51 protein-coding genes are annotated in these 52590 nt (G+C 38.4%); 20 read left to right on the forward strand and 31 right to left on the reverse strand.

The window, feature by feature from the left end; translation table 11 throughout:
• Positions 1 to 214: 214 nt before the first annotated feature.
• The 17 genes from ACTH6U_RS17925 to fliF all read right to left on the reverse strand — a co-directional run bounded on the left by ACTH6U_RS17925 (position 215) and on the right by fliF (position 17097).
• The gene (locus ACTH6U_RS17925) at positions 215 to 1207 is read right to left on the reverse strand and encodes a T6SS immunity protein Tli4 family protein (protein WP_441832821.1); all 993 of its coding nucleotides are present in this window, start codon (positions 1205 to 1207) and stop codon (positions 215 to 217) included.
• Between the two features lie 394 nt (positions 1208 to 1601).
• Entirely contained in the window at positions 1602 to 2606 is a 1005-nt protein-coding gene (locus ACTH6U_RS17930; RefSeq protein WP_441832822.1) for a T6SS immunity protein Tli4 family protein, read from the reverse strand.
• Positions 2607 to 3000: 394 nt separating this feature from the next.
• Positions 3001 to 4104: a T6SS immunity protein Tli4 family protein gene (locus tag ACTH6U_RS17935; RefSeq protein WP_441832823.1), complete on the reverse strand. Its 1104-nt coding sequence runs from the start codon at positions 4102 to 4104 to the stop codon at positions 3001 to 3003.
• Positions 4091 to 5851, reverse strand: coding sequence for a lipase family alpha/beta hydrolase (locus ACTH6U_RS17940; protein ID WP_441832824.1), 1761 nt, complete (start codon positions 5849 to 5851; stop codon positions 4091 to 4093). The genes ACTH6U_RS17935 and ACTH6U_RS17940 overlap by 14 nt, the downstream gene beginning before the upstream one ends.
• Before the next feature lie 258 nt (positions 5852 to 6109).
• Positions 6110 to 6889 carry a flagellar biosynthetic protein FliR gene (gene fliR / locus ACTH6U_RS17945; protein ID WP_336430851.1) on the reverse strand — a complete coding sequence of 260 codons (780 nt, stop codon included), beginning with the start codon at positions 6887 to 6889 and terminating at the stop codon, positions 6110 to 6112.
• A 2-nt stretch (positions 6890 to 6891) separates the two neighbouring features.
• Positions 6892 to 7161, reverse strand: coding sequence for a flagellar biosynthesis protein FliQ (fliQ, locus tag ACTH6U_RS17950; RefSeq protein ID WP_294107765.1), 270 nt, complete (start codon positions 7159 to 7161; stop codon positions 6892 to 6894).
• Positions 7162 to 7169: 8 nt separating this feature from the next.
• Complete coding sequence (gene fliP, locus ACTH6U_RS17955) at positions 7170 to 7913, reverse strand: flagellar type III secretion system pore protein FliP (protein WP_294107763.1); 744 nt, start codon at positions 7911 to 7913, stop codon at positions 7170 to 7172.
• A 12-nt stretch (positions 7914 to 7925) separates the two neighbouring features.
• Positions 7926 to 8384, reverse strand: coding sequence for a flagellar biosynthetic protein FliO (gene fliO / locus ACTH6U_RS17960; RefSeq protein WP_441832825.1), 459 nt, complete (start codon positions 8382 to 8384; stop codon positions 7926 to 7928).
• Positions 8385 to 8410: 26 nt separating this feature from the next.
• On the reverse strand, positions 8411 to 8827 hold the full coding sequence (gene fliN / locus ACTH6U_RS17965) for a flagellar motor switch protein FliN (protein WP_294107759.1): 417 nt from the start codon (positions 8825 to 8827) through the stop codon (positions 8411 to 8413).
• A complete protein-coding gene (gene fliM, locus ACTH6U_RS17970; RefSeq protein ID WP_336430850.1) occupies positions 8820 to 9827 on the reverse strand; it encodes a flagellar motor switch protein FliM in 1008 nt (335 codons plus the stop codon). The genes fliN and fliM overlap by 8 nt, the downstream gene beginning before the upstream one ends.
• 5 nt (positions 9828 to 9832) lie before the next feature.
• Positions 9833 to 10315: a flagellar basal body-associated protein FliL gene (gene fliL, locus ACTH6U_RS17975; RefSeq protein ID WP_294107757.1), complete on the reverse strand. Its 483-nt coding sequence runs from the start codon at positions 10313 to 10315 to the stop codon at positions 9833 to 9835.
• 163 nt (positions 10316 to 10478) lie between these two features.
• Entirely contained in the window at positions 10479 to 11882 is a 1404-nt protein-coding gene (locus ACTH6U_RS17980; RefSeq protein ID WP_441832826.1) for a flagellar hook-length control protein FliK, read from the reverse strand.
• On the reverse strand, positions 11883 to 12326 hold the full coding sequence (gene fliJ / locus ACTH6U_RS17985; protein WP_294107754.1) for a flagellar export protein FliJ: 444 nt from the start codon (positions 12324 to 12326) through the stop codon (positions 11883 to 11885).
• Between the two features lie 11 nt (positions 12327 to 12337).
• A complete protein-coding gene (gene fliI / locus ACTH6U_RS17990; protein ID WP_294107752.1) occupies positions 12338 to 13702 on the reverse strand; it encodes a flagellar protein export ATPase FliI in 1365 nt (454 codons plus the stop codon).
• Entirely contained in the window at positions 13699 to 14430 is a 732-nt protein-coding gene (gene fliH, locus ACTH6U_RS17995) for a flagellar assembly protein FliH (RefSeq protein ID WP_336430849.1), read from the reverse strand. The genes fliI and fliH overlap by 4 nt, the downstream gene beginning before the upstream one ends.
• A complete protein-coding gene (gene fliG / locus ACTH6U_RS18000; protein WP_294107748.1) occupies positions 14423 to 15415 on the reverse strand; it encodes a flagellar motor switch protein FliG in 993 nt (330 codons plus the stop codon). The genes fliH and fliG overlap by 8 nt, the downstream gene beginning before the upstream one ends.
• Positions 15412 to 17097, reverse strand: coding sequence for a flagellar basal-body MS-ring/collar protein FliF (gene fliF, locus ACTH6U_RS18005; RefSeq protein WP_336430848.1), 1686 nt, complete (start codon positions 17095 to 17097; stop codon positions 15412 to 15414). Before fliF ends, fliG begins: the two co-directional genes overlap by 4 nt.
• 241 nt (positions 17098 to 17338) lie before the next feature.
• On the opposite strand from fliF, the gene fliE reads away from it, so the two are divergent.
• Complete coding sequence (fliE, locus tag ACTH6U_RS18010; protein ID WP_336430847.1) at positions 17339 to 17650, forward strand: flagellar hook-basal body complex protein FliE; 312 nt, start codon at positions 17339 to 17341, stop codon at positions 17648 to 17650.
• A 699-nt stretch (positions 17651 to 18349) separates the two neighbouring features.
• Here the strand turns inward: fliE and ACTH6U_RS18015 are convergent.
• Complete coding sequence (locus tag ACTH6U_RS18015) at positions 18350 to 20590, reverse strand: autotransporter domain-containing protein (protein ID WP_441832827.1); 2241 nt, start codon at positions 20588 to 20590, stop codon at positions 18350 to 18352.
• 535 nt (positions 20591 to 21125) lie between these two features.
• Here ACTH6U_RS18015 and ACTH6U_RS18020 point away from each other — a divergent pair.
• The 3 genes from ACTH6U_RS18020 to ACTH6U_RS18030 all read left to right on the forward strand — a co-directional run bounded on the left by ACTH6U_RS18020 (position 21126) and on the right by ACTH6U_RS18030 (position 23163).
• Positions 21126 to 21797 (forward strand): MmcQ/YjbR family DNA-binding protein, encoded by a 672-nt coding sequence (locus ACTH6U_RS18020; protein WP_294107742.1) that lies wholly within the window; start codon positions 21126 to 21128, stop codon positions 21795 to 21797.
• 86 nt (positions 21798 to 21883) lie between these two features.
• Positions 21884 to 22927: a YeeE/YedE family protein gene (locus tag ACTH6U_RS18025; RefSeq protein ID WP_336431475.1), complete on the forward strand. Its 1044-nt coding sequence runs from the start codon at positions 21884 to 21886 to the stop codon at positions 22925 to 22927.
• 8 nt (positions 22928 to 22935) lie between these two features.
• Positions 22936 to 23163 carry a sulfurtransferase TusA family protein gene (locus ACTH6U_RS18030; protein ID WP_294107738.1) on the forward strand — a complete coding sequence of 76 codons (228 nt, stop codon included), beginning with the start codon at positions 22936 to 22938 and terminating at the stop codon, positions 23161 to 23163.
• 570 nt (positions 23164 to 23733) lie between these two features.
• On the opposite strand, the gene ACTH6U_RS18035 is transcribed toward ACTH6U_RS18030, so the two are convergent.
• The gene (locus ACTH6U_RS18035; protein ID WP_294107736.1) at positions 23734 to 24189 is read right to left on the reverse strand and encodes a DUF1097 domain-containing protein; all 456 of its coding nucleotides are present in this window, start codon (positions 24187 to 24189) and stop codon (positions 23734 to 23736) included.
• A 404-nt stretch (positions 24190 to 24593) separates the two neighbouring features.
• Here ACTH6U_RS18035 and ACTH6U_RS18040 point away from each other — a divergent pair, with 404 nt between their 5' ends.
• A complete protein-coding gene (locus tag ACTH6U_RS18040; protein ID WP_441832828.1) occupies positions 24594 to 25094 on the forward strand; it encodes a hypothetical protein in 501 nt (166 codons plus the stop codon).
• 160 nt (positions 25095 to 25254) lie between these two features.
• Here the strand turns inward: ACTH6U_RS18040 and ACTH6U_RS18045 are convergent, their stop codons facing one another.
• Positions 25255 to 26418 carry a YadA C-terminal domain-containing protein gene (locus ACTH6U_RS18045; RefSeq protein ID WP_441832829.1) on the reverse strand — a complete coding sequence of 388 codons (1164 nt, stop codon included), beginning with the start codon at positions 26416 to 26418 and terminating at the stop codon, positions 25255 to 25257.
• A 693-nt stretch (positions 26419 to 27111) separates the two neighbouring features.
• Here ACTH6U_RS18045 and def point away from each other — a divergent pair.
• Positions 27112 to 27615: a peptide deformylase gene (def, locus tag ACTH6U_RS18050; protein WP_441832830.1), complete on the forward strand. Its 504-nt coding sequence runs from the start codon at positions 27112 to 27114 to the stop codon at positions 27613 to 27615.
• A gap of 201 nt (positions 27616 to 27816) precedes the next feature.
• Here def and fliT read toward each other — a convergent pair whose 3' ends face one another.
• Genes fliT through fliD form a run of 3 tightly spaced genes read right to left on the reverse strand, consistent with a single transcriptional unit; the run spans position 27817 to position 30036 of the window.
• Positions 27817 to 28206, reverse strand: coding sequence for a flagellar protein FliT (gene fliT, locus ACTH6U_RS18055; protein ID WP_336430845.1), 390 nt, complete (start codon positions 28204 to 28206; stop codon positions 27817 to 27819).
• A complete protein-coding gene (fliS, locus tag ACTH6U_RS18060) occupies positions 28196 to 28594 on the reverse strand; it encodes a flagellar export chaperone FliS (protein WP_294107726.1) in 399 nt (132 codons plus the stop codon). Before fliS ends, fliT begins: the two co-directional genes overlap by 11 nt.
• 5 nt (positions 28595 to 28599) lie before the next feature.
• Positions 28600 to 30036, reverse strand: a complete 1437-nt coding sequence (gene fliD / locus ACTH6U_RS18065) for a flagellar filament capping protein FliD (RefSeq protein ID WP_441832831.1) — start codon at positions 30034 to 30036, stop codon at positions 28600 to 28602.
• Between the two features lie 358 nt (positions 30037 to 30394).
• Between fliD and ACTH6U_RS18070 the strand changes: the two genes are divergently transcribed.
• Complete coding sequence (locus ACTH6U_RS18070; protein ID WP_441832832.1) at positions 30395 to 31549, forward strand: FliC/FljB family flagellin; 1155 nt, start codon at positions 30395 to 30397, stop codon at positions 31547 to 31549.
• Between the two features lie 456 nt (positions 31550 to 32005).
• Complete coding sequence (locus tag ACTH6U_RS18075) at positions 32006 to 32719, forward strand: RNA polymerase sigma factor FliA (RefSeq protein ID WP_294107719.1); 714 nt, start codon at positions 32006 to 32008, stop codon at positions 32717 to 32719.
• 324 nt (positions 32720 to 33043) lie between these two features.
• Here the strand turns inward: ACTH6U_RS18075 and ACTH6U_RS18080 are convergent, their stop codons facing one another.
• The gene (locus ACTH6U_RS18080) at positions 33044 to 33490 is read right to left on the reverse strand and encodes a GNAT family N-acetyltransferase (RefSeq protein ID WP_336430844.1); all 447 of its coding nucleotides are present in this window, start codon (positions 33488 to 33490) and stop codon (positions 33044 to 33046) included.
• A gap of 281 nt (positions 33491 to 33771) precedes the next feature.
• Between ACTH6U_RS18080 and cbpA the strand changes: the two genes are divergently transcribed.
• Both cbpA and ACTH6U_RS18090 read left to right on the forward strand, forming a co-directional pair.
• A complete protein-coding gene (gene cbpA / locus ACTH6U_RS18085; protein WP_441832833.1) occupies positions 33772 to 34710 on the forward strand; it encodes a curved DNA-binding protein in 939 nt (312 codons plus the stop codon).
• Entirely contained in the window at positions 34710 to 35006 is a 297-nt protein-coding gene (locus tag ACTH6U_RS18090) for a chaperone modulator CbpM (RefSeq protein WP_336430843.1), read from the forward strand. Before cbpA ends, ACTH6U_RS18090 begins: the two co-directional genes overlap by 1 nt.
• Positions 35007 to 35089: 83 nt before the next feature.
• On the opposite strand, the gene ACTH6U_RS18095 is transcribed toward ACTH6U_RS18090, so the two are convergent.
• Entirely contained in the window at positions 35090 to 35707 is a 618-nt protein-coding gene (locus ACTH6U_RS18095) for a bifunctional 4-hydroxy-2-oxoglutarate aldolase/2-dehydro-3-deoxy-phosphogluconate aldolase (RefSeq protein ID WP_294107713.1), read from the reverse strand.
• A 16-nt stretch (positions 35708 to 35723) separates the two neighbouring features.
• Positions 35724 to 36656, reverse strand: coding sequence for a sugar kinase (locus ACTH6U_RS18100; RefSeq protein ID WP_294107710.1), 933 nt, complete (start codon positions 36654 to 36656; stop codon positions 35724 to 35726).
• 228 nt (positions 36657 to 36884) lie between these two features.
• On the opposite strand from ACTH6U_RS18100, the gene kdgR reads away from it, so the two are divergent.
• Positions 36885 to 37667 (forward strand): DNA-binding transcriptional regulator KdgR, encoded by a 783-nt coding sequence (gene kdgR / locus ACTH6U_RS18105; protein ID WP_294107708.1) that lies wholly within the window; start codon positions 36885 to 36887, stop codon positions 37665 to 37667.
• A 61-nt stretch (positions 37668 to 37728) separates the two neighbouring features.
• Here kdgR and ACTH6U_RS18110 read toward each other — a convergent pair whose 3' ends face one another.
• On the reverse strand, positions 37729 to 38646 hold the full coding sequence (locus ACTH6U_RS18110) for a chitinase (RefSeq protein WP_434718685.1): 918 nt from the start codon (positions 38644 to 38646) through the stop codon (positions 37729 to 37731).
• A gap of 304 nt (positions 38647 to 38950) precedes the next feature.
• On the opposite strand from ACTH6U_RS18110, the gene ACTH6U_RS18115 reads away from it, so the two are divergent.
• The gene (locus ACTH6U_RS18115; RefSeq protein ID WP_336430842.1) at positions 38951 to 39310 is read left to right on the forward strand and encodes a hypothetical protein; all 360 of its coding nucleotides are present in this window, start codon (positions 38951 to 38953) and stop codon (positions 39308 to 39310) included.
• 89 nt (positions 39311 to 39399) lie between these two features.
• Here ACTH6U_RS18115 and ACTH6U_RS18120 read toward each other — a convergent pair whose 3' ends face one another.
• Both ACTH6U_RS18120 and cutA read right to left on the reverse strand, forming a co-directional pair.
• Entirely contained in the window at positions 39400 to 39741 is a 342-nt protein-coding gene (locus ACTH6U_RS18120) for a carboxymuconolactone decarboxylase family protein (protein ID WP_294107702.1), read from the reverse strand.
• A 388-nt stretch (positions 39742 to 40129) separates the two neighbouring features.
• A complete protein-coding gene (gene cutA, locus ACTH6U_RS18125; protein WP_336430841.1) occupies positions 40130 to 40477 on the reverse strand; it encodes a divalent-cation tolerance protein CutA in 348 nt (115 codons plus the stop codon).
• Between the two features lie 699 nt (positions 40478 to 41176).
• Between cutA and ACTH6U_RS18130 the strand changes: the two genes are divergently transcribed.
• From ACTH6U_RS18130 to ACTH6U_RS18145, 4 genes are all read left to right on the forward strand, one after another.
• On the forward strand, positions 41177 to 42649 hold the full coding sequence (locus tag ACTH6U_RS18130; RefSeq protein ID WP_441829461.1) for a DASS family sodium-coupled anion symporter: 1473 nt from the start codon (positions 41177 to 41179) through the stop codon (positions 42647 to 42649).
• A gap of 601 nt (positions 42650 to 43250) precedes the next feature.
• Positions 43251 to 43427, forward strand: a complete 177-nt coding sequence (locus ACTH6U_RS18135; RefSeq protein WP_441832834.1) for a hypothetical protein — start codon at positions 43251 to 43253, stop codon at positions 43425 to 43427.
• Positions 43428 to 43445: 18 nt separating this feature from the next.
• A complete protein-coding gene (locus ACTH6U_RS18140) occupies positions 43446 to 44318 on the forward strand; it encodes a DMT family transporter (RefSeq protein WP_294107697.1) in 873 nt (290 codons plus the stop codon).
• A 242-nt stretch (positions 44319 to 44560) separates the two neighbouring features.
• Positions 44561 to 44881, forward strand: a complete 321-nt coding sequence (locus ACTH6U_RS18145) for a hypothetical protein (protein ID WP_294349568.1) — start codon at positions 44561 to 44563, stop codon at positions 44879 to 44881.
• 90 nt (positions 44882 to 44971) lie between these two features.
• On the opposite strand, the gene ACTH6U_RS18150 is transcribed toward ACTH6U_RS18145, so the two are convergent.
• On the reverse strand, positions 44972 to 46063 hold the full coding sequence (locus tag ACTH6U_RS18150; protein WP_441832835.1) for an NADH:flavin oxidoreductase/NADH oxidase: 1092 nt from the start codon (positions 46061 to 46063) through the stop codon (positions 44972 to 44974).
• Between the two features lie 597 nt (positions 46064 to 46660).
• On the opposite strand from ACTH6U_RS18150, the gene ACTH6U_RS18155 reads away from it, so the two are divergent.
• The 4 genes from ACTH6U_RS18155 (at position 46661) to ACTH6U_RS18170 (ending at position 51210) form a co-directional block, all read left to right on the forward strand.
• Positions 46661 to 47977 carry a CitMHS family transporter gene (locus tag ACTH6U_RS18155; RefSeq protein WP_294107691.1) on the forward strand — a complete coding sequence of 439 codons (1317 nt, stop codon included), beginning with the start codon at positions 46661 to 46663 and terminating at the stop codon, positions 47975 to 47977.
• A 349-nt stretch (positions 47978 to 48326) separates the two neighbouring features.
• Complete coding sequence (locus ACTH6U_RS18160; RefSeq protein ID WP_294107689.1) at positions 48327 to 49145, forward strand: VanW family protein; 819 nt, start codon at positions 48327 to 48329, stop codon at positions 49143 to 49145.
• Positions 49146 to 49369: 224 nt separating this feature from the next.
• The gene (locus ACTH6U_RS18165; protein WP_441832836.1) at positions 49370 to 50077 is read left to right on the forward strand and encodes an RNA ligase family protein; all 708 of its coding nucleotides are present in this window, start codon (positions 49370 to 49372) and stop codon (positions 50075 to 50077) included.
• Positions 50077 to 51210: an AAA family ATPase gene (locus ACTH6U_RS18170; protein ID WP_441832837.1), complete on the forward strand. Its 1134-nt coding sequence runs from the start codon at positions 50077 to 50079 to the stop codon at positions 51208 to 51210. Before ACTH6U_RS18165 ends, ACTH6U_RS18170 begins: the two co-directional genes overlap by 1 nt.
• Positions 51211 to 51329: 119 nt before the next feature.
• On the opposite strand, the gene ACTH6U_RS18175 is transcribed toward ACTH6U_RS18170, so the two are convergent.
• Entirely contained in the window at positions 51330 to 52388 is a 1059-nt protein-coding gene (locus tag ACTH6U_RS18175; protein ID WP_441832838.1) for a 4-oxalomesaconate tautomerase, read from the reverse strand.
• Positions 52389 to 52590 lie beyond the last annotated feature (202 nt).

Raw genomic sequence — 52590 nt, forward strand, 5'->3', positions numbered from 1 at the left:
CGCGTTTCTTATCGTCAAACTCACAAAAACGGTGTTGGATATTTTCTTTTTGTTCATCCTGACTCATAGTACGTCCGTTTAATTTAGGTTATGTTCAGAAATATAACTTAAATTAAATAGTATTAAAATAATAGAATAGTTTTTTGCTACCTAATAGAGCCCGTTATGTTAAATCTGAGCAATAACGACATAATCACTATCGCTCAGGCGAACATCAAAAAGCATTTGGTTTATAACGTAGAGAACTGACAATGCGATCCCAAATTTCGACCATTTCAGCCTCACTGTATGAAGTGAATTGTTCTTGATTGTGCATAAGAATGTGTAATTTAGGAATAGTTAAAGAGCCCTTGGCTTCATTAGCGTAAAACGTAAAGAAATAATACGGTAAATTAGGGATCCTTTTATTTTCCGCTTCCGAATAAACTTCTTGCTGGCCTTTCACTAGCCATTCTTGTGACGGGATATTACTGGGTGATAAATTTCCGTTCTTGATCGTTTCTCGATTATGTTGACGTATTGCTTCATTCATACCTGCGCTACGACTTAATAACGTATCACTGGAGCCTGCAAAACGATTATCCGACTCAACAGAGAGCATAAAATCGCCCGTATCGTAAACAAAAGAAATATCCTGCTTTGGTATTTCTCTATCATCTAAAATAAAACCATTCGGAATGCAAACGCCTTTTTCCATTGGGATTTCATGATCTAAACGACCACTCAGCCGAGAAATTAATGACTGCATGGCGGCTAGTTTTGTTGGCTTATCATTCATTTCATATTCTGAAAAACCTGCCTTTTCATATACTTTTTTTCTGTTCGAATATTTAGGATCCGATAGGTCAAGTATTTCGATAGTAATAATAAAAGCAACATGATCAGTATAAACATGAGCTTCTAAAATACGACTTAAATCACTTACTCCTGGAATATTTCTATCAAAAATAACACCTTTACCATCGGGCAATTCAATAACTTCTTTAAGAGCCGGTGAATTTTTTGTACTTTGCTTCCATTCTCTTAACTCCTCTTCACGTAACCTAATACGCTGTTTAAACGCGGGAGGATAAATAAACTTACTCTCTATTTTAAAATCCCCTATAGCGATGCTATCGCGGAGTTGATTATTAAATGACTCTGGCACATCAATCACGTAGCGCCCAATACATTGAGGTTTTGTTTTTTTAAATAATGTCTCTATCACTATCTTTTCCTTGTCTGTCAATTCGGTATGTGCGAGTGTTTTTGTCAAACTCAAACAGATACACGCCATTATCCCAATAAGGGTGATGAGACTTCGTTTATGAAAACTAATTAGCTGCACGAATATACTTACCTCAATTATCAACAAGCGTAGGATCTACATTTAAAAGTTGTCGTTTTAATTTTCCAGTAGACGCGGCGAGATACAGTGTCTCTATTCCCATAAACTTATTAGCTCACCAAACAGATTTATTATTTTTATCGAAACAAAAGGTTTAATTTTTGATACCTTAAAAAGTGATATTACTAAATTGGAGCTACAGTGATGAATTGGTTTAACTTGTTTATGTTAAATCTGAGCAATAACGACATAATCACTATCGCTCAGGCGAACATCAAAAAGCATTTGGTTTATAACGTAGAGAACCGACAATGCGATCCCAAATCTCGACCATTTGAGTATCATTGTACGATGTAAATTTATTTTGATTATGTATACCAATATCTAATTTGGGGATGATGCTAGTTGCCGTTGCTTCATTAGCAAAAAACTGAAAATCAAAATACGGTAAATTAGGTATCCTTTTATTTTCGACCTCAGAATAAACTTCCTGTTTTCCAGTAACTAGCCATTCTTGTGATGGAATACCGTTAGGCGATAGATTGCCTTTTTTAATCGTCTGATATCCTTGCTGGTTTATCGCCTCATTAATATCTTTATCTCGATTTAATAGCGTATCATTTGATCCTAAATAGCGATTATCAAACTCCAAAGATAAAAATAAGTCAGCGTTTTCATAGAGAACGGTAACTCTCTGTTGATGCTTGTCTTCATCATCTAAAATAAAACCATTAGGAATACAGATACCTTTTTCTGTGGGAATATCATGATCTAATCGACCACTTAGCCGAGAAATAAGCGAACGCATGGCTGCTAATTGAGAATGTTTTTGATTTGATTTAAGTTCTGTTCCACCTCGTGCTAAAAAACTCGCTTTTCTTTTTTCATGTTTTTTATCAGAAAAGTCTCGGATATCAGTAGTAATAATAAACGCGATATGATTAACATACACATGTGCCTCTAACACTCTATACGCATCATCCGAAGCTGGTTTGTTCCGATCAAAGATAACGCCCTTACTATCTGGTAATTGAATAACCTCTTTAAGGTATGGGGCATCCTTAATATTATTTCCAGGGCGATTAATCGCATCTAGAAGTTCTTTTTCGCGTAACTCAATACGTTGTTTAAACGCAGGCGGATAGATGAACTTACTTTCTATTTTAAAGTCATCAATGTAAATATTATCTCTCAGTTGATTGTTAAACGATTCAGGGACATCAATAACATAACGACTGATACACTGAGGTTTTGTTTTTTTAAATAATGTCTCTATCACTGTCTTTTCCTTGTCTATCAATTCGGTATGTGCGAGTGTTTTTGTCAAACTCAAACAGATACACGCCATTATCCCAATAAGGGTGATGAGACTTCGTTTATGAAAACTAATTAGCTGCACGAATATACTTACCTCAATTATCAACAAGCGTAGGATCTACATTTAAAAGTTGTCGTTTTAATTTTCCAGTAGACGCGGCGAGATACAGTGTCTCTATTCCCATAAACTTATTAGCTCACCAAACAGATTTATTATTTTTATCGAAACAAAAGGTTTAATTTTTGATACCTTAAAAAGTGATATTACTAAATTGGAGCTACAGTGATGAATTGGTTTAACTTGTTTATGTTAAATCTGAGCAATAACGACATAATCACTATCGCTCAGGCGAACATCAAAAGGCATTCGGTTTATAACGTAGAGAGCCGATGATTCGATCCCAGATTTTCACCATTTCAGCCTCACTGTACGATGTGAATTTACTCGTGTTATGCATCCCAATGAGTAATATTGGGATCGTTAATGACCCCTTATTTTCATTAGCATAGAAATAAAAGTCATAATACGCTATATGAGGGATATCTTTATTTTCCTCTTCAGAATAAACCTCTTGTTCACCTTTCACTAACCATTCTTGTGACGGGATATTACTGGGTGATAAATTTCCGTTCTTGATCGTTTTTCTATTGTTGTTGCGTATAGCCTCATTGATTCCCGCACTTCGACTTAATAACGTATCATTTGAGCCCGCAAAACGATTATCAGATTCAACGGAAAGCAATAATTCATCATTTTCATAAACAAAAGAAATATCCTGCTTTGGTATTTCTCCATCATCTAAAATAAAGCCATTCGGAATACAAACGCCTTTTTCCATTGGGATTTCATGATCTAAACGACCACTCAGCCGAGATATTAACGACTGCATGGCGGCTAGTTTTGTTGGCTTATCATTCATTTCATATTCTGAAAAACCTGCCTTTTCATAAGATATTTTTTCCTTCTCATATTTAGGTGCAGACAAATCTAATATATTCGCTGTAATGATAAAGGCTACATGATTCACATAGACATGAGCTTCTAATATTCGGTATGCATCATTTGATGTTGGTTTATTTCTATCAAAAATAACGCCTTTACCATCCGGTAATTGAATAACCTCTTTTAGCATAGGTGCGTTTTCTGTGCTTGTTTTCCATTCTCTTAATTTAGCTTCACGTAACGTAATGCGCTGTTTAAACGCGGGAGGATAAATAAACTTGCTCTCTATTTTAAAATCCCCTATAGCGATGCTATCGCGGAGTTGATTATTAAATGACTCTGGCACATCAATCACGTAGCGCCCAATACACTGAGGTTTTGTTTTTTTAAATAATGTTTCTATCACTGTATTTTCCTTGTCTGTCAATTCGGTATGTGCGAGTGTTTTTGTCAAACTTCCCCCAATACACGCCATTATCCCAATAAGGGCGATGATATTTCGATTAATCAGCCGCACGAATATCGACCTCTTGCACCATCTTCACTATCGCTCTTAGCGTAAATCGTATAGCATTCCGATTTCTAATATCACCCAGACTATCTACTGCGTAGGCGTTTTGATGGTCGACATTGGTTGCCAAACTACTTTTAACTGACGCACTATTAATAATATCAACCAGTGATTCGACAGGGACAGTGCCATCTCCTGCACCTTGAGAAGAGACCAATCGAAATTGAGTATATTGATAAGAACTGCCATCCCATAACCCTAAGGCATTATTCGTCTCATTCCCTCCGGAATACACAATTCGCTGGTTATTTTCGGGATTAAAAACTAAAGGACGTTTTGGTCTTACCTTCAATGGAACGACCTTTTCCGTTGACCACGTCAGCGTGTTATCTGATTTGACTTCAGTACCGTAAAAAACGTAGGTATTTGGGTGATATTGTCTTTTTTCCTGATGTTCCATAAATATTTTAATATTATCTTTCATCAAGTTAAAATATTGCTTCCAATTATTGTTAATATCGCTTGGATTTTTATCTAGAATATCTGGCTCGTATAATCGCCACCACACATCCTTGCGCAAATAAATGTCGTTAAAAGGATCAAATTTGCCCGTGGTAACATCAACGGTGGCAGGATAGCTGCCAGCACTTTCGATGGTGAGCCATGAGCATTTATATTTAGGGTAAGGGAGAAGTTGCAAGGGGGCAGGTGCAAACGCTAATACTGACATCAATTCCTTTGCAGTAGCACCTAATACTTTTCCGGCCATACCTTCTTGCGCTGCACCTACCTTCATTCGCCGATAAGCAGCAGGTGAACCTAAATCAGGAATAACGCCATGTACCACACCTAACACTTTATCTTGGCACCCTTGAAATGTGCCTTCTGGGGGATTCATGGCATAACGGGCAATCAGTCCGCCCATTGAATGGGTTAGAATAATGACTTTTTCAATAGCCAAACCATACCCATGTTGATATTTATAAGTCTCTAAAACGTTATCAATATACTTCGTAAGATTAGCCGCAGAAATCGCATTATCTTCAAGCCAATTATAGCCATACACATGAACAGAAAATAAAAAATGTTCAAAGTGATTTAACTCATCTTCAGTCAATAAGGCTTCATTGGTTCCACCTATCGAGTTATTAACGAGTTGTCTTAATACCCCAGTTGATTTATCACCTTTATATTGAAGAGACTTGGTTTTATCCCTTCTCTTTATGTTAAACATGTCTTGTTGCCAGTCATCAAGCAACGCCGATTGAAGCACATCAAGAAAAGTCCCATAACTTAAAAAAAGCGCCTCTCCCCAACCGCGTTCTTTTCTTTTAGGTAACATATATCCATCATCACTAAATGATGTATTATCTTTTTTATTATTAACAAACGAAGAATTATCACTCTGAATATACTTACCTTTATTGTCAACGAAAGTAGATTCCACATTTAAAAGTTGCCGCCTTCTTTCTCCAGTAGACGTAGCGAGATATAGCGTATCCACTCCCATAAACTTGTCTGCTCGCCAAACTGGTTTATTATTTTTATCTTTAAGATTAGTCCCCATAATCCCAGGAATAAAAATAACCGGAATAACTTTTGTGGGCGGAACAATGCATTTTGCTTGTGCATTAAGCGACTTATGTTGGAGTTGAAGGTCAACCCAACTGCATCTTCCTTCTTTATTCCATGTAGGGAGATGATATGAAACATGCTGGCATTCATCAATTTCGGGAGAGTCTTTCTCTGACATGTCACTAATCCTTTTGAATTATCCTTAAGGCAAATAGGATAGCGTAATTCCGTTTAAGTGTCTGCTTAGTTAACCTTGTTTTTTTGTTTCTTATAAGTCCCATGCTGTTAAGCCGCCGAGCTTACCGCCTGATACAGCCACGACGATCCCAAGTACCACATATCTGGTGCTTAAATCTACTTTGAAAATTTCAAATTGTTTTTACAGCGCTTGAGTGCGTATTTTAAATATGCAATAGATAACCGTTGTCAAAAACCATCAAACAAATAAATTAAACATCAGTGATAGTTGCTCGAAGGCTTGGCTAATAAGACGTTCTGTGTAGCTGGGGAGAATGGAAATAAGCACGCCTAACATACTGATGCCAATTGTCAGGGTGAGGGGGAAACCGACGACAAATACGGAGAGTTGCGGGGTCATGCGGTTTAATATACCGAGGGCAAGGTTGAGGATTAAAAATAAAATAATAAAGGGCAATGCCAGCATTAATCCATTGATAAATATGGTATTAGCGAATTGTACAAAGACCCAAAAACCATCTCGATTTAAAGGAGCCGTTTGAATCGGTAGTAGGTCAAAAGAACTAACTAAAATATAAATTAGCCATAAATGGCCGTCAAAGGCGAGAAAAAGTAATAGTGTAATAAGATTTAAAATACGGCCTAGAATCGGCATGTTAGGGCCGCCAGTCGGGTCAAAAAAGGTCGCAAAAGATAATCCCATCTGCAAGCCAATCACTTCACCCGCATGGCGTACAGCAGCAAAAGCCATTTGCATCGTTAATCCCATAGCGACACCAATCACCATTTGCTGAACAATCACCCATAAACCCATAGCAGAAAACAGTGGAATATTAACCACGGGAAGTTGCGGCGATACAATCAAAACAATAAAGAACGCTAGCATGACGCGAACTTTAGTTACTGATTGTTTTTCATTAAAAAATGGCGCTGTACCAAACAGCGCCAAAAGGCGTATGAAAGGGTAAAAACCTTGGCTAAGCCACAGTGTGAGTGTTTCACTGGTGATGGTTAACATTGCTAACCAATTATAAACGGCAGATTAGTAAATAAGGCGCGTATATAGTCAGTGAGCAAGTTTAGCATCCAAGGGCCAGCGATAATTAATACCGAAATTACAGATAATATTTTAGGAATAAATGACAACGTCATCTCATTAACCTGAGTCGCGGCTTGTAGCAAACTGATAATCAAACCAGCAGCAAGGGCGGCTAGCAGTAAAGGTGCCGCTAGCATTAGCGCAATCTTCATTGCTTCAGTGCCCATCGCCATAACGGATTCAGGTGTCATAATAATTCCTAATTAAAAAAGCTTTGCGATAATGAACCAAGCAACAATTGCCAGCCATCAACCAGTACAAATAGCATTAATTTAAATGGCAACGAAACAGTTGCAGGTGGCACCATCATCATACCTAACGCCATCAGAACACTGGCGACAACGAGGTCGATGATCAGAAAAGGAATAAAAATGGTAAAACCGATCTGAAATGCTGTTTTTAGCTCACTGGTAATAAACGCAGGTACTAAAATTCGCATCGGAACATCTTTAGCTTCTTGAATATCACCAATTTTGGCGATACGTGCGAACAATGCTAAGTCTGACTCACGAGTTTGCCCTAACATAAAGGTTCTAAACGGCGCAGTTCCTTTCTCTAAGGCGATTTCAAGGCTAATTTTATCTTCACTAAAAGGTTGATATGCCTCACGGTAAACCTGATCTGCCACGGGGGACATCACAAAAAAGGTGAGGAACAGAGCTAATCCTAGCAGCACTTGGTTGGGTGGTGCAGAAGGGGTACCTAGCGCATTTCGCAATAATCCCAGCACAATAATGATACGGGTGAAACTGGTCATCATTAATAGTAATGCAGGGATAAAACCAAGTAGTGTTAAAAATAGCAGTGTTTGTACAGGCAATGACCATGTTTGGCCACCATCAGCGAGCGTATGGCTGATAACTGCGGGTAGCGCTGCGAAAGCGCTGTTGGGCAGAATAAACAAGAGCGCAGCAATAACCGCGGTCGGTTTTAAAGATAACATGTGCGCTTCCGGTTACTTATAAATAGGTACAACCGAAGCCGCTTTTTTGGCGGCATCTTGTTTTTTATTTAATAAAGATTGAAACGTGAGTGGCTCTAATTGTGCATCAAATTCATTTTCTGATTGAGCAGGGTATTGATGCAACAAATTGACGGTCTGAGCCGTAACGCCGAGCACTAAATATTCATTATTAACTTCAATCACGACAACGCGCTCTTTATTACCCAGTGAACAACTGCCTTTAACATTAATAATTTGGTTTTTACCCATTTTTTTGGGTGCAAAGCCTAATTTTTTAACCAACCAAGCGCCGACAAGTATCAATAAAATAATACCGCCAAGAGACCCCGAAATTTGTATCAAACTATCATTATGATTGATAGCCGGCGCAGCAGGTTCACTTGGCATGATAGTGCTAGATAAAAATGGCGCGTTGTTCGGCGTCTGTTGAGTTTCAGTCGGTAATGTCATATTCAGTTATTCACCTGTTTATTAGCTTAGCGACTTAAGCGGCGCATACGTTCAGATGGCGTGATGATGTCAGTAATTCGAATACCATAATTATCCGAAACCACGACCACTTCACCTTGAGCGATTAAGTAACCATTGATCAGAATATCCAAAGGCTCACCAGCTAAACCATCCAGAGACACGACCGAGCCTTGAGATAGACTCAGTAATTTTTTGATAGTCATTTTAGTGCGACCCAATTCCACCGAAAGGCGAACGGGAATATCCATAATCAGATTGATATCAGATAACTGATTGAGTGGATTTTGCCCATCAAAGCTATCAAAGGCTTGCGCACCTGAGGCGGCGGATTCCGCTTTTTTTTGCAGTTCTAGTGCTTCAGCCCACAGGTCTTCAGTGTCTTGATTGGTTGATGCATCAGAAGAATTCTTCGCCTCACTCATTGGTACTTTCCTCATCTAGAGTGTTTAAAACAGGGTTAATCAAATGTTCTACGCGCAACGCATATTGGCCATTTTGGGTTCCGTATTGACTGGTCAATACCGGCACGCCATCGACATTCACCATCAGGCGGTCTGGCTTATCTATAGGGATAACATCCCCTTTTTGGAGTTGCAGTAATCGGGAAATTCGTAGCGGAATATCGACAAAATTAGCGACGAGTTCAAGTTCAGAACGTTTCACTTGAGTGACTAAATTGGTGACCCAAGCTTCATTTTCTTGATGTCCTTGCTCCACTGGGGGATTAATTAAACGCTCACGCAGTGGCTCAATCATGGCAATCGGAATACAAATACTGAATTCACCCACAGTGTTACCAATTTCGACTAAAAACGGCGTTGTAACGACAATGTCATTCGGTGACGTGGTGATATTGGTAAACTTAACTTGAATTTCAGAACGAACATATTCAACTTCGATATCGGCAATTGGCTTCCATGCATCGCGATAAGCATTTAAGGCTAATTTAAGCATTCGATTGATAATACGCTGTTCGGTATTAGTAAACTCTTTGCCTTCTGAACGGACAGGGAACCGACCATCTCCGCCAAATAAATTATCCACAGCGATATAAACTAGCGCGGGTTCAAATGTGAACAAGGCAGTACCACGTAAAGGTGGCATGTGAATTAAGTTTAAGTTTGTGGGTACGGGTAGATTTCGAGCAAATTCATGATATGGCTCGATTTTAATGCCACCGACCGTAATATCTGGGCTACGGCGTAACATATTAAATAAGCCCATACGGAATTGACGAGCAAAGCGTTCATTAATGATTTCAAGGGATTGCATCCGCTCCCGAATAACTCGACGTTGAGTATTCGGGTCATATGGTCGGATATTATCTTTTCCTTGATGCTCGGGAGCAGGCGTATTGGTTGATGGCGCATCATCATTCAGTAGCGCATCAATTTGAGCCTGAGATAAAATATTATCGCTCATTAGAATTATCGCAGAATAAAAGTAGTAAATAGCACATCGGAAATATCCTGATCGGTATCTCCGGGGATCAAAGCAGGAGTTAGCGTACCCTTAATTTCTTTCATCAATTTCAGCTTGCCTTCATGAGTGCTCATTATTTTAGATTGTTGTTCTGAAAGCAGAAGCAATATACGGCTACGTACTTCAGGGATATATTCATGAAGTTGTTTACGTGATTTCTCATTCGCAAGACGCAAGGTGATATGGATATAGAGCACGCGATCTGGTGCGTCGCTTAACCCTGGCAGGTTAACGGTAAAAGGTTCCAGCTCCATAAAAATCGGTTGAGGCATATTAGGACGTTTTTCGTCTTCATTTGTGACATGAGCCTCTTGTTGTGTCATCCACCAGCTATAACCACCAAAACCAGCACCGGCTAGGGCGAGAAGGGCGAACAGTATGATCAACCCTTTATTCGAACTCTTAGATTCATTGCGTGAAGACGACATGTTAGCTGAATTCCTGTTTCTTAGATGCCAAACCCAAATGGGTTTTTACTTTATGATCTCTAGCATTATGGCTTGCTTGCGTAGAGTTAAAGGAGTGAAAAACGAAACAAAAAGGCGGTAACTCTGGGCTTCAGTTATAAAATCACCGCCATTTGTTTATTAATTATGCGAAAGTGTTGATGCCACCTTGGCGAGCCGTATTGTTATTAACGGAATTGATTGCACTCGCCTCACTGATCCCGACGGCACCGGCCGTTGAATGCGTCGCCGTAATTTTTCCATCATGATGGGTGGCGTTTTGCTGTTGGGAATCGGATTGTTGATTGAAATTATCTTGCCCAACCGAGCCTTGTGCTAAGTTAATGCCACTTTCCTGCAATGCACTGCGCAAAACAGGCATCATAGACTCCATAATGGCGCGCACATGACTATGAGGTGAAACGAAATGCATCACAGCTTGGTTGTCTTCAATACGCAAATGAACATTCAGGGAACCGAGTTCTTCGGGGTGTAAACGAATCTGAGCCTGTGAAATACCTTGGCGTGAGAAAAATAGCATATGTTGGCTTAGCTGTTGTTGCCAAGCTTCACTTCCCAATTGGCTATTGAGATGCAAAGTGGGTGGAGCCATTGGCGCATTCATCGCCGCTGCTTGTGCCGTTGACTGCGTAGGCATCATGCTAATGGCTTGTGTTGTTGCTTGGTGAGTTTGTGAGCTAGCAAAAGCCCCAGTTTCACTTTGGATTGTAAATGCGCCTTTTGCACCACTATTGATACTGTCTGATACGATAGTTTGTAGGCTCGATAACGGTTCTTTATCGACAACTTTTTTATTCAGAGGCGCAAAGTCTTCAGTTAATTTTTTAGTGGTGATATCACGATGATTATCTAGCGAAAAAAGTGGCTGATCGCGGCGTTCATCTTTTTCATTTTTGATAAATACACCCAAAGTTGGCGTTTTTTCTTCGTCCGCTAATTCCAACTGTGAGCCAATTAAATGCTTACCATCAGTTTGTGAGGCATTTTGTATATCATCATTCAACGGTTGCATCTTCTGGGTGAATACACCGAGGGTTGTTTGCTTATCTGTAGTGATAGTTGTCGTAGATGTAGTCTGTATGCGATCGGTTAAAGATAACTTTAAATTATCTTGCCACGCTTGTTCACCCTCTTGCTTACCTGTCAGAAGCTCGGCTTTCAGTGCAGTTTGTGTGCTGTCTATTGCTAACCCGTTATCAGCGCGCAAATTACGACTGAAATTGAGCTGATCAAGGGTATTTTCAGCACTTTCTTTGGTTATTGGCGGTTGCGAAGTTGCCTCAGTTTTTGATTCAGCGAGCTTATCCGAGACAATTTGCTTATTCAGTCCATTTTCATCATTTGGCGTTTTTGTGGAAGCATCCGCTTGTGTATTTTTAGGCGCGGGTTGTTGGCTCTCTAATACGGCTTGAAATGGCAACGCAGTAGCTTGATTTTCATCAGTATGTGTTTCATTTTTTTGCGAATTGATATTTTTAGCAGTATTAGCTGGTGAAGCAGTAGGCAGTAAGTTCGCGTTGACATCCATTTATTGGATTCTCCGTAAAGTCGCTCGTTGGGCAAATTCATCCATCTGTTTTTGCTCTAAACGATTTTGACGTTGGCATTCGGTATGTTCTGCGCGTTGAATTAAGGTATCAAACGCGTTGACTCGTTGTTGTTTTTCTTGCCAATGGCGGTTGGCGTCGTTAACTCGTTGCTCCCACATAGTCAGTTGCTGTTGTTGCTGTTCAATGGTGAGCTCTAGAGTCACTAGAAATTGTTGATAATTTTGCCATTTGTCAGACGCCATTCCAGCGTGCAGAGTTTGATTTAGTTTTTGTCGGTACTCTGACTGATAATTTTCCAACATATTGAGTTGTTGGCTCATTTGCGTATGAGTTTGACGTACCTGTGCCAATACTTTCGCCGCCTCTTCGGAGGCTTTTTCAGCTAAGCTTAATAATGTGGCTAAGGCATTGTTATTTGACATTTATCCCCTCGCTATTCACTTGGAACAACCTGTATAAGTTGCTCACAAGCTGTTTGATAATCACAACGTTCATCAATATCTTGCTGTAAAAATTTAGACATACGTGGGTAATACTGAATGGCTGAATCAAGTAAAGGATCGGTTCCCATTGCGTAAGCACCGACGTTAATTAAATCTCGGTTGCGTTGGTAACTTGATGTCAGCTGTTTAAAGCGTTGAATTTTACGATAATGGTCTTTGGTGATTAATTCAGTCATTGCGCGACTGATGGAAGCCTCAACATCAATCGCAGGATAATGTCCTGATTCAGCCAAAGAACGAGAAAGCACAATGTGGCCATCAAGAATAGCGCGAGCAGAGTCAGCTATAGGGTCTTGCTGATCATCCCCTTCGGTCAATACGGTATAAAATGCCGTGATTGAGCCGCCATTTTTACCATTACCCGCTCGTTCAACTAAGGCCGGAAGTTTGGCGAAAACAGAAGGTGGATATCCCTTGGTGGCAGGCGGTTCACCGACAGCTAATGCAATTTCACGCTGCGCCATACTGTAGCGGGTAAGTGAGTCCATAATTAATAGAACACTCATACCGAGGTCGCGAAAATATTCAGCAATACGTGTAGCATAGGATGCCCCCTGCATGCGCAATAGTGGGGAAACATCCGCAGGCGCCGCGACGACAACGGCGCGCTTTAAGCCTTCGGCACCTAGAATATTTTCAATAAAGTCTTTAACTTCTCGGCCACGTTCGCCAATTAATCCAACCACAATAATATCGGCTTGAGTAAAGCGCGCCATCATACCGAGAAGCACACTTTTACCGACGCCAGAACCAGCAAATAAACCCATGCGCTGGCCACGACCGACGGTGAGTAAGGCATTAATGGCGCGGACACCAACATCGAGTACGCTATTAATTGGCGATCGTTCTAATGGGTTGATAGGTGGAGTAATTAGCGGAGCGCGTGTTTTAACTTCGAGTACGCCTTTACCATCAAGGGGATTACCTTGTGCATCTAGCACGCGGCCGAGCAGCTCATTACCCAGAGGTAATAAACGGCTAGTTTGTCCTTCATCACCAGTAGATTGTGCATAAACACGTGCCCCGGGCGCAATACCTTCTAAATCGGCTAATGGCATTAATAACATGCGAGGGCCATTGAAGCCGACAACTTCACAAATGACCTCATCAGTACCGCCATTCATAGAACGCTCGATAAAACAGGTGGCGCCCAAGGGCATTTTGATGCCCTCGGCTTCCATCACCAATCCGGTGATTTTAGTCAGGCGGCCGTATTGGCGCACCATTGGGATGCCTTTCATTCGAGATTCAAAACCATCGAGTGCTGCAATCCAGCGCCCTAATCGAGCGGTCATGATAAGCTCTCCGGTGCATATAACCGGCACAGTTCTTGCCAACGAGTGGCAACGGTCATGTCAATTTCGCCATCTTCAGCGACAACACGGCAACCACCAATATGCAATTTTGGATCAGCCACTAGACGCCAATTATTAAGATTCAGCAGTGAGCCAAGGTGCTGTTCAATCAACTCAAAATGATTTGGATTAACATGCAATTCAGGCTGACCACTGAAGACAGGTTTTTGTTGTAATAGGTTACTGATTTCTTCAAGTAATGCAGTACCATCACAAACGGTAGATTGGCCCAAAACTTGCTTAGCCGCAGTTAATGCAATTTGCAGCAGCTTGGTGGTCACTACCGTATCAAAGGTATCTAGAGAATAATTAAACTCAGACAGCAATTTTTGCCAAGTTTCGATAACGGGCTGTTGCAGGGCGAGCGCTTGCTCGCGACCTTGTTCTTCTCCTGCTCGTAGGCCTTGCTCAAAACCGGCTTGATAACCCTCTTGTTGGCCCTTTTCATGACCTTGCTGAAAGCCCGTGCGCTGAGCCTCTGCTTTGATGTTATCCAGCAAATTAATTTGCTCTAACACCTCTTTTGGCTCAAGACAGGGGATCTTAGGCACATCTGGCTCAGGTACATTACTTAATGAAGGAATTCCTGAGGAATTAAGCTCCCATTGATTAAGCTCACGTAGTTGCCAAGGCTGCCATTGTTCGTTTGATTTTGTTGACTTAGACATAGACATCGTCTCCACCACCTATCGCAATTTCGCCTTTTTCGACTAAACGGCGAACCACTTGTAGGATGGCTTTCTGCTCGCTTTCCACTTGTGACATACGCACTGGTGAACGAGATTCCAAATCGTCGCGAACAATTTCGGCTGCACGTGCGGCCATATTGTTGAGGAAATGGTCGCGCAGCGCTTGATTGCTGCCTTTGAGGGCAATAACCAACGAATCGGTAGAAACATCTTGTAGAACACGCTGAATGCTGCGGTTGTCCACTTCGATAAGATTTTCGAATAGGAACATTTCATCAATGATACGCTGAGCCAGCTCACCATCGTAATCACGCATTGCATCGATAACGCTTTCTTCTTGCTGATTTTTCATCAAGTTGATAATTTCTGCCGCGGTTCTTACGCCGCCCATTTTGCTGCGTTTGAGATTTTGGCCATCAAGCAAGTTATTAAGAACTTCAGTCAGCTCTGCTAATGCCGCTGGCTGTACGCCACCAAAGGTTGCGATACGTAGCATAATGTCATTGCGTTGACGCTCTTCAAATAACTCTAAAACATCGGCTGCAAGGTTACGTTTTAAGTGAACCAATATGGTTGCGATGATTTGCGGATGTTCATCACGAATGATATCGGCAACGGTTTGCGGTTCCATATAGTTGAGGCTTTCGATACCTGAAGTGGTTTCTTGTTTTTCGAAAATATCCTCGAGCAAGCTTGATGCGCGTTCTTCGCCAAGTGCTTTGATCAACACTGAACGTAGGTAATCGTTAGTGTTGATATTCAATGCTGCAAACTGAATGGCTGATTCTTCAAATTCGGTTAACACTTCCGCCAGTTCATTGTTGGAGATTTGGCGCATGTTAGACACCGCCATACTCAATTGTTGAACTTCTTTTGGATTCAGATGCTTAAATACTTCCGCAGCCTGATCTTCGCCGAGAGTCATTAGCATTACGGCGCTTTTTTCTGTTCCACTTAAACTCATTGCGATTTTCCTAACCACTGACGGATAACCATAGCCACCACTTGTGGGTCTTTTTCGGCCATTTCACGAATACGTTGACTTTGAATTTCAGCACTCACACGTTGACGAGTCAGACGACGACGTGTTTTCTCATCCATCTCTTCATCAATTTCTTCTTCTACGACGAATGGTGCAATTTTCTGTGTCGCGACAAAAACATCGGCATCCGCTTGTGCTTGTTGTGTTTTACGGTATTTAACCCATTGAGGTTTAATACCAAAGCGCCACATAAACCAAGCAATAATGGCAATCAGCAGAATTTTTCCATAATCCAAGGCTTGGGCGATCAACTGCGGGTTATCCAGCATCGATGGCTCAGCTTCAATCGGTGACTCATCGGTAAATAATGAGTTTGTAATGTTGATTGAATCGCCTCTGTTAGCAGAGTAGCCCATCGCTTCACGGGTTAATGCATCAATTTGTTTCATCATTTCTGGTGGCAATGGTTTCATTTCTGGACCACTTTCACCTTGCTGAGAATGATAATTAACGATAACGGCGACAGAAAGCCTATCAACCACGCCGATTTGTCGCTGGGTGTGACTAATTTTGCGATCCACTTCGTAATTCGTCGTTTCATCGCTTTGCGAGTTAACTGTCGTATTACGCGTGTTAGCGGTTTGCTGTGTGTCTTTATTATCTTTATTGGTTTCTATTGGAGCATTAGGCGCACTAGCAGGTTGGTTGGATAGTGCACCCGGAACACCGCCTGGACCGCCGTTGCTATTTTGCGTACTTTGGCTGTTTTGGCGCGAACGGATAGCGGCATCATCAGGTTTTTGATTTGGCTTATATTCTTCGGAAGTTTGTTCAACTTTAGAGAAATCCATTTGGGCGGTAACTTGTGCATGAATATTTGCACGACCGACTAATGGTGACAAAATATCTTCAATGCGTTGTTTGAGATGTGACTCCATCTCTTTTGTCATTTTGATTTGCGCGTTGTTCGCGGATTGCTGGCTATTATCATTATTCGTTAGCAAACGACCTGTCTGATCAACAATAATCACGTTAGCGGCTGTCAGACCCGTTACGCTGCTTGACACCATATGTACGATAGCGTTGATTTGACCTTCATCAAGCATTCTGCCAGGTAATAAGCCGACGGTGACTGACGCTGTTGGTAATTTTTGTTCACGAACAAAAAGAGTCGGTTTGGGAATAGCTAAATGTACCCGAGCACTTTGTACTGGGCTAAGTGATTCAATTGTACGAGATAATTCACCTTCTAAAGCACGTTGGTAGTTAATTTGTTCACTAAACTGACTAATACCAAACTGTTCTTTATCAAGTAACTCAAATCCGGTATTACCACCTTTAGGTAAACCCGTTTGTGCCAATTTTAGGCGTAATTCATGGACTTTATCCGCGGGAACCAAAATGGCACTACCATTATCAGCAATTTGATATGGTACATTCATCTGAGTCAACTGACTTACAATTTCGCCACCGTCTTTAGCACTCAAATTGCTAAGCAGTACGCGATAGTCAGGGCTGCGTAACCAGAGAAGAAGGGCGACAACAATCGATATCGCTGCAGCACCGGCAATAATTAACGGTATTTTAGGATTGGCTTTTATACTCTCAACAATTGAGGCAAAACCTGTTTTGGCCTCTCCCGTATCTTTAGATGCGGCACTCATAAATATTCCCTGCTTTGCAGACTAGACGGATGAAAATACTTTTGGTGAAACAATGTTATTTCCCTCTTCGTAACGTCACTTTTTTACGCTGCTATTATTTAATGCTTTGTTGGGTTCTAATGACGGAATCAGCCCCTAATTTAGGTGTTATTTATCGGCTTCAAGTTAAAAATGGTGTGGTAGGGTAGGCAAGCTAAATAATTTTTTGAAAGAATTTACTCTATAACAAGTTGAGAAAAAGATGACAATCCAAGCAATTGAAGGCGTTTTATCACAGCTAAATGTTGTGGCGACACAAGCGACAAATCAAACTAAGCCTATCATTGAGCCTGTTGGTTTTGCCGATCACTTAGTTGCATCCGTTAATCAAATCAATCAGGTACGTAATCAATCAGCACAGAAAGTCGAAGACTTTACGCTAGGTAAACAAGATATTTCCCTAAATGATGTGATGGTTGATATGCAAAAAGCGAGCTTGAGCCTACAAATGGGGATTCAGGTAAGAAATAAGCTGGTGTCAGCTTATCAAGAAATTATGTCAATGCCAGTGTGATACTATATTTAATTGGATATTATGAATTAATTGCCTTACCGTTTTTTGCTTGGAGTAGCGGTAGGGCATTTTTATTCAAAATAGTCATTAGGTCATCGTTATTTTTTGTCGTCTAGGAGCAAAGATCTTTTGTAATTTTGGATTTAGAATACATTTCACCCAAAATTTTCACAAAGTATAATTAATTATTTGAGCTTAAAATAAAAAGTTATTTACTTTGAGTGCAGACCGAAGGTCGTGATTATAACCTTCAGCCGATTGCCTATGAGCTAAAAGTAGTATTGTATTAGCTATCTTTTACTATTCGTCTTGATGTCTTGGATTAACTTTTTATATTCAAATTAACTTTGCTATAAACAATGACCCAATTAGGATAAGTCATAAATAGCCTATGGTTATTGAATTTAATCGCTTAAACTGGAAGGGTTATATATATTTTATTAACCTTACACGTTAACGAATCGCTTTTACTTAGAAGGTGCGATATTGAAAATACGTTCACTTATAAAATCTTTTCTTAAAAAGAAAATAAAATTAATGTTCTATTGATATTTATGATTTTTCATTATGAATATCAATAGTTTGTGGCATATTTTTATCAAGTATAACAGTGAGTTATTTGACAGGGTTTATAAGATTAAGGGGTCTATTTTAGATGTAAATTTTAACATCAGACCCCTAAATCATTTGATTAACAACTTACCAGTAGTAAGAGTAACTTAAAACACCTTGCACACCATCGTGTTCATACGCGGTTTGTTGCCACTTTGTTGATGCGCGAATGGTTGAATTTTTAGTAACATTCATATTAATACCGAGGGATGCATAAGGTGAAACATTACGTTCGTCACCTTTGTCATAAGAGTAGGCTCCAATATGCGATATGTACCCATTAAAGGCATCACGTTCGCTATTTAATTTGAAATCACTACCAATACTGCCATCTAAATTAAGCATCTCATTGAATTCATGTTTAAAATTCATACCCAACTGCAAATCAGTGCGTTCATTGCCCATACGACCATATTTAGCAGCGAACTCTGCATTTTGATGCTCAGTATAGCCACTACGGCTGATTTTTTTGTGAGTTAATGCTATTTCAGGTTGAATTTGGGTTTGGTTAGTCACAGGTATTCCGTACCCAATGCTAAGACGAGCTTGATAGCCTTTAACTGTTGCGTCACCTTTACCATTTTCAGTGTTTTTTAGTGTATCACGAGAGATGCTTACATCTTGGTTTAAATAAGAAGCGGATATATCGGCATAAAAGCCATTATTATTTCGATTTTGTTGATAGCGCGTAAACAAGCCCACTGCGGGTTGATTTGAGCCACGAGTGTCGTAGTTATCACTTAATGTTGTACTGTTTGCGAAATTGACGGCTGCCCCAACTGTCCAATTTTCTACGGGTAGGCGTAATGTGCTATATAGACCTGTAGCAACTTGATGGTTATTGCTTACATTATTATATTCACTAAATATACCGACACAGTAATTACTATCACCTAGTTGGCAACGGCTATAGCTAAGATTATTTAATTTGCTTTGATAAAAATCGAGTACTTTAAAGCCACGCTCTGCGGTACGAGCCATTGCACGACTTGAATTGGTCGCATCAACAACTACAATTTCAGGCTTAGTAGGGTCAACAGGCTTAGTAGGGTCAACAGGTTTAGTAGGGTCAACAGGTTTAGTTGAACTTTTTATTTTCCAAAGGGTAGCGTGAATATCATTATCGTCCGTCGATGCGGCTCCTGCAACAATAAGACCATCATTTGAAACAGCATAGGCTGTTGAAGAACCACTATTATCAACTTTTAATGTGCCTAAGTTCATCATGCCAGAGCTTTCAGTCCAACGAAATGCATTGGTATCACCTTTCGCATTTTCGGACTCACCAACAATAACAGAGATATCATCGTTGACATCATGGGCTTCTGAAAATGTTGTATCATTGTTCGCTAAGCTGCCTATACTTACCATGCCCGTTTTTTCAGTCCAGCGAAAAGCTTGTTCAGGATGGGGGGCACTGGCGGGGCCAGTTCCGACTGTAGCGGCTCCCACTACAATAGAACCATCATTAGAAACAAAATCTGCTGTAGAATAAGTTTTATCTGTGCGTATTGAGCCTAGGCTTTGCATACCATCAGCTTTTGTCCACCTAAAGGCTTGGTGCGATGTATCTTCAGTAGTTGAAAAGCCGACAATGACGCGCCCATCTGTAGAAACACCATTGGCTGATGATGATCCTATATTATTTTTTTCTAGCGTGCCTAAGCTAACTATTCCAGTTTCTTTAGTCCACATAAATGCATTTGTAGAGCCATTATCAGTACTGGAGTCCCCTACAATTGTTGAGCCATCTGCTGAGATGCTATTAGGGTCGGAATTACCAGAGTGGTCAGCTCGAAGTGTTCCAATTGTTTTAAAGCTAACAGTATCTTTGCCGTTTTCCCAAACAAATGCAGTTGCATTAGGTCCCATTGATATTTGGCCAGTAATTACATTTCCGTCGCGTGATACTGCTTGAGCATAAGAGATACCAGCACCTATTAGGGGAACCAAACCACTTGATTTAGTCCAACGAACAGCGGTGTCGTTACCATATTTAGTTTGTGCTATACCAATAATAGTTGAACCATCACGGGAAAGACCATTGATAGAAACTTGACCTTGATTATTGGGTTGAATTGTACCGATATTAGTCATTCCTGAATTAGTGATCCAATGGAAAACGTTGTCATCACCCATAGCAGTAGTCATTTTTCCTGCAATGATTTGTCCATCATTGGAAAGATGAAAAGCTTCAGAATTTAATCCTTTACGACCATCCAAGTCTATTTTTTTTTCAATTTCAATTTTCTTTTCAGCTGCATAGCTTTGAACAACAAAAAATGAAATACCAATGGCAACTGCCATACTTATTTTGCTTTTATTCATAATAGATTCACTGTAAATAAAAAATTAAAGTACCTCTATGTAATAATTTCTGAATAGAGGTAATAGTTGTATTTAATTAAACTTAATATTATAACGCAATTAAACCTAAGTAAATAACCAGTTTGAATCTAAAGGGGGTGAGTATTATAATGTTAATTACTATGATGTAATAAGATAAATATGTTTTCAGATTTTAACTACAATAGGAAAAAGACTATAAAGTTTAATTTAGAGAGTATCGTAATAAATAACATTCACATTTATTAAGAACTATAATGATTTTTTTATGTATTTCAGTTACTTTAAAATAACTTCTTATTTTTATTTATCTAGAATTTAGATATGGCTTTTACTCACGAACTATTCATTGCATTGGCAAGTCTACAATGGCCTAATTCTAATTAAAAAAATCATAGTTAATTTAGAGTATGCTAAGTTGAGATTGCAATAATCCAACAATAGGGTGATGATAAAGCTTAAGGTGTTAAGATGTAATAAATTTTTTATATTAATCCGTTTAACGCTATGGTGTGCAATGAATACAATTGAACGTGTTGATTTTAAAAATAAAAAGCCTAATTTCGGTCGTTTGATTGATTATGGCTTTATCTTAGGTGACCAATGTTATGAGTATGAATGCACATTAAAAAGCAGTGGTTTTCATTTAAAAATAACTATTTCGCTTTCTGGTGTAGTTCATACAATGTTAACGGATTTGGATGCAGGAGAAGAATATACTTTGCATTTAAACCCAACATCGACAGGCGAATTTGTTGGCCTTGTTCGCCAAGAGTATAATCAAATATTATCGGATATCATCGAGAAATGTTTTGATAACAATGTTTTTAAGTCGGAACTAGCCAATAAAATTATTGAGTACGTTAACGTTGAATATTCCATTGAGTTTGAATATTTATGGGCTAAATTTCCCAATAATGCGATTGTGAGACGGTTGGATAATCAAAAATGGTTTGCTGCATTATTAACCGTTGAAAGAAGTAAAATAGGCGTATCTGGTGAAGGCATTATTGAGATTATAGATTTAAAAATGCGTCCAGAAGATAAAGAAAAAATAATTGATAATGATAAATATCTCCCCGGATATCATATGAATAAAAATCACTGGTTCACTATTTGCTTAGATGGAAGGGTAAGTTTTGAAGAAATAGTTGATAAGTTGAATGCAAGTTATCATTTGGCAAAATAAAAATTATTTAAATATTGCATGACTTATATCTAAAAAATTAAATTTTATCCTAAGTAGAATATCCGTTTTCAATAGGAATGATGCTTATGATAAGTTTATCTCATCTCTCCGGGCTTTTCTTAGGAATTCTTCTCGGCTTTGTAATGCAACGTGGACGCTTTTGTATGGCTGGCGGCTTACGCGATCTCTATCTTTTTCGTGATACTCGAATGCTGATTGCAATTTTAATTGTTATCTCTATTCAGAGTGTCGGCTTATTTATTTTCGCCCATTTTGAGTTGGCCAAAATTCCGACAGATGCATTTGCGTGGTTGGCTACGATTGTTGGCGGACTTCTTTTTGGTATTGGAATGGGATGTGCAGGGTCTTGCTCAACAGGTGCTTATTATCGAGCAGCAGAGGGGTTAATTGGCAGTATTTTAGCAGTAGTGGGTTTTGTTATTGCAAGTTGGTTGATTAGGCAGTCGATATTAAAAAATCTATTTCAACCGATCACCTCCCCAAAATTAGATAACAGCACTATCACTCAGACATTTAATATCCCCCCTTATATCGCTATTTTTATATTAGTCGCAATTACAGGGTTATTGGTATTTAGGTATCTCAAGAAAACGTCATCGATAAAAATACCGAGAATGAAAGCTAAAAGAACAGGAATTGCACATTTGCTCTTTGAAGCTAGATGGCATCCCTTTATTTCAGCAATAATAATTGGCGTTATTGCATTATTAGCATGGCCTTCAAGTCTTTCTGATGGGCGAATTGGCGGTTTGGGAATTAGTGGTCCGAGCGCTCAACTTTTCTCGTTAGTGACTGAAGGTAATTTGAAATTTTTTAATTGGGCTGGTTTTTTACTGATTGGTATTTTTGTTGGTTCATTTATTGCGGCAAAGGGAAGTCGAGAATTTAAATTTCGTCATCCAGGTTTTCCGGTCATTTTCAAAAGTCTAATTGGCGGCTTGTTTATGGGGGTAGGGAGTGGGTTAGCTGGTGGCTGTATGTTAGGAAATACTTTAGTGAATACAGCTTGGTTTTCATGGCAAGGTTGGGCATTTATTCCCTGTATCATTCTGGGAAGTTGGATTGTTAGTTACTTTACGATCATTCGTCCACAATATACGAAAAAGTGAGAAACAATATGAATACAGTTAAATTAGATACATGCGGCCATTTATGTCCATTTCCATTAATTGAAGCTAAAAAAGCAATAGAATTGATGGCAACGGGAGATCTACTTGTCATTGAATACGATTGTGCGCAAGCAACAGAAAATATACCTCGTTGGGCAGCTGAAGAGGGACATGAAGTTGTTGAGTTTGAACAATTCGCAGATGCTCAGTGGCGCATGCAAATAAAGAAAGGGTAACATTAGCATACGGTGGCGGTATATCCGCCGCTATTACTTAACGCTATGGTAAATTTTTACGCTATTATCTCTATTTGTTATTACTAAAATGCTTTTAGTTTTTCCTTCCTTATTTAATATTTGTTATTTATATTTTACTTTATGCAAGATTTAAATCTGATTCTTACTTTGGCGCTTTATAAAATCATACAGATAAATCCTAATTACTCCGTTCTTGTGTAGTTTCTTATTTTAGTTAATGAATATTCACTCAGTCATATCAACTATTTTAATCATTAAACGAATACCATGATAGTGGTATTATCGTTTCTTTAATAATACTTTTGCTATTTATTCCGTATTATTAGGTATTCATACTTGGCTCATATAGTTGTTATTCATTAGTTAAATCATTGTGTTATATATTGTTAGTATGTGAATTTAATGTATTATCAGTTTGGTCTTGAATTTCCCTTGGTTTCATTTTGATTATGTTCGAACCGCCATTATGGCGGTTTTTTTTATTTGATTTATTACCCAAATTTATCTCTTTAGATTTCCTACGTATTCGCACAAATTTGAGATAATTGATTATTTCAATTTTCGAGATAACCAAAGTCCACTTTGTTTCATGGAATAGCCAAACAAAACACCGACGATTAAAGATTGTATTGTTATCGCCCATTCGCCTTGAGCGGCAAATATCGCACATGCTCCAATAAATGTTCCAGGGATATAAGCAAACCATGATTTATGGGCTTGGATACACATTATAAAAGCGATAACGCCTGTGATGAGATATCCGATAACATTCGGAGAATCTTTTAGCCATAAACTGGCATGAATAATAATTAAACCCCAAGCAACACCACTAGCGACAGTGATAGCGGTTACAGCAAGTCCTTTGATGCCGTCTTTAGGATAGGCAAAATAGGCTGTACAGCCCAAAAATCCGGCCCACCCGATGAGCCCTAATGCGTCAGCAACCCATGCCCAGACGCCTGAAAGCAGTGCTGTGGTCAAAGAAAGAGAAAAAAGTATCTTCACAATTTACACTTAAAGTTATAGTTACAAGTGAGTAGAACGAATCCGTTAGTGCTGTAACGTGGTTCATCCATCAAATTTAGGCATTATTGAGCCGATTTTATGCGGTTATATTGCCCTTGCAGGGGAGTTCATCGGGGAAAAGTGCCAATATAATTGCCAAACATACAAATATTATGATTTTTATTATGTTATTACAGCCACGCTATCTAACAAAGCCAAGCATTGTATAGGGACAGGAGAAGCGTTGCAATTTGTATAAGACAAATTTATCAGCTTTAAATTAAGATGATTTAAGCTTACTGTAGATCTCCACTTTCCATTATTTGAACTTAGCTATTTTAGTGAGTCTATCGATGGAAGTATTGATGAATAACAATTGAATAATGCATAGTGGGAGTAACTGAATGAAATGGATTATTGCTGGTTTTACTGCATTGGTTTTGGCTGGGTGTGATAATGCATCTAACGCACCGTTTGGTCTTAATTGGGGACAAACGATCGATAGTGTCAATTTTATCAAAGGCGGTGATTGTAAGGTCAATGGAGGTAAAACAATTTGCACGTTCGATAATCAAAAGCCATTCAATGATTGGAGCTATCAAAATCAGCTTATATTTGAGGGTAATAACCTTACCCAAGTGGTTACAACTCTTGTCGGTGTCGAGGATTATTCATTGCCTAAACCTAATTTTGATAATTTTACGGGTAAATTGAATAGTGAGCTTAGTTACTTAACGTCGAAGGGTTTTAATAAAGAAACGAGTAAAATAATTAGCGATAAGTGTCAGCTTGAATCGACATGTAATAAAGTTGGCGAATCATCAAAAACAACCACAGGTATGTCTAACTTTTGGATTACCATTAATCCAACGCCAATTGCGATAGTGACATATACTCAAGAGTAAATTGTAAGACAGTTTCTGTAGTAGATTTAATTAACAGATATGACTAGTGAATAGCACCGATAAGATGTCGGGACTATTCACTATTGAGCTATTCACTATGCACTATTAGTGAGTGGTAATTAAAAAATAACTTTAGCTGTTGTGGGTGTTAACAGCTGAATTACCAGCCAAAAGCGATACCCGCCCCCATAACAGCACTATCTGAGTTATTCCATGATATGGAACTACGTAAGTTTACGTTTTCTTTGAGTTGATATTGTGCACCAGCAGCGATCGCGGTACCATTTTTGTAGTTTCCTGCACCAACGCCAGCACTAAAACGTGTATTGGTTGCATATGGAATGTTGCTCATGGCGGCAACCGAGGCAATGCCTGAATTAGCCTCTTTAGATCTTTGGTCAATTTTGTTGTCTAGTTGATTAACAGCATTATCATATTTGCTTTCGAACGCAGTAAACTTTTTATCATTGGTTTTTTGTGTTTTTATGGCATTGGCCTTTATTTTTGTAACAATGATTTTATTATTACTTATTTCTTTATCTATATTTTTAAAGTTAGCTTCTATTTTATTATTTAATTCGTGATTATTTTTATTTGTATTTTTGATTTCATCAACTAAATGATTGACTCTGTTTACTGTTTCTATTACCGATTTATTTGTTCTTATTGATTTTGTATGCAATTGATAAATAGTATTTTTTAGTCCATTTGAATTTTTCAAATTGATATTATTAGTAAGCGTATCAAATTTAGCTGGTGGAGTCAGTGGGAGGACAGGAGTAGATGCAGTAATAAGCCCCTCAGTAAATCCTTCCAGAAGTAGCATGTTTAATGCACTACTGCCTAACGCATTTTCAGTACTGATGATAGCCATAGTTGGGATGGCTGCATTTGAATGCTCTTGTTTTAATAATTTATCTTTTATCGTTGAAATTAAAGTTGTTGTTGATAAAGGTGAGATAAGGGGGGCATGAGTAGCAAAATCGTGGGGTTCTTGAGACGGTGATGTAATCTCTAGTGATACCATATTTTGCTCTTTATTGCTTTCATTTAAGCCATTAAAATATAATGGTTTTTTTTGATTCTCGGTTTTTAATTTGAAATCATGTAAGGAGGGGGCTGGTTTTGAATATATAGAACTATTGGTTTTGTTTTTTAAGTTATCTAAGGAGGAGGGCGTGGGCATATTATATGTATGATATGTATATTCATATCCATCATCTAATACTGTTTCATTATTAATAATTGGATTTGCTATAGTGGTATAAGATAAACTCGATAGCAAAGTAATAGTAATGCTATTTAATAATAATTTCTTTTTCATTCTGTAATTTCCATATAATTGAAAAAATAATAATTAAAATTAATAAATTAAGTTTAGTTAATTTTGCTTTTTAACGTGAAACGTAATAATAAAGAATTTTATTTTAATGGTAAAATCAGTTTTTTAATGATTTTGGTTCGGTATATCCGTGGTTGATTAAAATTAACACGGTAACATTTACAATGAAAATTAAAGTGATTAGCCTATTTTTAGTATTTATTTATAAATTAATATATTAAAAGTGAAATTAATTTTAATTAAATTGAGTGAATTAAAATTTACACTATAAGTTTATTATGTATTTGACTTATTTTAAATTACATAAAAATATCAATGAGTTAAATTTTTATAGTGGTAGCGGTGTAAAACTATAATCGTAAAGGCCATGAGCTAAAAGATAAATCAAGAAAACAAGCTGTTGAATAAAACACCTATCAAAATAATTCATCACTATTTTTTCTAATTCAGGTGTTTTTTTCTATATAACATGTTATTTTTCTGTAAAACTTGTTATGTAATCTATTTTTGTTAAGTGATTAAAACGCTGATCATGCGCTAAGGTATTGAGTTATAATAAAAGATATCATCAATCAAACAGATATGACATTTTTTGCATGTAATCACAAAAATAAAAAGACGATAATATTTTATAGATATTTGAATTAAAGTAATTGAATTAATAGGATTTAAGCGATGGCAGTAAGAACGATTATTGAAATTCCTGATGAAAGATTACGCATCAAGTGTAAGCCTGTCACAGATTTCGCGGCAGTACAAACATTAATCGATGATTTATTAGATACCATGTACAGTACTGATAGCGGTATTGGGTTGGCGGCGACACAAATTGCTGAAACGTTGTCGATAATGGTGATTGATATTTCTGATGACCGTAATCAACCTATGGTGTTTATTAACCCTGAAATTATTGAAAGTGAAGGGGAAACAAGCTATCAGGAGGGGTGCTTATCTATCCCCGAAATCTACGCGGATGTTGATCGTTTTTTACGTGTCAAAGTGAAAGCTTTCGATAGAAATGGTAAACAATTTATTGTTGATAGCGATGAGTTTTTATCTATTGTGATGCAACATGAAATTGACCACTTACACGGCAAAGTGTTTATCGACCACTTATCAACATTAAAACGTAATATGCTGTTGAAAAAATTAAAGAAACAGAAACGTTTAAAGCAATAAGCTATCTGCTTATTTGTTCATTCCAAACGACTACGATATTTTAAAATCTCCCGATGAATACGATAAGTAGCGCGTGGGATTCGGGTTGAAGTATGTGGCGGTTAGATTTTAGTTATCAAGTTATATAGCGAATCTATTGATTGCTAATATTTTTAAACGGAGGGTTTAAGTGCCAGCTAGAAATGCCTGACACCTGAATGCTCATTCCATGGGTTTAATAATATAAGGGGTCTCTGAATCATTAAACTGGCCGTAGCTATTATTGAGTACCCGCTTTTGTTCTAATTGCTTCATTTCTTTACTGAGAAAATTTAAATGTTTTTGTAAGTACTCTTTAGTGATACGTTCATTCTCAATAATTTGCTGCAAAAACTGAATAAATTCATCAGTAATGGGTTCTTGCTGTTCGTATTCATGGGTTAATACGGTGAGATTTTCAACCGCAAGCACATACTCTGTTTCACGAGAAACTAGTGTCTCCCACTGTGCAGATTTGGCCAAGGCCACTAAATTTTCACTTAATACTAAGACATTACGATATATTTCTTGTAAATCGATAGGATTTTTATTGTCCACCTGATTATCTTTCATCCACATTTGCACCGATTTGCTGCCATGCAGACGCGATATCGGAGAGTAATTGGTAAACTTCTTGGACTAAAGCCACGTCGTTTTCGAGGTTGGCGCGTAATAGCTGCATGACCATATAGTCATACAAACTTGCTAAATTTTCAGCAAGCTCACCGCCAGCCTCATAATTTAGCGATTGTTTTAAGCCTGTGTCAATGATGTCGATAACTTTTGAGATTTCTTTACCTTTTTCTGCCACTTTGCCTTGCGCCATAAAGATTTCACCTCGTTTAAGGGCACTTAATGCCCCTTTAAATAAGATTTGAATCAGTTGGTAAGGTGTCGCATTGGTAATTTCACTTTCTAAGTTGACTTGTTGATAAGCTTGATTGGCCTTACGTTGATACATAGTGATTAACCTAAAAGTCTGCTTAATGAGTTTGTGGTGCTACTAAGTGAACTCATCATTTTATCGAGATTTTGGAATTGACGACGATAGATGTCCATAGTGTTTTCAATTTGCTTATTGGTTTGTTCAATACGCTTATCGAGGCTTTTCTTTTTCTTTTGTATGCCGTCAGTGGCGTTATGTAAGGTGCCTTCTTTACTGTCTAAAGTATCTTTTAAGAAATTAAAATTTTCAGTACCAAAGCCAGTTTTTTCACCGTCACCAGCAAAAAATACTTTAACACTGGAAGGGTTCTCTTTTAGCGCTTTATCTAAAACTTTATTGTCAATTTCTAAGGTACCATCAAGTTTTTGCTTGATACCCATTTTATTGAGTAAATTGAGCTCTCCACTATTTTGGGCTGTTCGTACATGTGTGCGTAATTGGCTCTGAATGCCTCGTAAAGTTGAATCACCAATAAGTGGGCCGTTAGTTTTATTGGGGGCAGTGCCACTTTCTGTTGGTGTATATTTGGTTAATTCAGAGGCGAGTGTTTGGAATTCATTATAAGCATCGACCCAAACTTTGATTTTTGCTTTAGCAGGTTCAATGTCTTCCGACACAATTAAATGATCTGGTTTGCCGTTTTCACTTTCTTTTTTTAGGGTGAGCGTTAAACCAGGAAATAAGTCTTTAGCTTCATTGGTTTGTGATTCTAATTCAAAACCGTCAATTTCTAGCAGGGCATTTTGCGGGGCAACTTTTTGCTCCATGCCAGAGCTAGCTGCATTTTTTAAAGTCACATTGCCTTTATCATCAATATCAGATTCGACATTAAGTATGGCTGCTAGGGCATCATCCCCATCAACATTAATACTAATGCGATTTTCGGTACCTTCTTTTTTTGAGGTGACAACCAAATGGTAATTATTGGTTTTATCTTTAACTACTGAAGCTGTGATATTTTTATCAGTTTTATTAATAGCATCAGCAATTTCAATTAATGAGGTACTTTCATTATCAAGTTTGATAACGATTTTATCACTATCTTTTTTTTGCGAAGGCTGAGTAATGGTGATTGTACGTTCAGCGGCATCGCTACCTAATAGCGCTTTGTTATCTTTTTGTCCTTTGGTGGCAATGGTCTGTGCTTTAGCGAGCTGAGTGACTAAAATATCATGTACACCAGCAACGGCTTTTCCATCCGTTTTGACGTCAAAAGCTTTGTATTCACCCGTCACTTTAGTGGTGCTGATATCGCCGTACTTTTTTAAATCTTCCGCTGCTTTTTTGAGCTTTTCTAATGAAGATTGCATTTTGCCAAAGGCACTGATTTGTGCATCATAACTGGCTTTTTGGGTGTTTAGCGGGTCAAGACGACGGCGTTCCATCGCTTCAAGTTGGTCCATTTGGACGTTTAAATCTAAGTTAGCCCCGATACCGAGTGTAGATATACCTGCCATGTCTTACTCCTGAATATAAATCCTAAAAATAAATACTGTTTAGCTCTTTATCGGCGGATGGGCTGAAAATATTAGACTATTTCTATAAATAATGATGACGGGAGTAAGGGGGCTAAATAGAGGTAATTATCTTTATTAAGAATAAATGATGATGAAATGAATGAAAATTCGGGTATTAAATAAAAAAGTTATCCGTCAAGAAGCTGATAGCAGCGCCATTTCTTACCTTGTTAACAAAAATATTCATTAAAAGGCCTAAAGGGGTTTTGGTTGCAGCCGATAATCTACTTGCTGACGAAATTTACAGAGTTAAGCATCTAGGCTTAACGTATTAATATGAATAACAAGGATATAAATCATGGCTCAAGTTATTAACACTAACATTCTGTCTCTGACTACTCAGAACAACTTAAACCGTTCACAAGGCGTACTGGGTACTGCAATTGAGCGTTTATCTTCAGGTTCACGTATCAACAGCGCAAAAGATGATGCTGCGGGCCAAGCAATTGCTAACCGTTTCACTGCAAACGTTAAAGGTTTAACTCAAGCTGCACGTAACGCGAACGACGGTATTTCTATCGCACAAACCGCTGAAGGCGCAGTTAACGAAATTAACGATAACTTACAACGTGTTCGTGAACTGACTGCTCAAGCACAAAACGGGACTAACTCTAAGAGCGATTTAGAGTCAATCAATAAAGAAGTTAAAGCTCGCATGGAAGAAATCGACCGTATTTCTGAGCAAACTCAATTTAACGGTGTAAAAGTATTAACTCAAGACACTAAAATGAGTATTCAAGTCGGTACTAACGATAATGAAACTATCTCTATCGGCCTGAAAAAAATCGACAGTGCTACTTTAGGCTTAACTGGTTTTGATGCAGCAAGCAAAGGTGATATGGGTAAAGAAATTGATTACTCATCAGATGCATACAAGCAAGCTACAGGTTTACCTGTTGATAAAGCGGCAGCGACTACTGCTGCTAATGCGTTACAAGTTGGTGGACAACCAATTACAGGCGCTAAAGTTTTCGAAAAACTAGATGCTGATGGAAAAGCATCAGCAACAGAAGTTTATATCACTGGTAAAGACAGCACAGGTAAAGAAGTTACTTTAAAAGCAACACAAGCTATTACCGCTGGTGCTGCTGAACAACCTGGTCCTCCGATAGTTCCAGCAACTGCTGCTACAGTAGCATTTAGCGGAGCAACCGAGCTGACTGAAACAGAGCAATCTGCAATGAAGCCATTAGATACTTTAGACAAAGCATTGGCTCAAGTTGATAGCTTCCGTTCAGATTTGGGTGCGATTCAAAACCGTATGCAATCTACCATCAACAACCTGAACAACTCTGTTAACAACCTGAGCGCAGCACGCAGCCGTATTCAAGATGCTGACTTCGCAACAGAAGTTTCTAACATGAGCCGTGGTCAGATCCTGCAACAAGCAGGTACTGCAGTGTTGGCGCAAGCTAACCAAGTTCCACAAGGTGTTCTGAGTCTGCTTCGTTAATTTAGACTTGTATTCCTGATTAAAGGCCAGCGTTGCTGGCCTTTTTCTTTGGTCGTCATACTTCAAGTCGTAGATGCGTTGGCTGCATAAGGCCACCCGAATCACGTACTTATGTACGCTCATCGGGATAACCTTATTTGCCGCCTTCCTACAACTCGAATTATTTAGACCATCATTAGCCATTTTTAAAACTCCCATTTTTCAAATGTAAAGCCTAAGATTTAGCTCTAACCAAGTAATTTTTAAGGAAAATAGTGCTGGATTTTATCTCTTGTGTCACCAACAAATCACATCAAAAATCCACTTAGAACAACTATTAAAATGGTAATCATTCAAATTTTACCTATTTAGGATAGGGTAAATAGAGCCTGATTTAGCGCCTTACTCTGCGGATTGAAATTAAAATCAACACAGATAATAACTACCTTTCGTAAAACTTGAAGGGTGATTCAGGTTGTGAGTGATTTGTATACTGCCGAAGGTGTCATTAATAAAAATAGCCTATGGGAGCGTTATTACCCTCTAATACGCCATGAAGCCCTAAAACTGCAAGTCAGATTACCCGCCAGTGTCGATATCGACGACTTAATTCAAGCGGGGGGCATCGGTTTATTGCATGCATTGGAACGTTTCGATGCTACCCAAGGGGCTTCGTTCGCCACCTATGCGGTACAGCGTATTCGGGGTTCTATGCTCGATGAACTGCGTAGCCGTGACTGGGCGCCACGTAGTGTGCGTCGTCAAGCTCGCGAAATGACGAAAGCGATCGGCACATTGGAGCAATCCCTTGGGCGCAGTGCCACTGAGCCTGAAATTGCCAAAGCGCTCGACATTGACCTCGTTGAATATCGTCAAGCCTTGCTAGACACCAATAACAGCCAGCTATCCTCTTATGATGAATGGCATGAAATTCATGGGGAAAGCTGTGAACCCTCAATGGATGATGACGATGGCGGGAACCCGCTAAGCCTACTGATGGAATCCAGCCTGCGTGAGCAAATTGTAGCTGCAATTGACCAACTACCTGAACGGGAGAAAATGGTCTTGATGCTGTACTATCAGGAGGAGCTGAATTTAAAAGAGATAGGGGCGGTGTTGGATGTCGGGGAGTCGAGGGTGAGTCAGTTGCATAGTCAAGCTATTAAGCGTCTCCGCGGTCGCCTCAAATAGATGCTCGTCATACTTCGCATTGTGGGGGTGTTGACTGCTCTCGGCTACTTGGGTCACATACTTATGTATGCTCCCCAAGATATCCTCGCTGGTCGCCTACCCACAATACGAATTATTTAGAGCATCAGATGGGTGGCGAGGGAAAACTGACTTAATTCTAAGATTAAAAATTAAAAATTAAAATACTAAGTTATTTCTAAAGTATATCTTCGTTTGTCTTCCATTCGTATGGTGAACTATTTAGTTACTGCTGTGCTGTTGTTAAATCTATTTCGATATTATAATCATTTGATATATAACTATTTTTGTTTATTTATCAGCTAATCACTGTGATTCATTCAGCTTATCTAAAAAATTTTTGGCATTTGTGTGCCATGCGCGGGGTGATTGGCTGAAGCCCAATTTTAAGTATCCGGTGTGGTTGCTTTCAGTGGACAGAAACAGGATATCGCACTCGGGTGGGAGTTCTTCAGCGACCATACGCATAAGCTGTCGGTCGATGCCATGCTGACGATAGTTCGTATCTATCGCTAATTCGGCGATATAACAACAAGAACTAAAATCGGTGATCGCTCGCACAAAACCAACCACCTGTATTTCATCCCATGCACTAATCAACAAATCTGCATTATTCAGCATATTCTCTAATTGAACGATATTATCGGTTTGAACCGTCGCATTGAGCGGTGATTGCCTAATTAGCGTAATAAAATCTTCAACCGCAATCGAGTGATTAACGTGATAAGTAAGGCCATTTGCTATTGCGTCCATAGAGTGGTCCTTTGCAAAGAAAGATGCTCTTATAGGTTTAGCGTGAAATTATAAAAATTGCCTATTTTTTTTGTATTTTTGTGGGGCTGAATTGCTTTCTACATTGATAATGGTAGTGATAAACATATATAGATATTATCGATATCCTCTAAAATAGTGGCATTTATGCGTTAAGTCATATAAGTCAAATTTGAGTCGGTTATTATATTTACCTGACCTATAATTGATATCGTAGAGCACCATAAGAAATCTATCCACCATGAAATAAACAGGATATGACTATGGAATTAAAGGATTATTACACCATTATGGGTGTAAAACGTACCGATGACCTAAAAACAATCAAGACGGCTTATCGTCGCCTAGCACGAAAATATCACCCAGATGTCAGTAAAGAACCCGATGCGGAGGCGTGCTTTAAAGAAATTGCCGAAGCGTGGCAAGTTTTGAGTGACAAAGAGCGAAGAGCAGAATACGACCAACTGTGGGAACACAGAAATGACCCACAATTTCAGCAATATGGCCAAGGGCAGCCTAATCAATCTTATCGTCAGCAAGGGGCTAGCCCTGAAGATTTTGACGACATTTACTCCTCAATATTTGGCCAACGTGGGCGCAGCTCTTGGCATCAACAACGTAGTACGCGCGGTCACGATTTAGAAATAGAATTGGCCGTTTTTTTAGAAGAAACCCAAGAAGCACATACGCGAACTCTGAGTTATAACTTACCTGTATATAATGCTTATGGCTTTGTTGAAAGTGAAATACCTAAAACTCTGAATGTGAAAATTCCGGCAGGTGTTGTAGAAGGGCAACGAATTCGTTTAAAAGGGCAAGGAACGGCAGGGGAGAATGGTGGCGAAAATGGCGACTTATGGCTAACAATTCGTATTGCACCGCATCCGCTATTTGATGTTAAAGATCATGATATTGAAATTGTTGTCCCACTCGCTCCATGGGAGGCGGCTTTAGGCGCTAAAGTTACCATACCGACCTTGAAAGAAAAAATTGCCTTGACGATACCAGCTAATAGCCAAGCGGGACAAAGGTTGCGCGTAAGAGGCAAAGGGTTGGCGAGTAAAGAAAAAACCGGCGATCTGTACGCCATCATTAAGATAGTCATGCCAACCAATACAAATGCTGAAGCGACTGTACTTTGGGAGAAACTCGCAGCCTCCCAACAAGGTTTTGACCCACGCAAAGATTGGGGGAAAAAATAATGGGACAAATTACTACACTCACAACCGTTGAATTTTGCGTTCATACGGGTATCCGTGAAGATGAATTGAATGAAATTGTCGGTTTAGGGATAGTTCAACCCATTATCAGCCATACAGAATGGTTATTTGATGATAGTGCGGTTGTTATCGTTCAACGCGCAGTGCGCCTTTATCATGAACTGGAAATTGATTGGCCGGGTATTGCAATTACCATCAATTTACTTGAAGAGAATGAACTGCTTAAGCAAGAAAACAATAAATTACATCAACAATTAAAACGGTTTATTAATAGTTGATTTGAGTTAATTTCCTCGATGCAAACAGCAAGCCTCGTACCATTTTTGATTTTGGTAACGAGGTTTGCTTATCTAACTAAAAATTAAATACTAGCGGCTTCAGCCACTAACTTGCCAAGTTCTTGCCAATTTTCGCTATCAATCAGCGAATTAGGTACCATCCACGAGCCACCACAAACGAGAACAGACGGTAGTGCGGTATATTGAGCAATATTGTTCAAACCAATACCGCCAGTTGGCATAAATTTGACTGGGTAAACGGCACCTAAGGCTTTTAACATCGCAACACCACCAGAAGCTTCTGCTGGGAAGAACTTCAATGTGGTCAAATTAAATTCAAGCGCCTGTTCAACCAAACTTGGGCTATTCACACCAGGAATGATAATCACATTTTTTTGTTGGCAATAAGCGACGATTTTTGGATTAAAACCCGGGCTAACAATAAAATCAACACCGGCTTCAATGGCTTGATCCACTTGAGCTGTAGTTAATACGGTACCAGCGGCAATGAGCAAATCAGGATAAGCCGCTCGCATGTTTTTAATTGCTTGTACTGCCGCAGGGGTGCGAAAAGTCACTTCAGCGCAAGGTAGGCCATTTTCCATCAATACTTTTGCGAGTGGTGCGCCATGTTCAGCGTTATTAATTGTAATAACAGGGACAACTTTGAGACTTTTTATTTTTTCAAGTAGCTGATTCATTATTTAACCTTTTCAATTAATTAATAGCCGGCATTGCTTCAGATGGAATTATCGCTCCCCGGTGTTGGATGACGGTTCCAGCTAATAAATGGCCTGTTTTTGCCGCTTCGATAGGTGTACCACCTAATATACGACATGCAAGATAACCTGCACTGAAAGAATCCCCTGCGGCGGTAGTATCCACCACATGGTCGACTTTATTGGCAGGTACTTCGATTTTTTGATGATCAATAATAATAAAACAGGCTTCTGCACCACGTTTAATGACGATCTCTTTTACACCACATTGCTGAGCGCGGGTGATGGATTCAGCTTCTTGGATATCACCATAGAGTAGTTGTTCGTCATCAAAGGTTAAAAATGCAATATCAGTTAGGTTTAGAATTTGTTGATATGCTTGTTTTGTAACATCTTTTGAAGGCCAAAGTGTAGGGCGGTAATTATTATCGAATATTATTTTAGCGCCATGCTGCTTAGCTTGTTGAAGAATTTCAAACAGTAATTGGCGTGCGGCGTCGGGTAAAATGGCTAAACTGATGCCACTAAGGTAAATAAATTGTTGTTCATTAAGAAGTTGCTGTGTGTGTGCTTTGCTGTCTTCATTTAACCAAAATTTAGCGGCTGCATTATCACGCCAATAAAAAAAACGGCGCTCGCCATCGGGTGAAGTTTCAATAAGGTACATGCCGGGAAGAAGTTTGTCTGAAATTGCGACATTTTCAGTGTTGATACCTTCTTGCTGCCAGCTTGAAAGCATTTGCTGGCTGAATGGATCTTGTCCTAATCCAGTAAGGTAACGGGTTGTGACACCTTGTGATTGCGTTAAGCGTGACAAATATAACGCAGTGTTTAGCGTGTCGCCACCGAAGGTTTGCTTATAAAGCTCCCCTGATTTTTGCAACTCAACCATACATTCACCAATAACGGCAACTTGTAGACCTGTACCCATATTTACCACCTACTCTATGACGATAACTTTGCGTGTTGCTTACTATTAAAACGCATTTTCAAAATAAGTTCAACAAAATGAAACGCTGTTTTAAAAATATCAAATCACTGTTCTTGTTTTTTAGTTAATGGGCAATTATGCTACTGGCTCTGTCGTGAAGTTTGACTGAATAGGTATAATGTAAATAATTAGATGCGATTTCTTATCAATAGTGGATGAATAATAGATATGGATAAAACAATTCAAACGGATGCGGTGTCTGCGGTCGTTAAGGTATTTAGTATTCTCAGTGCGCTAGGCGAACAAAAAGAAATCGGCGTGTCTGAATTATCGCAACGTTTGCTAATGTCTAAAGCGACAACTTTTCGTTTTTTACAAACAATGAAACAGCTCGGTTATGTGACGCAAGAAGGGGAAGCTGATAAATATTCGTTAACGTTAAAATTATTCGAACTTGGTGCTAAGTCTCTCGAATATGTTGATTTAATTGAAATCGCAGACAAAGAAATGCGTGCGATAAGCTTAGAAACCCATGAGGCGGTACATCTCGGCGCATTAGATGAAAATGCAATTATTTATATTCATAAAATAGACTCAAACTATAATTTACGTATGTATTCACGGGTTGGTAGGCGTAACCCTTTGTATTGCACTGCAATTGGTAAAATACTGTTAGCGTGGAAAAGTGAAGATGCTATTCGTCATGCATTAAAAGATGAGTCATTTGTTAAAAAAACACAGACGACGCTGCTGAGTATTGACCAATTGCTGGCGGAGTTGGCATCGGTACGTGAATTGCATTATGCACAAGATAGAGAAGAGCAAGAATTAGGTTTGCGCTGTATTGCAGTGCCAGTATATGACCGTTTAGGTCACGTGATTGCAGGGTTATCGATATCATTTCCAACGATCCGTTTTGATGAATTGCAAATTGACCATTATGTGACGTTATTAAAAACCGCTGGTCGAAACGTGTCTGAGAAAATGGGTTTTCATCATTATCCGTCATAGGTAGAGCGGCCTATAATAGATGAGCACAAAACTATTTTTGTACTCATTGGTGTATTAATAATTAATTGAGTGCCTGTGTAAAACACGCAGAATACTCGAAATCTTCTGTTTGCTCTGGATTACCTGAGCTTGTTGCTTCAGGATAGGGACTAGCACCCGGCATGTCTCGGGTAAGACTCCACATTGAGAGTAAATTGACGCCAGTGGTTTTAGCAAAATCACTCAGAATATTGACATCATCAAAAGTAAACATCGTTAGATCATCATTCAAGCCAATCATTGGCGTAATTTGGACCAAATTAAATAGCTCACTGTCTGATAGTGTCGGGTAAAAGGTCTCTAATTGATTTTTGATACTGATTGCCGCTTGAATGGCCGCTTTACCTAAATCTGGGTAATTAGGGTTATAATAATCCATTGCCATTCCATTGATTTTCATGACTAAACCTGCATCAATCGATTTTTTAACTAGTGCAAGTCCGGTACTTGTTAGGCCTGTCGGCATAGTGGGTAAAGTGAGGCTTAGCGTTATTTCGGGATTTCTTTCTATGATAACCGCTAATGCATTGAACGCTTTATCTTCATCATAAAGTCCATTTTCAAAGTCATAATCTAAATGAGACGCTTGTAATATATCGATTGCTTGTTGATATGTTGCGATTAATTGCTCAGGTGTTTGTACTAGTGAAACATCTTTATTTGCTGCGCCACCAAAAGAGACCGCTACTTTAACCTTACCTGCAACTAATTCATCACTCATCGGTGTCGCCCATGAAATTGGCATGCTCGGTTGAGCTGACCAAGCAGCATTGTTGTTAGGATCTGCGGTTAAAAAACCAAGATACAGAATATCCATTCCATACTTTATTGCTGCTTGGCTGTACTCGGGGTTAGGTCTTCCATTTGGATAATTTTGCCAGTCATCCCAAATTGCATTTACGCTGACATCAATATAGGGGCCAAATTGTGTTTTGTGCATTAGGTATTCCTTCGCTGTGGTGATCAATTAAAATAAATAATGTCGTAAAGGCATATTTAGCGTGATCATTTTGAAGGAAAAAAGACAGAGGGTACAAGGTTAAAAAATAGCAGTGTGCAATTTTTAAGTTTACACTTTTTGCTTATGGAAAAAGAATAATCTCATCAATCAATTGATTGTATAGTTATTTATTAATAACAAGTTGAATGATAAGCTTTTTATATATTTATTTTTAATTTTTAATAGCATTGAATTATCAGATGCCTATAATGCCAACTTATATCCAAAGTTTGGAGGTATCTATATGTTTAGAAAGATTATTTTTCTTATCTTTTTTGGTTTTTCTTTTTGCGGTTTTGCCGCCGATTATTCATACCATGAAAAGCCACCCGTTGACCGTCAGTATGCAGAAATCGGTCAAAATCGTGAAGAAGTACAGGCAAAAAAACAATTTGTTTTTGATCCAAACAAGAAAATCGCGCAAGAGGATAGAAGCTATCAGGATTTATTGGCACAAAGAGATTCAGATGAAAAATCGATATTGAATAAGTTTACGTTGTGCGATATTAATCCCAAGAGTGCCGGCTGCCCTAATTCACCAGCGTGGATAGATGAGCCACAACAACTGAAACATATGATGGAACAAGCGAAAATACCGCACTGATCTGATATTGCGCAGGATGCGTAGGTAAAAAGAAACTAAGCGGATATAAACAAGAGAAGTATTAGCTTCTCTTGTTTGTGACCGTTGAGTTATTTTGTTAAAAATTCTTTATATGCGCTGATTGTTTCTGCGGCGTACATAACAGAAGGACCACCGCCCATAAAGATAGCGACACCAAGAGCTTCAGATAATTCTTGCTCTGTCACGCCTAAATCAACTAATGTTTTCGTGTGAAAACCAATACAGCCATCGCAGCGGTTTGCAACAGCGATACCAATGGCAATCAATTCTTTGGTTTTTTTATCCAAGGCGCCATCTTGAGTGCCCGCAGTAACAAGGCCAGAAAATTGCTTCATGACATCTGGAATATGCTTGCCCAATTCATTTAAATTACCGGAAATATTGCTGGTTATATCTTTAAATTTAGTCATTTTTATATCCTATAAGCCGTTTATCAATAAAAAAAAACTTCACTAACAATATGCTTTTTAATATAATGTTTTTATATAATTTATCAAGGTAATATATTAAAAAATTAGATTATAGAGTTAATGGCTTTTTATTTTTATGCTATTGAAATATTCCATTACCTGAAATAAGCGCTTTCGTTAATATCAGAGTTTAGTTCTGAAGGTGTGAAAAATAAGCAAAAAAAACCCTCCAAAATAAGAGGAGGGGAAATAAATAAAAATATAAAGCGAGGCTATCTGTATAACATTAAATTATTATAAACCATAGCCGACCAGTTAGTTTAAATTGTAAACTCATAATAGAGGTAATTTGATTGTCAAAAAATAATATTAAAATCATATGGATATGTCATTTTATGGAGTTTATTAGCCATTGTAAATAATTATCTTCTACTTGGTTTTGGTCTAAGCGGATCAATTCGGGTACTGTATATGGGTGAATTTCTTTAATCATCTCAAATAACTTAATTTGATTAGTTTGCATTGTTTTAATGAGTAATAATATCTCCTTATTTTGAGTGATTTTTTCCTTCCAAAGATATAACGAAATTATCTCCGGTAATAATGATACACATGCTGCAAGGCGGTTGTTTAGCAAAGATTGTGTTATTTTCATCGCGCTCTCATAGCTATTTGTTGTACATAAAATAATACAGGGTTGTTGGTTAGTCATAATATGAGTGTCATTTAGTGTCATTTTTATTTCCTTAATAGAAGTAGTCTTATTTGGAATAAATACACTGTAATGTTAGATTAAATACAACTGGAATGTTTAAATATTAAAAATAGATATCAATATAAAATCTAATTAATATTTAGTGTTGTTATTATATCAATTGAAAATAAAACTCATAGTCGTTGTATTTATTGTGGTGACTATTTTGAATTGGTTGTTATTTGTTCGGTTTGAGCTTGCTATTTGACCTTTTGTATCGGCTTTATTGGATTTAAATATTTACTATGTATATCTAATTTATTGAATCATTTTTATATTTACTTTCATTTACTCGATTCAGCCTACAGATTTAGGGATGTAGATATAATTTAGTTTGTTTTTTTTGTATATTAAGATTGACGCCAACAGAATGATTTATCTTAATTTAAACTCTCAATGACTCTTTTACTCAATTTGCGGGTGAGGAGTTGTTTTAATAACTAAATATATTTGTATTGTGTTTAGTAATAAGTCATGTGTTTGCGTACTAAATAAAAAACATTTACTCAAAGTATGAATTACACTCTGTTACAAAAATAGTTACTTTTTATCCTAAACAAAGTAACTCACTGATAACGATCAAGGTTTATATAGGATGGTTTGTTAACATGGTGATAAAGATAAGAATATATAACTGTTTTTTCTCTGTTACTCCATCTTATAACTTGTATGGATACCCTAATGAATAAATTGACGCCGTTAAAACCTATACCTACCTTAATAGCCTTAGCTATCACTTTAATTATTTGGTTTATTATTCCTGTTCCTGAAGGGGTTAATCCGAATGCTTGGCATTTGTTGGCTTTATTTGTTGGAACTATTGCAGCCATAATTGGGAAAGCATTGCCGATTGGTGGTGTATCAATTGTGGCTATTTCTCTGGTCGCAATTACAGGTGTAACTAATCCTGAATCAACTAAAGGGGCAATAGCTGATGCATTAAGCGGCTTTTCTAATGATTTAATTTGGTTAATTGGTATTTCAATCATGGTTTCGATGAGTTTAAATAAGACTGGATTAGGCGCAAGGATTGGATATTATGTTATTTCATTATTTGGTAAAAAAACCTTAGGAATTGCGTATTCGTTAGCAATTGCAGAAACAATATTGGCTCCAGTTACACCAAGTAATACTGCTCGTGGTGGGGGAATTATTCACCCTATTATGCGCTCGATTTCAGATAGTTTTGGCTCAAAGGCTGATGATGGCACAGCGGGGAAAATAGGGCGTTATCTTTCTTTAGTTAACTATAATATTAATCCTATTACCTCTGCGATGTTTATTACTGCGACTGCGCCAAATCCATTAATAGTCAGTCTGATTATTAGTGAAACAAGTCAGGGGAATGAATTGACTTGGGCTATGTGGGCAATCGCAGCTTTTGTTCCTGCGATTGTGTCATTAATTTTAATGCCTCTTATTATTTATGCAATGTATAAGCCTGAAATTACCTCAACGCCAGACGCACCCGATTTTGCAAAGGAACGTTTACAGCAATTAGGTCCTATCTCCTTACCTGAAATAATTACTTTAGCAGTATTTGGACTATTGCTATTAATGTGGGCAGGGGTACCGGCTATGTTATTTGGCCCAGCGTTCAGTGTTAATGCGACCACTGCTGCATTTGTTGGTTTAAGTATTTTATTGGCAACTGGCGTCATCAATTGGGATGATGTTCTTAAAAATAAAGGTGCTTGGGACACTGTCGTATGGTTTTCCGCATTGGTTATGATGGCGAGTTTCTTAGGTAAATTAGGCTTAATTAAATGGATGTCATTATCGGTTGGTAATTCAATTGATAGTATGGGAATTAGTTGGGTATGGGGCACGCTAATATTGGTGCTTATCTATGTTTATTCTCATTATTTCTTTGCGAGTACCACTGCGCATATTACCGCTATGTTTGCTGCATTTTTTGCGGCTGGTTTAGCGCTTGGCGCACCGCCAATGTTATTAGCTTTAATTTTGGCATTTTCTTCATCTCTTATGATGTCTTTGACCCATTATGGTACAGGCACGGCACCCATTATTTTCGGTTCGGGTTATGCCACTTTAGGCGAATGGTGGAAAGCTGGTTTTGTGATGAGTGTGGTGAACTTAATTATTTGGATTAGTTTAGGAAGTCTTTGGTGGAAATTTCTTGGTTATTGGTAACTGCTTGCAGATAAAAACTGACTAATAACAAGTCAAAACAATAGCTATAAATCGTAAAGAGGATTTTCATTAACATCAGCCGGTTTTTCAACTAGCCGGCTGATTATTGATGTTAGAATCAAAAACTATGGCTTAGTTTTGAACATCTCTACAAAAAACAGCTCTTGCCAAATAGTTTCTGGTTTTTACCTTTTTTGCTTGCTAGTAATAGAGTATTAAAATGATAAATATTTAATGAGTACTATGATGGCGCACACAATACTCGAAATGACCATAATATTACGCCACTCAATTACTTTTTGCGATCTCATTGCATGCCGCCATAATATATTGATTTCATCAACATGAGCATACTTTCGAGTACGGATGGTTGACTTAATTTGTCTGACCAGAGAAATATCAGACTGTGTTTGATTGGTATTGGTCATTATAGCTACCTACCTTTGAAATAACGATTAATTCAAATACTAAGCTTTCTAATTGATAGACTTAGCTGTTATGTCATGATTATCTCAGGATAGAAAAAAAGAAAAATTGACCAGCTTATAAGTGGATATCCTCATTTATCACTTGAAAAAGTATTTCTTAACGAAAAGGAGGGATGAATTCGCTGAATGAAAGTAAAAGTATCGCTGTTAAGAGGAAATTACCTTCATTTAAAGGTCTTATTTATCGAATTTTAGTTATAAATTTTTTTATGTTGTTCATGGGGAATAAAGACCAAAATATGATTGGTTTACCAACGAAAGCCAGTATGATGAAAGCCATTAAGCAGTAAAAATATTTAGAGGAAAAAATGTACTCACAAAGAAAAGCAGAATTATTCTTAGTGCTGACAACTATGATTGCCGCTTGGGGGTGGGTTTTTTCTCGTGAAGCTGTACAAGGAATGCCAATATTTGCTTTTTTAGGAACGCGATTTTTACTTGCTGCAATTATTTTATTACCGTTTTGTCGGGGTAAAGCAAATAAAGTTAGCCGCAAACAACTGCCTAAAATTGTGATGACTGGCGGTTGGATGGCACTAAATCTCGTATTATGGATCCATGCAGTTGCTATTACAGATTCATTAGGGGAAGGGGCTTTTATTATGAGCCTTGCTATGCTTTTTGTTCCTTTAGTGGCTTGGGTTATTCTTAAAAGCAAGCCAAGCCGATATTTTTGGGAAGCTTTACCTGTTGCGATTTTAGGGTTAGCGTGTCTAACTCTTTTTAAGGCTCAATTAGAATTTAAAGCTAGTCAATTATGGTTTCTTGGTGCAGCTATTGTTCAGGCGATTTATTTTTGCTACACCAGTTTATATACTCGCAGTGTCCCTATTCTACCTTTGACTGCTATGCAACTTGCCTGTACTGGAGTTGTTGGTTTAGTGTTATCGGCATTTTTAGAACAATGGCCTACAAATTTAACGACTCCTACAATTATGTGGTTTATTGCTAGTGTCGTTATAGCAACAAGCTTACGTTTTGTTTTGCAACTTATTGGCCAAAAAAATACGACTGCGGCTAATGCCGCAATTATTATGATTTTAGAGCCCGTGATGACTGTATTTGTAGCTGCTATTTGGTATCACGAAAGAATGCCATTTATTCAGATTGTTGGCTGTATTCTTATATTATTGGCACTTTTTTATTATCGCTGGCGTTCTTTTAATTCATCGTCTAAATAAGATGAGTTTGAAAAATAAGTGACAGGTAGCAGATTTTTTATATTAAAGACGCTATTATTAATAACATGGCATTGTGGTAGGGATATTAATCTTAATATGATGTTTTTATTTTAGATATTAAGATTAATGGTATTTCAAACATAATAAATACCCTAAATAATTTGAGTTGTAGTGAGTAAAGCGTGGTTTTTCACTTCACTGCTTAGTGACAACTTGAAGCATAAAGGGAGAATAGGCGTAAAATGAAAAAAATTGCACTAGTATTGGGTATGGCAGGTTTAATGACAGTTTTATCCGCATGTTCAGATGAAAAGTCAGAAATTGCAGAGTATAAAACCAACTTTGTAAACACTTGCGTTGTTGCATCAGGTAACCCACAAGGTGAAACTGCTAACGCTGTGACCGCAATCTGTGGTTGTGCCTATGATAAAACCATTGAAAAATATGGCTTAAAAGAATTTAAACGTATGGATAGTGAGTTGGCTAAATCAGGTACTGCGGTTCCGGAATTTCAACAGTCTATGATTGAATTTGTTCAACAATGTTCACAAAATTCACGTTAATAGAATTAAATATTTGAATATTTAATTCTTAAATTAGTTCAATTTAAACCGCAGCTTGCACTATTGAAAGGCTGCGGTTTTTATTTGCAGTTATTTAAATAAATTTTTAAATTGATGAGGAGCGCTACGTAAATATTGTGGTGCGACTTCAATTTGTTGATTGAGTACGGTTGCTGCACGCCATGGCCAGCGAGGCTCAAATAATATTCCTCGACCAATTGCGATAAAGCCGGCTTGGTGTGTGGCAATAATGGCTTCAGCTTGAAGAGGTTCGGTAATTAAACCGACCGCAATTACGGGCATCATGGTTTGCTCATGAATAGCTTGCGCTAGAGGTACTTGGTAATTAGGGCTTAATGGTATTTTTTGTTTGTCACAAAGACCACCAGAGGATACATGAACATAATCACAACCTAATTCTTCAAGTGATGTACTTAGCTCAATTGATTCAGGAACATCCCAGCCACCGTCAATCCAGTCTGTTGCTGAAATACGCACACCCACGGCAATATTAGGATCAATGGCTTCTCTTATTTCCTGATATACATCAAGTAATAAACGGCTACGGTTTACAAAGCTACCGCCATATTCATCTTGTCGCTTATTGGATATTGGTGATAAGAATTCATGCAATAAATATCCATGGGCTGCATGGATTTCGATTACATCAAATCCTGCTTGTTCTGCACGTTTAGCTGCGTCCACAAATTGTTGTTTTACTTCTAAGATTTCATCGACACTTAGTTCACGAGGAGGATGATTCTGTGCGAAAGAAAGCGCTGTAGGGGAAACTGTTTGCCAGCCATTTTTATCTGTAGCACTTAAGCTTTTGCCGCCAAACCAAGGTAAGTCGGTTGATGCTTTTCTACCTGCGTGAGCAATTTGGATACCAAGGCGTGTATCTGAAAACTGTTTGATACCCGTTAGCATCTTTTGCATCTCAGTCATTTGTTGATCGTTCCATATTCCTAAATCTTTATAGGTAATACGGCCAGCAGGTGTGATCGCACTGGCTTCCACGATGACTAGCGCAGCTCCTGATAACGCTAAGTTCATGTAGTGTGCATGATGCCAAGCAGTTGGCATTCCCTCGTCCGCAGAATATTGGCACATAGGGGGAATAATAATTCTATTTTTTAATAATACCTGACCAACAGACGCCGAGGAAAAAAGGTGACTCATTGTGTATTCCTTATCTGTAGATTTTAATAATCTCTTAAGTATACAAATTTTGATGAGTTTTTTTTGTGAGAAGGTGTGATATTTGATAGTTATTGTCTTTTTTCACTGAGTAGCAGATAAAAAATGCAAGTAGTTAAGTCTAAATTTGAGAAAAATAGCAAAAAGTATAATTTTCTGTGTGTTGTTATCGTATATCATGCGTTTTAGCTAAAATAAAATAGAAAAAATAAAATAATGTAGATAGTAATATTAAACAGGCACTGATAATCCAAGTGTTAATAATTAAAATAATAATAACCAAATCTAAATGGTGCTAATAATCACTAATGGTTTTAATGGTGCTAATAGCGTTTTAAACTGCTTTTTTATTTTAAAGGGTGATTTAAGTAATTGTAAATGACATGTTGCCATCGCAAAAAAATAAATTTCATCTTGCATGATTGTTGATAGGTTTATATAAGAAGAAATTGATATTTAACGAAAATAGAGTTTTACGATTTTAGTGTCCTGATGTCTAAAAGTAAGACATGTTGGATGTAAGTACTATTTTTAAAATCAATTCACCTGAAAAATATAATTCTAATAAGGAAGATAAATGTGTTGACGATTATTGGTATTTTAATCATTGTATCGATTGTGACTTTATTAATGATGGGGAAAGCAAGCCCTATTATTGCAATGTCTTGTATTCCATTTATCGGTGCCTTAGCCGCCGGTTATTCAATTCCAGAAATTTCCGTTTTCTTTGAGAGCGGTATTAATAAAGTTTCAAAAGTGGCAGCCATGTTTCTATTTGCCATTTTATTCTTTAGTTTAATGAAAGACCTTCATATTTTTGATCCACTGATCCGTATCATGGTTAAAATGACTCGAGGAAATGTCATTGTTGTTTGCATCATGACAACTTTGATTGCTGGGGTTGTACATTTAGATGGTTCGGGTGCGGCAACTTTTCTTATTATTATCCCAGCATTACTTCCGTTATATCGCCAGTTGGGTATGAGCCCTTATTTGATGTTGTTATTGATGTGCGCCAGTATGGGGATCATGAATATGGTGCCGTGGGGAGGCCCGCTAGGTCGAGCTTCTGCGGTAACAGGGATTGACGCATCCGTGCTGTGGCAGGGATTAATTCCGGTTCAAATTATTGGAATGGCTGGTGCAGTGGGGTTTGCTGCGATAATGGGAATACGAGAGAAAAGGCGGATTGCTGCCGCGGCGCAAAAAGGAACAACACCGTATCAAATGGATTCATTATTACCGCTCAGTGATGAAACAGCTGATTTGACCGATGTTATTCACAAACCTAAAAAACCACTGATTAATGGTGGTCTGATCATTGCTTCAGTTATCTGTTTAGCATTTGGATTATTATCAGCGCCTTATGTATTTATGATAGCGTTATCGATCGCGCTGTTAGTTAACTACCCTAATCCTAAAGACCAAATGAAAGTGCTATCGCAACATGCTCCGCAAGCCTTAGGAATGGTGGCAATCATTTTAGCCGCAGGGGCATTTTTGGGTATTCTATCTGACGGTGGGATGCTTAAATCTATCGCAACGGATTTAACGGCAATCTTACCTACTGAATGGATTTCAAAAATTCATATTTTCGTCGGTATACTCGGCGTCCCGATGGATATTTTCACCAGTACAGATGCCTATTATTTCGCACTGCTACCGATTATTCAGCAAATCGCGGCAACAGCAGGGGTGGACCCATCAGCGGTCGTATATGCCATGGCAATAGGCAATAACGCAGGGACATTTGTAAGCCCATTTTCTCCTGCAGCGTGGTTAGCAATGGGACTAGCAGGAATTGATATGGGAAGGCATTTGCGTTATTCGTTTGGATGGATTTGGGTGTTCAGCTTTTTTACACTGGCTGTTGGTGCTTTCCTCGGCCTCTACTAATTTGCTCGTTGTCTTTCAAACCGCAGCGTTGTTGGCTGCGGTTTTTCACCCTAGTCACATAGTTACCTATGCTCCCAGGGATGAAATCACTTGCCGCCTAGCTGCAATTTGAAATTCTTAGAGCAAAGATGGGAAAATTCAAAATTCAAAATTCAAAATTCAAAATTCAAAATTCAAAATTCAAAATTCAAAATAGGAGGATAGTAGGACAAACGTAATCGGCTAATTGCTAAGATGAATAATGTTTATCGGATAATTGATATTTTGATTGTTGGTTAAGTGTGGGATTATTCAGGGATTAGAGAGATGCAGATAATCTGTAACTTACCATCACTGATAAGGATGTTTCATGCGCCGGCCGCTATCGACATATCACCCAATACTTTATTGGCTACGGGTTCGGCAAAAACGATTTGTTCGCAGGTTACATTGGACATTTTCAACTAGGCAATATGCCCGAAAACGAGATGCACAGCGCTTGGAATATCGCTATAACAAGCACACGTCTAAACTTATTCGTAAATTGGGTAACTCAGATTTAAAACTTCAACATAATAAAGTGATTAACCTACGGATTGCTTCTGATGCAATGAATGGCATTGTTATTAGGCCGAAGGAATATTTCTCTTTTTGCCGCTTAGTGGGTAAGCCAAGTGCAAAACGAGGTTTTGTTGAAGGAATGGAATTGTCATTTGGTGAAGCGCGATCAGGTATTGGCGGCGGAATTTGTCAGCTTAGTAATTTAATCCACTGGATGATATTACATTCACCATTACAAGTGGTTGAGCGGGCAAATCATAGTTTTGATCCTTTCCCCGATGAAGGGCGGGTACTGCCATTTGGCTCAGGAGCCGCTATCTTCTATAACTATATTGATTTGGTTTTTTACAATCCAACTGAAACGACATTTCAACTGATTTTTAATATAGCAGAGCATCAACTTGAAGGTGAATTATTGTGCTCAGCACCTCGCGGTGTTAAATATCATATTCATCAGCAAAATCATAAATTCACACGAAAAAATGGTGTGGTTTATCGTCATAATGAAATTTGGCAAAAAGTGACGACAAAAGGGCAGGAACCCACTACGTTGCAAGATAAGTGCTTATATCGCAATAAGGTAGTTGTAAAATATCCTCTTGATGACAGTCAAATTAGTACTGAATAGATTGAAACGAATGTCAAATTAGGAATAAATTGATAGCCTTTCTCTTGACTATTGGTCTAAAATCTTCTCGATTTATTATTTCTTACTGTTTTTATTAAAAAACAAGCTTAAAGAGGCCGTAGCTCGGAACCAATATGTAATACCAACACTTGATTTCTCAATAATTCAACAAGCAAATCTTGCATAAGGTTTGTTGTTATTCCTATTTATGTAGAGAAAGCATAATGAATATGCAATCAAGAAAGTATGGTAGAACGTATCACTATCCGTTCTCACCCGGTACCACTAGTGACGATCGTATTAATCACGATTGGTGGTCACACATCCAAAATATTGAACAACTTGTTCATACTGAAAAACTTGATGGTGAAAATAATTGTCTGAATCGTCATGGCGTTTTTGCACGCTCTCATGGAGCACTTACGCAATCAGCGTGGAGTCAACAAATTCGCCAACGGTGGCAATTAATTAAAAACGATTTAGCGGATATTGAGCTATTTGGCGAAAACCTGTACGCGATACATTCTATTGAATATCAACATATTGAGGATTATTTCTATGTGTTTGCCGTTAGGCAGGGTAACTATTGGTTAAGCTGGGAAGAAGTGAAATTTTACGCAGCATTATTTGATTTTCCTACGGTACCACAGCTTACGCTTTCAATTGATAAACAGTTAGGCAAGCAAGAATACACAGGCTTATTAATGGATGCGGCATCATTAGATAGCCAATTCATTGCTAAAGATGCTCATACAGGGAAAGCTTGTAGCATGGAAGGTATCGTTACTCGTGATAGCCAAGGCTTTCACGTGGATAATTTTATACAACATATCTTTAAATATGTACGCAAAAACCATGTGAAAACAGATATTCACTGGAAACGCAATTGGCAGCGTGCGCCACTTGTGTTTGAACGCCAAGGAGGTCACTAATGACTTGGCAATTAATGGATAAACCTAGCTGGTTACACCTTGAGGCACAATTTGATTTTGTTCGTGATATGCAAGCGGTACCTCAAGATAGCCAACATCATGCGGAAGGTAATGTGGCTATTCATACCCAAATGGTATTAGCGGCCCTAGTGAATTTACCTGAATATCAACAGCTTCCATTATTACAGCAAAATATTGTTTGGGCAGCGGCATTATTACACGATGTAGAAAAACGCAGTACGACACGAGAAGATGAAAATGGGCGCATTATCTCTCCGGGACACGCTAAAAAAGGGGAGTTATCCGCGAGAAACATTCTTTTTCGACAAGCAGAAACACCATTTGCTATTCGTGAGAAAATTGCGGCACTTGTACGTTTTCATGGTTTACCATTATGGTTAATGGAAAAACCGGATCCAGAGCGGACATTATTTGCCGCCTCGTTACGCGTTGAAATGTCACTTTTATGTCTGTTAGCGAAAGCGGATGCTATTGGTCGAATATGTGAAGATCAGGGCGAGTTACTTTCCCGTATTGAGCTATTTGAACTTTTTTGTCGTGAAAACGGCTGCTGGGATCAACCAAAACAATTTGCTTCGTTAGCAGGACGTTTTAGTTATTTTCATTATCAACGTGGCACAACGGATTACGCACCTTTTGAAGAGCAAGGCAGTGAAGTGATTATGTTATGTGGCTTGCCAGGGATGGGTAAAGATCATTTTATTCAGAAGTTTTATCCGCAAACTTCAATGGTATGCCTTGATGATATTCGGCGGACGCACAAAATAAGTCCCACAGATAAAAACGCACAAGGATGGGTGGCTCAGCAAGGGAAGGATCAGGCAAAAATATTGTTGCGCGATAAACAAGATTTTATCTGGAATGCAACCTCATTAAGCGCTTCTTTAAGAGAACGAATGGTGAGTTTGTTTGCTCGTTATCAAGCAAAAATCCATTTGGTGTATCTTGAAGTACCTTACAAACAGTGGATGCAGCAAAATCGTCAGCGACAATATGCGGTACCTGATAATGCTATTGCACGAATGGCAGGTAAGCTCGAAGTACCAACGCCAGATGAAGCTCATCAGGTTTCGTATTATATTAATGGAGAATTTGTTACTTTATTTGAATAACAATAATGAATTGCTGAATTATTTGGCGAGTAGAGTGAATCGAGTATAGAAAAGTGAGAATAGCCTGTCTTGAATCTATTGAATAAGAGAAAATAGACAGGCTATTTATTGGTAATAAATTAAGGCACAAACACATCACCAACAAGCAATTTTCGAGCTGTTCGGATAATAGACGCTTGTACCCCTTCAGGGAAATTTCCCTTTTGAGTCAGAGATACCTCAAATTTACCGCTTAAATGTTCTATTGATATATTTTTTGTATCAACAGCCTTGATATCAATATATTGCTGAATAATGCTGTCCGGTAATAGTACTCCCATAGCAATGGCAATCGCGCCTGTAACCGCCAATGCGCCATGGCATTTATGAGGCATGAAATAACGCACATTAATGGTGCCACCATTGATGGCAGGAGAAACTAAAATCGGTTTTGGGATCACTTTTTTACTGACATCACCGAGACCCATCGCAATGCCAGCTTGCAATCGAATACTTTCAACTTGCTGCATAAATGCTTTATCTGCTTCAAGCTCAGCGGCAGTTTCATATCCGGTTTTATTTAACTGAGGGGCATCAATTAAGACGACAGGAACGGCCATATCAATACAACTTACATCGATACCATCAATAGAATCAATGACGTTACCAGTGGGTAATAATTTACCTGTTTTTGAGCCACAAGCATTTAGGAATGTCAGCGCTATTGGCGCAGAGCGACCAGGTACACCGGCAATCTCAGTCTCACCATCATATCGAACCTTACCATCAGGGGTTTGAACAGTGGAATGAACAAAAGTATCAGTATTTATATTGCGAATTCGAACCGTTGTTAAATCACCTGAAGTAGAAACTAAGCCTTGTTCAATAGCGAAAGGCCCAACAGCGCACAGCATATTACCGCAATTAGGCGCTGTATCGACAATACGCTCAGTAACCGCCACCTGTGCAAATAGATAATCAACATCAGCATCAGGATGAGTTGACTGACTAATAATCGCCACTTTACTTGTTTGCGGGCTACCACCGCCAATACCGTCAATTTGTAACGGATGGCCAGAACCCATAATGGCTAAAATAAGCTCATCACGTTCTGTAATATTATTAGGTAAAGAGTCAGCGAGTAGGAAGACACCTTTTGAGGTGCCGCCGCGCATTAAGGTGCAAGGAATTTTTTTCATAGTGTCCTTATTACTCTTCATATTTCAAGCTGTGGCGTTGTTGGCTGCGCTTGCTAACCCTAGTCACATACTTATGTATGCTCCTAGGAATTAGCGTCACTTGCCGCCTAGCCACAACTCGAACTATTTTGAGTAGGCTACTTATTCTATTTCAAGCTGTGGCGTTGTTGGCTGCGCTTGCTAACCCTAGTCACATACTTAT

The sequence above is a fragment of the Providencia sp. genome (assembly GCF_052096715.1).
GTDB lineage: Bacteria > Pseudomonadota > Gammaproteobacteria > Enterobacterales > Enterobacteriaceae > Providencia.

Coding starts and splice junctions, on each gene's coding strand:
- ACTH6U_RS17940 (WP_441832824.1), bottom strand. CDS start 5,851: ATGTCAGAGAAAGACTCTCCCGAAATTGATGAATGCCAGCATGTTTCA.
- fliR (WP_336430851.1), bottom strand. CDS start 6,889: ATGTTAACCATCACCAGTGAAACACTCACACTGTGGCTTAGCCAAGGT.
- fliQ (WP_294107765.1), bottom strand. CDS start 7,161: ATGACACCTGAATCCGTTATGGCGATGGGCACTGAAGCAATGAAGATT.
- fliP (WP_294107763.1), bottom strand. CDS start 7,913: ATGTTATCTTTAAAACCGACCGCGGTTATTGCTGCGCTCTTGTTTATT.
- fliO (WP_441832825.1), bottom strand. CDS start 8,384: ATGACATTACCGACTGAAACTCAACAGACGCCGAACAACGCGCCATTT.
- fliN (WP_294107759.1), bottom strand. CDS start 8,827: ATGAGTGAGGCGAAGAATTCTTCTGATGCATCAACCAATCAAGACACT.
- fliM (WP_336430850.1), bottom strand. CDS start 9,827: ATGAGCGATAATATTTTATCTCAGGCTCAAATTGATGCGCTACTGAAT.
- fliL (WP_294107757.1), bottom strand. CDS start 10,315: ATGTCGTCTTCACGCAATGAATCTAAGAGTTCGAATAAAGGGTTGATC.
- ACTH6U_RS17980 (WP_441832826.1), bottom strand. CDS start 11,882: ATGGATGTCAACGCGAACTTACTGCCTACTGCTTCACCAGCTAATACT.
- fliJ (WP_294107754.1), bottom strand. CDS start 12,326: ATGTCAAATAACAATGCCTTAGCCACATTATTAAGCTTAGCTGAAAAA.
- fliI (WP_294107752.1), bottom strand. CDS start 13,702: ATGACCGCTCGATTAGGGCGCTGGATTGCAGCACTCGATGGTTTTGAA.
- fliH (WP_336430849.1), bottom strand. CDS start 14,430: ATGTCTAAGTCAACAAAATCAAACGAACAATGGCAGCCTTGGCAACTA.
- fliG (WP_294107748.1), bottom strand. CDS start 15,415: ATGAGTTTAAGTGGAACAGAAAAAAGCGCCGTAATGCTAATGACTCTC.
- fliF (WP_336430848.1), bottom strand. CDS start 17,097: ATGAGTGCCGCATCTAAAGATACGGGAGAGGCCAAAACAGGTTTTGCC.
- fliE (WP_336430847.1), top strand. CDS start 17,339: ATGACAATCCAAGCAATTGAAGGCGTTTTATCACAGCTAAATGTTGTG.
- ACTH6U_RS18015 (WP_441832827.1), bottom strand. CDS start 20,590: ATGAATAAAAGCAAAATAAGTATGGCAGTTGCCATTGGTATTTCATTT.
- ACTH6U_RS18020 (WP_294107742.1), top strand. CDS start 21,126: ATGAATACAATTGAACGTGTTGATTTTAAAAATAAAAAGCCTAATTTC.
- ACTH6U_RS18025 (WP_336431475.1), top strand. CDS start 21,884: ATGATAAGTTTATCTCATCTCTCCGGGCTTTTCTTAGGAATTCTTCTC.
- ACTH6U_RS18030 (WP_294107738.1), top strand. CDS start 22,936: ATGAATACAGTTAAATTAGATACATGCGGCCATTTATGTCCATTTCCA.
- ACTH6U_RS18040 (WP_441832828.1), top strand. CDS start 24,594: ATGAAATGGATTATTGCTGGTTTTACTGCATTGGTTTTGGCTGGGTGT.
- ACTH6U_RS18045 (WP_441832829.1), bottom strand. CDS start 26,418: ATGAAAAAGAAATTATTATTAAATAGCATTACTATTACTTTGCTATCG.
- def (WP_441832830.1), top strand. CDS start 27,112: ATGGCAGTAAGAACGATTATTGAAATTCCTGATGAAAGATTACGCATC.
- fliT (WP_336430845.1), bottom strand. CDS start 28,206: ATGAAAGATAATCAGGTGGACAATAAAAATCCTATCGATTTACAAGAA.
- fliS (WP_294107726.1), bottom strand. CDS start 28,594: ATGTATCAACGTAAGGCCAATCAAGCTTATCAACAAGTCAACTTAGAA.
- fliD (WP_441832831.1), bottom strand. CDS start 30,036: ATGGCAGGTATATCTACACTCGGTATCGGGGCTAACTTAGATTTAAAC.
- ACTH6U_RS18070 (WP_441832832.1), top strand. CDS start 30,395: ATGGCTCAAGTTATTAACACTAACATTCTGTCTCTGACTACTCAGAAC.
- ACTH6U_RS18080 (WP_336430844.1), bottom strand. CDS start 33,490: ATGGACGCAATAGCAAATGGCCTTACTTATCACGTTAATCACTCGATT.
- cbpA (WP_441832833.1), top strand. CDS start 33,772: ATGGAATTAAAGGATTATTACACCATTATGGGTGTAAAACGTACCGAT.
- ACTH6U_RS18090 (WP_336430843.1), top strand. CDS start 34,710: ATGGGACAAATTACTACACTCACAACCGTTGAATTTTGCGTTCATACG.
- ACTH6U_RS18095 (WP_294107713.1), bottom strand. CDS start 35,707: ATGAATCAGCTACTTGAAAAAATAAAAAGTCTCAAAGTTGTCCCTGTT.
- ACTH6U_RS18100 (WP_294107710.1), bottom strand. CDS start 36,656: ATGGGTACAGGTCTACAAGTTGCCGTTATTGGTGAATGTATGGTTGAG.
- kdgR (WP_294107708.1), top strand. CDS start 36,885: ATGGATAAAACAATTCAAACGGATGCGGTGTCTGCGGTCGTTAAGGTA.
- ACTH6U_RS18110 (WP_434718685.1), bottom strand. CDS start 38,646: ATGCACAAAACACAATTTGGCCCCTATATTGATGTCAGCGTAAATGCA.
- ACTH6U_RS18115 (WP_336430842.1), top strand. CDS start 38,951: ATGTTTAGAAAGATTATTTTTCTTATCTTTTTTGGTTTTTCTTTTTGC.
- ACTH6U_RS18120 (WP_294107702.1), bottom strand. CDS start 39,741: ATGACTAAATTTAAAGATATAACCAGCAATATTTCCGGTAATTTAAAT.
- cutA (WP_336430841.1), bottom strand. CDS start 40,477: ATGACACTAAATGACACTCATATTATGACTAACCAACAACCCTGTATT.
- ACTH6U_RS18130 (WP_441829461.1), top strand. CDS start 41,177: ATGAATAAATTGACGCCGTTAAAACCTATACCTACCTTAATAGCCTTA.
- ACTH6U_RS18135 (WP_441832834.1), top strand. CDS start 43,251: ATGAATTCGCTGAATGAAAGTAAAAGTATCGCTGTTAAGAGGAAATTA.
- ACTH6U_RS18140 (WP_294107697.1), top strand. CDS start 43,446: ATGTACTCACAAAGAAAAGCAGAATTATTCTTAGTGCTGACAACTATG.
- ACTH6U_RS18145 (WP_294349568.1), top strand. CDS start 44,561: ATGAAAAAAATTGCACTAGTATTGGGTATGGCAGGTTTAATGACAGTT.
- ACTH6U_RS18150 (WP_441832835.1), bottom strand. CDS start 46,063: ATGAGTCACCTTTTTTCCTCGGCGTCTGTTGGTCAGGTATTATTAAAA.
- ACTH6U_RS18160 (WP_294107689.1), top strand. CDS start 48,327: ATGCGCCGGCCGCTATCGACATATCACCCAATACTTTATTGGCTACGG.
- ACTH6U_RS18165 (WP_441832836.1), top strand. CDS start 49,370: ATGAATATGCAATCAAGAAAGTATGGTAGAACGTATCACTATCCGTTC.
- ACTH6U_RS18170 (WP_441832837.1), top strand. CDS start 50,077: ATGACTTGGCAATTAATGGATAAACCTAGCTGGTTACACCTTGAGGCA.
- ACTH6U_RS18175 (WP_441832838.1), bottom strand. CDS start 52,388: ATGAAAAAAATTCCTTGCACCTTAATGCGCGGCGGCACCTCAAAAGGT.